This window comes from Paenibacillus arenilitoris (assembly GCF_014705655.1).
GTDB classification, from domain to species: Bacteria; Bacillota; Bacilli; order Paenibacillales; family Paenibacillaceae; genus Pristimantibacillus; species Pristimantibacillus arenilitoris.
This window is the reverse complement of sequence record NZ_JACXIY010000024.1, coordinates 57,672-115,342: the sequence shown is the minus strand read 5'-3', so window position 1 is coordinate 115,342 and position 57,671 is coordinate 57,672. Positions and strand designations below refer to the sequence as shown.

Below are 57,671 nucleotides of genomic sequence, written 5' to 3'. Positions count from 1 at the left end.
TCCGCTTTGCTTCCGCACGCGCTTACAACAAGCGTGGTCGCCAGCAGCGTCGTCAGAACGAGAGAAAAGCTTTTTCTTTTTCTGCTCATTTTGTAAGTACCCTCCCCGTCGAATATGATCCCTAAGGACTACTTTAACTTTAAAAGATGAAAGCATTTTCAAATAGAACAGAAACTAAATAAATCATGTCCAAAATAAAGAAAGCTGCTTTCGCGCGCCCGGCGCTAAAGCAGCCCTTTGAATTCGGTCGGGGAAATTCCTACGTGCTTCTTGAACTGCTTGTAGAAATAGCCCGTCTCCCAATAGCCGACGTTCCGGGCGATCTCGTGCACCTTGAGCTGCGTGTTCTTTAGCTGCTCCTTAGCTTTCTCCACCCGGAACTTATTCATGTATTCCGTGAACGATTCGTTGCACTCCTTGTGAAACAGCTGGCCCAGATATACGGGATGGATGTTGTACAGGCTTCCCAGCGTCTTGAGCGACAGATCCTCGTTGTAAGACTCGTGAATATGGTTAAGCACCTGCTGCACGACCGGACTCTTCACGTCCTTGATCAACGCGTCGACCGTGATGCCCGCCGCCTCCTGCACGATCCGGACGAGGTCGTCGATCCGCTCCGCGCCCTTCAGCCGGCCGAAGCTTCCCGTGTACAGCTCCGGCTCTTCGTCGTGGCGGATTTCCTTCAGCAGCATTTTGAACCGGACGATCGCCTCTATCGCCGTGTCCTGCAAATCGCCGGGGGCGATGCCTTCCGCCCGCTGCAGCTGCGCGAAGTCTTCGTCGATCCGGCTCATGAGCGATTCCCTGTCTTTGGCCATGACCATCCTTCTATAGTCCTGCCAATCCAGCGGGAACCGCAGCCGATCGTCCCCATTCCCGCTCGGCAGGTCGTCGTACCGGATCATCGAACGGTCCTCGTAGATGAGGAAATATTCCTGCGCCTTCCTCGCCTGCGCGTAGCTCTCGGACGCCTCCTCCAGCTGCTCCGCGCTGCCGAGCGTCACGCGCAGCCGGCCGTATTCCTCGAGCAGCCGCATGTAGCTGAGCAGAATCGCTTCCGCCTCCTGCATGCCGGCCGCCGGCTCGTCCATTTTGAACACGATCACGATATCCCCGTCCATGTCGCGGAAGGACACCGCCCCGCTGTTATGCTCCTGCTGCCTGGCGATGAAGTCCGCCACTTCCTTGCGCTCGCGCTCCTGCCGCAGCACCGCGACCGCGGCGTAAGGCGCGTCCAGCTCGATGCCGAGCAGCGCGGCGCGTTCGCGGAACGGCTCCGGCTCGATCTGCTTCATCAGCCACCGGTACATGACGTTGTCCTTCAAGATCCGCATGCTCTGCTCATGGAAGGAATCGCTTGCCCGGGAGGCGTTCAGCTTCGCCAGCGTATTGGCCAGCGTCGCCTTCAGCTCCTCGAGGTTGATCGGCTTCAGCAAGTAGTTCTCGATGCCGAGCCGCATCCCTTCCTTCAAATAATCGAACTCGTTGAAGCCGCTGAGCACGATGATCTTCAAATCGGTCAGCAGCAGCTCCCTCGCCTGGCGGATGAGGGTAAGCCCGTCCATTATCGGCATCGAAATATCGGTGATCATAATATCGACGGGCGTCGTCCGGATCGCTTCCAACGCCGCCTTACCGTTCTCCGCGGAGCCGACGATTTCCAGTCCCATGGCCTCCCAATCGACAATGTCGTAAAGCCCCTCGACGATGAACGGCTCGTCGTCCACGATGAATACTTTGTACATTCCGCTACGCCTCCCCGATGTCCGGATAAAGGACGGTTACCGTCGTCCCTTCCTCCGGCGTGCTCTCAATCTCAATGCCGTAGCCCGGTCCGTAGAGCAGCCGCAGCCGCTCATGGATGCTGCGCAGGCCGAACGACTCCGCATTCGCGTCCGGATCGTCCAGCCCCCGCCTGATCTCTTCCATCCGCCCGGGCTCAATCCCTTTGCCGTTATCCGTTACCTCGGCCCGGATAAGATCGCCATCCTTGCGGACCGCGATCTCGATCCGGTTGTCGTGGCGGTCCGTTCGCAGCCCGTGCAGAATGTAGTTCTCGATGACCGGCTGCAGCGACATCTTCAACGCCGCCTTGCCCTTAAGCCCCGGCTCGCAGCGGATGTCGTAAGCGAACTTGTCCTTGTACCGGATACGGAACAGCTCGAGATAGAGCCTGCAAGCTTCAAGCTCGTCCTGCAGCGTATAGTTCGGCTTCTGCTGCACGTAGCTCTTGAAGAGCACCGACAGGCTGTAGATCATCTCCCCGACGTCGCCCGCGCCCTGCGAGACGGCCCGCATCCGGATCACCTCCAGCGTGTTGTACAGGAAATGTGGGTTGACCCTTGCTTCGAGCGCGGCAAGCTCGGTATGCTTCTGCTTGATTTCCGCCTTGTACACCCGGTCGATATATTGGTTGAGCTCCTCGAGCATGTCGTTGAAGCTCTTGCTGATCTGGCCGAGCTCGTCCTCCTTCACGTCCTCGATCCGCGCGGACAAATCGCCCTGCTTCACCTTGCGGGTGAACCGGATGATGTTGTGCGTCCGCTTGGCGAAGTTGCCGATGAACAAGGAAGGAATGAGAATCGTGAAGAAAATACAGATCGAGCTGATCGTCACGATCGTCCGGCGCAGCCCGACGTACGACGCTTCAAGCTCGGCCTTCGGCACCATGCTGAGCACCGTGAAGCCGCCCTGCGTATGCATCGACTTGTTCATAATAAAGTTGTCCGCGACCTCCCCGTCCGACAAAGAGGCGCTCACCTGCTCGAAATACGGATACTTGCCGCCGTATCCGCGTCCCGAGGAATCGAAGATGACATCCCCGTCCGCGGACAGCACCACGATCGAGCCCATAATTTTCTCCTCGAAACGGGCGAGGTTCTCCATCAATTCGTTCGACTCGAAGTAGACGAGCAGCTGCCCGATGTTGCGCAGCGACTGCTTGTTGTTCACCGGCACCCGGACGGAGAAGAGCGGCTGGTCCTCGAGGTCGATCGCCTTCTTCACCCAGACGTTCGGAATCGATACGTTCGAGTCCTCCTCCAGGTACATCGCGTCGGGGATGAAGGAGTTGGCCGCGTTGGCGGATACGATTTTGAATTGTCTGGCGTCGTTGAACGTATACAGCTGCTGCAGCTCCGCGCTGTACAGCATGAGGCTGCGAATGTCCCGGTCGTCGTCGAGCCGGTTCCGGAAAAACTGCACCACGTCCGTCGAGGTGCTGTTGTCGTTATAGTACTTGTCCAGCCGGTGCTCGACGTATTCGGGATAAGGGTTCTCCATCAGGTACGACAGGTTGAACGCCAGCTCCTCGTCCCGGTAGACGTTCACCATCATCGTCTGAACCGACTCGTATTTGCCGCCGATGTAGCCGCTGACGCTCTCCATCGCCCTCCTCTGCACGTCCAGCTGCCGCTGAAGGGCGGATTGGGACATCGAGAGGTACATGAGATAGGAGAAGGTGATGATCGTTACGATCGTAATCAGGGCGAACAGCAAAATGATTTTCATGAACAAATTGTTTTTGATGTATTTGCCGTACAAGCTCCCTAAGCGCATGCGCCGCCTCCTCTGCCTGAATCATTGCCGCTCCGGCATGCCCTTCTTCGCCGGCCTCCCGGCCATTACGGATAATCCCGCGGCGGCCAGAATGAGGCCCGACGTGACGAATATCCAATGGATGCTCAGGTAAAGGCCCAGCACCCCGCCGATCAGCGGGCCGATCATCGAGCCGAGCTGGTTGGCGCTCGCCGTCATGCCGAACGACCGGCCCCGGAATTCCTCCGGCGTGCTCTTCACGAACAGCGTATTGACGGTCGGCGCGATGCCCGCGATGAACAGCCCGAACACGAACTGCACGAACGTGAACAGCCACAGCCGGTCGACGAAATATTGAAAGCAGACGACGAGCCCCGCGCCCGCCATGCAGAACGCCAGCATCCGCATATGCCCGAGCCGCTCGCCCGCGCGGCCCCACAGCGGCGAAGCGATGATGCCGGCAATGCCGATGAGCGAGATGACGTAGCCGCTCGTCAGCACCGCGTCGCGCACATTCCCCTGCAGGTCGGCGATATGGAGCGTAAGCAGCGGCTGGATCATATTGTAGGAAATTTGGAAGATTAGCAGGAGCAGCAGCAAATTTCGGAGCGTCGCGTTCGTGAAGGCGTATTTCAAATTGCCCCAGTACGTCGACTTCTTCGCTTCGCCTCTCGAATGGCCTTCCTTCACCCAGAAGATGACCGCTATCGTAGCGAGGAAGATGATCGCTCCCGATACGACGAACGACATTCGCAGCCCGAAGGCCGTCGCGAGCAGTCCCCCGAAGAACGGGCCGAGAATGCCGCCCGTCATCGTCCCTGCTTGCATAATGCCCAGGCTCTGGCCCATCTTATTCGCCGGGGCGACGGTCGCCACGATCGCCATCGAGGCGGGCACGAATCCGCCGACGAAGCCGTGCAGCATGCGGACGACGATCAGCTGCCAGGGCGTCTGCACGACGGAAATTAACGAATAGATGATTGCCAGGCTGATCCCCGCCCGAATGACCATTTTGCGCTTGCCGTACTTGTCCGCCATCGAGCCCCAGAACGGCGCCATGACGGCCCCGACGAGGAAGGCGGAGGAGTGGACGATGCCCGCCCACAAATTTACCGACGATTGCCCGACGCCGAGATCGAACAGAAACAGCGGCAGAAAAGGCACCGCCATCGTGTAGCTGGAGCTGCAAAGCAGCACGCCTACCCATAAAATCCACATCGTTCGCTTCCAGTTTTGCATACCCGAACACATCCCGTTTAGTAAGTTAGATCGACGATGGCCGTTAACACTATGTTAATAAGTATACAATGAATGGGACGGGATGTAACTTTCGCGCATGGAAAAGAGGCTGACGGATGGAGCCGGCAGCCTTGTATGCATGTACCTATGTGAGGATCACGGAATTGCTTCAAGCAAAATAAAACGGCGGTCCGGACATAACATTGAATGCCCCGGACTGCCGTTCTATTGTAAACTCATTTTCTGTTAACTGAAAATTATGTTCTGTTTATTTCATGCCATGATTTATTTAGTTCTTTCAGACGTTGGTTTTTTTTAAGTGAGTCTAATCCCGAGGCTCTCTTAGTTTCCACAAATAAAACGGTATCCTTAGCTAGATTCGGCAATTTTGCTGTGACTGCAAGCTTCACTGCCTGTTTATTAATGGCTACAATCGTTTTTGTAGGGGCTGCAGAAACATGTTTGATATTCCAAATTCCACCTGTTTCCGGTGTCCTAACTTGTATGCTTCTCTTCAAATTCATTTCTGTAGCCCCCTTATTGTGAAATTCATGAAATCGAATATAAAAGTGTTAGCATGTGAATTTATTATACCATCAATTATATCCTCGGTATAGTCAGTAAACATTTGTTGGTTCCACTGTGTTTCTTCAGGAAAATGGTAAGAAATGACGTACTCTCCGATTTTGAATGTAAAATAAAACATGCGCTTTGACTCAAGGTAAAATAAAGCAGGTTCCTCATCGGTTACATTATGATAAGTATAAGCGACAAACGAATCCGGATCATCGATAGTAAAGTCATTATCTCCATCAGTATCCCCTGCGCTTTGAACTGTTTTCAGTATATTGCCCTCTCGTTGAAACAAACACACCGCAGAACAAGTTTTCACTTTACCGATTGTTCTTTCGAGCGGCGGAAAATCTTTTGTAATATTTGCACCCCGTAATGCCGAAATTAATCTTGATAAAAGTCTTGGGAGATTAATGAAATCATTAATACGCAGATGACTTGCCAGAACCAGCAATGTGAAATCAGTAAAATCGCCAAAGGCGTTAGCCAACTGCATGCTTTCAGAAGCTATTTTGCTTTTAGGGATCAAATTAACTCCCTGTCGTAACAAATCGCTTAAATAAGATTTCCAAGGAACGCTGGTGCCATAAGACAAATCCTCTATATACTTTCCGTGAACATCTACAATATCGTACAAAAGAACCCAAACATACATTTCTATGTTATGTTTGGACGGGATGTCAGAGTTAACTTCTTCCGATTTTATTTCTAGATAGTTACAAATTTCTATGTAATTAGGAGTATGAGCGTTCGTTTTAATAAATTCATCAACGAAATCTTTTATGATCCAACGGATACTACCGAAATATTTACTTTTTATCGTCGTTTCAGCAAATAGCACCAAAACTTTATCCTCTTCAATTGCTTTTAAAAATTCTAGGTGAGTAATCGTCCGACCACTTGATGTCATGCTCCCGGCTTTACTATGAATGAACAAGCAATACACATCACATTCTTTAACCTTATCAAGACAATGCTGTATGCCGGTCGCATTCATAGGCCACGGTCCAAACGTTTTTTCAAACATCTCGGGAAAATGACCAAGTGTTGCTAATTCATCAAATGCTGTTGCTCTTAGTCCTGTAAGGGTATCCTGAGCTACAGAACTGATAAAAAGCTTGGTAGGTTTAGGCATGACTATACTCCTTGAATTTTCCATCTTTTTTTGATTCCATAGTCCCTATTATACCATCGTGTTTTTTGTATTTAAAAGTTATTTCTAAATTTCACCAGCCAGGGTGTTTATAACGAAAGCAGGTCTCGCCCTGATACGTATAGGCTCTCGCCCAGCGGATCGTATCCTCCATATAGCGCTCGACATGCTCCACTTCGCTGCCGCGAAACGCGATCATCATAAACGAGTTAAGCAAAAAATTTACGGCGAGAAGGAAAAACGCTTCAAGTTCGGCCTCGGTAACGTCCGGCCTATGCGTTAATTCGAGCGCATACAGCTCGACTACGCCAAACGGAGGAATGCTGTCCCAATAATCGAAGCCGGCATCCTCATAATCGCTTACCACGCTATCCTCCATCGCCGCGATCATCGGCGATTGTTCCCGGTGCAGATCGCGCACGCCGAACTTGAGCGATACGGCGTCGGCGCATTGGATATGAATAACGGCATGATTGAGGTTGTGACCTTCGGCAACCGCAATGACGTGATCGTCGATCCATTTCTTGATCTCGGGCACCGCCTCTTCCCACGGCTCGAATTTGAAATCGCTTTGTTCCAAAAATAAATGGACCCGCATCACGCGCCTCCCTTATTGTTCAAGGCTTAATCCGAATTCGTTCAGTACTTCGCCCGTCCCGCCGACAGCCGTTCCTTCATAAACGCGACTACCCGATCGCGGTATTCCGCCTGCCCGGGATCGCTTCCGTAGAACGAGAGGAAGCTAAGGCCATGCACGCAGGAGTAGAAATCGACGATAGCCCGTTGACGGCCGTCCATCCCCCACAGCCGGCAAAGCTCCTCTATATAAAAGATCGCGTCCTTCCCGGGCACATCCGATACGACGGCCGTCTGCGTCAGGGCGGCCATATAGAGGGGATCGCCGTAACAGACGCTGTCAAAGTCGATCATTCCCTGCAGCTCCCCGTCCTGCATGATGACGTTCTTGATCGTGATGTCGTCCAGGAAGCAGCGGGGCTCCACCTGGCCGAAGTAGCCGCGGAAGCTCTCCGCTTGCTCCGTTAAGGTTCCGATCTCCGCTTCCGTCAAGCTGCGGGCGGCTTGATCGAAATGCTTGTTCAGATCCCGCTCGATCACGTCGGCCCAGCTGCGGAACGGCCCCTTCTCCCCGATCGGCACCCATCCGAAGCCGGAGCCTTGCGGCAGCTGCCCGACAATGCGCTGGAACGAGACGATTTGCCCCGCCAGCGCGGTCATTTGAGCGCCGGTCATGCCCGGCAGCGCGTATCTCAAGTCGCAGCCGGGAATTTTGGGCAGGACGAGATAAGCGAAAGGATATTCCGCCGCGCTCAAATCGGCGTGCAGCACCTTCGGAACGGGAAGGCCCAAGTCCAGCAGCACCGCCAGATTGGCCTCCGTGCCCCGCAGCACGGCCGGGTCCTCGTTCGTCCGGACAATCAGCTCCCTGTCCGCCGTCTTGACTTCGTAGACGACATTGCAGTGGCCGAAGGTCATCCTTTCCATATGCTGCGCCGGTTCTCCGACCGCATCGCGGCATATCCGTTCGATCATTAATGGCATGAAAGACAGGTCGGCCATGTCGTTCCCCCTCTTCTGCCGCGGGCGCCGAATTCGATCGGATGCCGGCGGTTATTTTTTTCTTTTTTAGGCAAGCTATAGGTAAATTCCGATTAAAGGAGACTACACATGCAAACGCAGCAAAACCAATCGCAGCAGCAGGCTCCGCTGATGCAGACGCCGCCTCAGGTCATTACCGTCAAAGACTCGCTGTATTTATCCGACCAATTGTCGTGGGAAATTTTGGCAATGAAGAAATGCCGTCATTTCGCGCAGGAATGCACCGATCCGGAAATCGCCCAAGCGATCGACAAAGCCGGCCAGATGCATCAAAGACATTATACTATGCTGCTGAAGCATCTGCAGAACAACAATACGCTCGAAATGTCCAAAGTTCCCCAAACCCAGCAGCAGCAGCAACAACAATAAAAGGAGGCCGCGCCCATGAATCAAGGCATGAATCAAGGCATGAGCCAAAACCAAGGCTCGCAGACGATCAAAAACCCGAAGCCGGCCAACGAGCCGCAGGTGAAAGGCCCGGAGCTCAATGACCGCGACCGCGTCAACGACATCCTGGCGACGGAGAAGTACCTGACCGACAGCTTCAACGTATCGGCGCGCGAAGCGAGCCATACCGCCCTGCATCAGGATATTATGACGATTCTGAACGAAACGCATCAATGCCAATACGAACTGTTCGAATTGATGTTCCGCAAAGGGCACTACAAGCTGGAGGCCGAGCAGCAGAACAAGCTGGATCAACATTATCAGCAGTTCAGCGGCTATTCCTCGCAGTTCCCGTATGCGAACCATATGGTGCAATAAGCCGGATACCGCATCGAAAACGGCATAAGGGGCTGTCCCGAAGTCATCGCGAGATGACGGAAGGACGCCCCTTCTTCATTTATCAAAACAATAAAGAACCCTTTGCGCAATGCCTGCGATTGTGCAGCCTTTACCCTATCGATGAAGCAGCAGAACGGAATGCCTGCGATTGTGCAGGCAATTCGGCACGTGAGCCCCCTTTTTGTGCTTATCAAATGAAAAAGATGCACATTCGCAGCCATTTGCTTCGCTGCACGAACGAAGCGGCAGAAAGCCTGCACTTCTGCATGCTTCGGCATGAGACGCGCTGCCTGAGAGGGCGGATCACTCGACGCTTCGGCCGCTTATGGCGCCGCATGACGCATAAGTTGCTCCACCTATTCCTTGACCGATCCAAGCGTAATGCCGTGAATGAAGAAGCGCTGCAGGAACGGATAAATGACCAGGACGGGAATCATGGCGATGAAGATTTTGGCCGCGTTCAGCGTCTGATTGGACAGCTCGCTCAGCTTCTTGTATTCATCCTCCGTCATGCTGGTCGTATCGATGACGACGACGAGCTGCTGGATATAGGTTTGCAGCGGATATTTCTCGGCCGACGACATGAGCACGAGCCCGTGGAAAAATTCATTCCAGTGGTACACGATGCTGAACAGCGTAATCGTCGCGAGCACCGGAACGGCCAGCGGGACGAAGAGCCGCACGAGCATATACCAAGGCCCCGCGCCGTCCACGAGCGCCGCCTCCTCGAGCTCCTTCGGCAGGTTCCGGAAGAAGTTCACGACGAGAATGACGTGGAACACCTGCACGCCGCCCGCCAGCACGAGCGCCCAGATCGTGTCCATCAAGCCGTAATTTTTCATGACCATATACCAAGGAATCAAGCCGCCGTTGAAGAGCATGCAGAAGACGAGCAGCCACATAAAGACGTTGCGCAGACGGAAATCCCTGACCGACTTCGACAACGGGTACGCGAGCAGCACCGTAACCGCGAAATTGATGACGGAGCCGAGCACGACCCGCTGCAAGGAAATGCCGAACGAATTGAAAAACTTCGAGTCGGTCATGATCGTCTGATACGAATTCCAGTTGAAGCCGACCGGCCATAACCGGACGCTTCCCGCTGCGGCCGCGGCCTTGTCGCTTAACGAGACGGCGAGCGTATACCAGATCGGCATGACGCATACGAGCGCGATGACGATCAGGACGACGAGCAGCGCGATATCAAACAGCTTGGAGACGTATGATTGTTCCTTAACCATGGTCCATGCTCCTTTCGAATTTATGCTTTCTTGTCTTTTTAAAAGATGCGGTAGTTCGCGAATTTGGAGGCAAGCAGGTAGGAAACGACGATTAAAACAAAGCTGACCACCGATTTCAACAGTCCCATCGCCGTCGCCAGACTGAACTGAAGGTTCAGAAGGCCCGAGCGGTATACCCACGTATCGATAATATCCCCGGTCGAATAGACGAGCGGGTTGTACAGGTTGAAGATTTGGTCGAAGCCCGCGTTAAGCACGTTCCCGAGGCTTAAGACGGCGAGCAGGACGATCGTCGTCGTAATGCCGGGAAGCGTCACGTGCCACAAGCGCTTCATCCGCGTCGCCCCGTCGATCGCGGCCGCTTCGTACAGCGCCGGATTGATCGAAGTGAGCGCCGCCAAATATATGATCGTGTTAAAGCCGAATTCCTTCCACACGTCGCTTCCTACGATAATATAAGGAAAAAGGTCCGCCCGCGCGAAGAACAGGACGGGTTCGATGCCGAACGCTCCCAGGAGGGAGTTGACCGGCCCTTTGAATGCGAAGACGTCGAGCAAAATTCCCGACAAAATGACCCAGGACAGAAAATGAGGCAAATAGACGATCGTCTGCACCCAGCGCTTCACGATCTGCATGCGCAGCTCGTTCAGCATAAGCGCGAAGACGAGGGGGACGATCAGGTTGCCGATAATTTTCAGCACCGCGATGTAAATCGTATTAAATAATACCGTCTTGCTGTCGGACAGCACGAACATGTATTCGAAGTTCTCTAAACCGATCCATTCCGATTTCCAAATGCCCGCGCCCGGGTTAAAATCCTGAAATGCCATCACAATGCCGCTCATCGGGACGATGTTAATCAAGACTAGCCAAATCAAGCCGGGCAGAAGCATAAGGTAGTAGTGCTTCTCGAAGCTTCTGTTTCTCATGATTATTCCCACTCCTACTTCTTATATTTTAGAAGTAAGGCGGCGGAATCCGTGTCCGCCGCCCGCGCCGATTGGATTAGCCTTTGACTTCCTCTTCGACTTCTTGCGTTACCTTATCGCCGCCCTGCTTCTTCCAATCCTCGACGAATTGATCGAAGGCATCGATCGGTGCCGCGCCCATAATGATTTTCAGGAAAGTTTCGGTTTCCAGCTTCTCGAGGTTCGCCCAGCGGCTCTCCATCGTCTTGGTCTGGGAATAAACGAGGCTGTACACTTCGTTGCGCGGCTCGAGCAGCGGCGCGCCGCCGACGAAGATCGAGTACATGCGGCTCCACGTGCCGATGTCTTCGGTATTCCAATACTTAATGTCGTTGTTGTCGAACGGCTCGAGCTTCGCTTTGCCGATCTTCGTCGCATCGTCCGCGAGCAGCTTGTAGCCCGGGATGTCCAGATCGGCCGCCGTCTTCGTTCCGGCCAGCACTTCCTTGAGCGCGGTCAGCGAGTACTCGATCTCGTCGACCGGCGCGTACACGATCCGTACCGGATAGTGATTCAAGGATACGCTTACGTCGAATTTCGCTTCGTCCCGGACGAGCAGGTTCATCAATTTAAGCGCGGCTTCCGGATGCTCGTAGCCCTTGCGAACCGCCAGGAATTGCGTCGAAGGCGTCGCCATGTGCGGGCTGAATTCGCCGTTCTTGTCGAGCGGCAGCGCATAGGACTGCCAATTGGCGTTCGGGTCGTTCTTGATCGCGTCCGGAAGCGGCCAGTAGCCCATCCAGAACGGACCGAAGAAGATGCCAGACTTGCCGCTGATGACCGGCTCGGCCGCGTCCTTGCGGATGCTCAGCTCGCGGTCGATCGCGCCGCCGGCATACATGTCGCGCAGCTTGGCCAGCGCTTCCTTCACCTGCGGCTGAATGGAGCCGTAGACCGGCTTGCCGTCCTCGCCTTCCAGCCAGAAGCCCGGATACGCGTTGAACGCGGAGAAGATCGGATCAAGGCCGAATGTGTTATTGCTCGATGCCAGGAAGTTCGCGTACAGCTTGCCGCCCGCCTGCTGGCCGGTAATGCCGATCGTATCCGCCTGGCCGTTGCCGTCCGGATCGCCCTCGACGAACGCTTTGGCCACCTTCTCCAGCTCTTCGACCGTCTTCGGCACTTCGAGGCCGAGCTTATCGAGCCAATCTTTGCGGATCCACATCGTGTGGACGGCGTCGCCCCGCGCGGTTACGTTAGGGAGCGCCATCATCTTGCCGTCGAACGTGACCGCGTCGAGCGCGCGCCCTTCGGTCTTCTCGATGATGCCTTTGATGGCCGGAGACGCGTATTGCTCGAACGCTTCCGTCAAATCCTCCACCTGGCCGGCCTTCACCATCTGCCTGAGCTGCGCGTCGTTTACGATGACGAGGTCGGGCAGGTCGTCGCTCGCGATGGACAGGTTGACCTTCTGATCGTAATCCTGGCCCGAGGCCGTTTGCCATATGATTTTCGTATCGATGTTCAGCTGTTCCTTGATATGTCTTGTATATTGGTTATTCTCCGGCGTATCGCCCTGCGGCAAGCTTTTGTCCGTCGGATCGATCGCCTGCCCCACGTTGATCGTAACGGGCGTCTCGTACTTGCCGAAAGGATCGGCCGTCTCCGCCGGAGCCGTCGCTCCGCCGTTCCCGGAAGCGGCGCCTTCGCTTACATTGCCGCCAGCGGGCGGCTGATTCCCGGAAGAGCACGCGGTTACCGTGACAAGGAGCGCCGCCAGCGCCAAGAGCACGCTTTTTTTTGTCGCTTTCATCTTCTATCTCCCCTTTGATCGTAATAAATGAGCCACGCCTATAGGATAGCACCGATGAAAGCGTTCTTACGTTAGAGCCGGCTCGCGGAAATGGGTAGAACGCCGCCGGAAGTTTCTCGCGGGCTGGACGTCTCTCCCCCCTGGCGGCAGACGTTCGTCTACCCTCGCGACCTTCCGCGATACTCGCGCAGACGTTTATCTACCCTTGCGGCTTCTGCCGGTACTCGCTCGGCAGCATGCCCGTATACTCCCGGAATAAGCGGCTGAAATATTTTTCGTCCATATAGCCCGTATGCTCCGCGATCCATTGGACCGATTTGTTCGTATGCGTCAAGTAATCCTTCGCTTTCTCGATGCGGGTCTGCCGCAAATATTCGTTAAAGGATTTGCCCGTAATTTCCTTGAAGCACTGGCTGAAGTAGCTGCGGCTCATGTTGACTCTCCTCGCGACCTCCATTACGAACAGCTGCTTGTCCAGCTCTTCCTGGACGATCTTGACCGCCTTCATGACGCAGTCCACGACCTCCTGCGAATAAGGCTTGCCGCCCGCGACTTGCGCGGTCAGGTCGCGGACCGACTGCAGCCAAGCCTCCGCTTCGAGCCAGTTGTCGAACGGCCCGGGCTCCGCGACGCGCCGATCCGTCACCGCGGCATACACGCGCTTCCATTCGCTCTCGATGGCGTAGAAGAACGAGATCAGCCGGGACGCGGACAGCCGCATCGCCTTCAGCTCGTCCCGCAGCTTCGCGTACAGCGCGTCGTCGTGGATCCATTCGAGCGCCAGCCATTGCCCCTTCGCGCCGGCCAGAGCACTCCCGTCGGCGTCGTATTCCTTGCCCGGGTCGTCCGCGGATCTCGTCCCCCGGCCGACGCCCGGCCGGTCCTCGTAGAACAAATCCTCCCCACCGTAACCTGCGGCCGCGCTCTTCTTCCTCTCTTCCTGAATCCGGGCATGCACCCTTCCGAGCACTTCCTCGAACCGTTCCTTCTCCAGCTGCACCTTGGCGATATAATCGATCGCCCCGAGCCGCAGCGCTTCCTGGATATAATCGAAATCCTGGTGAAGGGTCAGGACGACGATATACAGCTCCGGATACAGCCTGCGGGCGCTGCGCATCAATTCGATGCCCGACATGACCGGCATCGCCAGATCCGTCAGCAGCAGATCGACCGGATTCGCCTGCAGAAATTCCAGCGCCTTCTCGCCGTTGTTCGCTTCCCCGACCACCTGCATGCCGAATTCGGCCCAAGGCATCGCCGATATAAGCCCTTTGCGCACCAGCTTGTCATCGTCCACTACGAGCACCTTAATCATACGTCTCTCTCCGCCTCCATCGCCGGTAATCTTAATATGACGCTTGTTCCCTTGCCCAATTCGCTCTTGATCTGCATCGTCGCCTGCCCGTCGTAATAAAATTCGATCATCCGCTTCACGTAATTCATGCCGATCCCCATGCCGACTTTTTTCTTCTCGACCTGGTCGTTATGCAGCAGATGCCGGATCGTCTCCTCCGTCATCCCTTCGCCGTTGTCGTGAACGGACAGCTCGATGAAGCCGTCGTACTTCACGTCCACGCGAATGCTCCCTTGGTCGTTCAAGCCGTGATAAAGCGCGTTCTCCACGAGCGGCTGCAGAATGAACCTCGGAATGACCATATCCAGCACATGCTCGTCGGCTTCCATACGGACGTTGAACTGGAAGTCGTAGCGGATTTGCTGCAGCGTCAAATATTCCCTCAGCGCCTCCAGCTCCTCCCTGACGGTCGCCTGCTCGCCCAGCTTGCCCAGATTGTAATACAGCAGCTTGTTCAGCGAGACGACGAGCTGGTCGATCTCGTTCTGGCCGTTCATGACGGCCAGCCAGTGCGCGGTGTCGAGCGTATTCATCAGAAAATGCGGGTTGATCTGATAGCGAAGCTTCTCGATCTCCAGATCCGCCCTGCGCTTCTCCTTCTGCTCCACCTCGAGAAACAAAGCCCCGATTTGCTGCTTCATCTCCCCGAATTCCCGCAGCAAATAATCGAACTCCGGAATGTACGTCCTCTCCGAACCGGTGCGGAAATCGCTCTGGCCCGCCCGCTTCATTTCCTTGTGAAACTTGGTCAGCGGGCGGTACACCATCTTCCAGAGCAGCCAAGCGAGCAGGAGGCTGATGGCCAGCACCAGGAGGGAGAAGATCACGATTTGGACGAGCCACCGGTTCCTCTCCTTGTTATACTCCGCCTTCGGAATGACGGATACGATGCTCCAGCCTTGCGTGCTCGTGCCCTTGAACCAATAATAATCGCGATACGTGCCGTGGTCGGCGCCGGAATGCTGCCCGGGGAACGCGCCGTTCGCCGGAAAAACGCCCGGAAGCTCGCTGAACGCGATCGTTCCGTCGCCGCTTAGCAGCAGATGGTGCGAGCTTTGGCTGAGCCGGTCGGTTTCCAAAATGTTCTGCGCCAGCTTGAAGCCCGACTCGATGTAAATATAAATATCGTCGCGATCCGGAATGCCCGCCTTTCTTAGAATGGACAGCACGTTATGGTTGTTCAGCCCGTCCTGGCTCGTATGCGGGGCATGATACGTGATTTTGTTCGTCACGTCGAGCACGGGGAGCTTGCCCGGATCGAAATGCTTGACCGCGTTCAAATTTTCGAACAGATACGTGCCGTCCTTGGCGACGTAATACATCGTGAGGCCGATGTTCGGGTTGGTGAACGTAATCGTTCCCACCTCGCTTTTGATTTCGCTCGACAGGCTCCATGTCTCGTACGGCCCGTCCCCGAGCAAGAACTGGTCCAGCTTCTTCCCCACGGTCCCGTCGAAGGACAGCTGCTGCGACACATGGCTCATGTTGCTGATCGTGTTCTCGAGCGAAAGCTGGACCTGCTTCAAGTTGCTTTGGATGCCCAATTGGATTTTGTTGAACAAAATCGAGTCGATCGTGAAGTACGAGATCAGCCCGATCCCGGCAAACGGGATAAGGGAGCCCGCGATAAACAGGATGACGATTCTCCGTTTAAGGGAAAAGTTTTGAAGATAGGAATAGGCTTTGCTTCTGATGGCATTCATGCCGCTGCATCCGTCCTTCCGAGACAGGTTTCGACTTTCCGTACGTCTCATTATAGCTTTATTTTTCTCCCTGGGAACGCAAAAAAGACACCATGACGGTGTCTTTTCTTGCAGAGATGCAGCTTCCCGGAAGGGCGATTGGTCCTTTCGATGACAGTCCCTCTATTTAGAAGGAATGCTATTTCTTCGCCATATATTTGCGGATGTCGAAGGCGACCGCCGCCACGATGATGAGACCCTTGATGATGAGCTGCCAATACGGGCTGACTCCGATGTACGTCAAGCCGTAGTTGATGACGCCGAAGATCAGCACGCCCGCCGCGACGCCGGGCACGGTGCCGACGCCTCCGGCGGTCGACACGCCGCCGACGACGCAGGCCGCGATCGCGTCGAGCTCGTACATGTTGCCGTAGTTGTTCGTCGCGCCGCCCGTCCGCGCCGCCTCCAGCACGCCGGCAAGGCCGTACAGCGCGCCGGAAATCGCGTAGATCATAATCAGGTTGCGGGCGACGTTAATGCCCGATACATGCGCCGCCTGCACGTTGCCGCCGATCGCGTACATGTTTTTGCCAAGGCGCGTCTTATTGAAGACGACCCAGCAAATCAGCGCGACGACGAGCGCGATAATGACGATGTAAGGGATGGTGTAGCCGCCACCCAGATCGATATAGCCCGAGCCCCACTTCGTGAAGTCCGGACGCAGTCCGCCGATCGGCTGCGATTGGTTCGGCTCCATGTCGAAGTAGAGGGAATTAAGCCCGTAAATGCCGACCATCGTGCCTAGCGTAGCGATGAAAGGCGGCACGTGCAGTTTGGCGACGATGAGCCCGTTCACCAGACCGACCAGCAGGCCGACGACAATGCCGACGATGATCGGAAGTCCGACCCATAAGTGCGGCAGATCCGGGAAAAATCGGTTCGTGTACGTCTCGATCTGCAGCAAGGAGGCCGAGATGACGGCTGTCAAGCCGACGACGCGGCCGGAGGACAGGTCGGTGCCCCCCGTAATGAGGATGAACGCCGCGCCAAGCGCGATAATGAGCCGGGTCGACGACTGCTGCATAATGTCCCGCAGCGTGGAGAAAGCGAGAAAGTTCGGGTCGGCAATGGCGATCCCGATGACGAGCAGGATCAAGACGACGAAGATGGCCCGCTGCGCCAAATAATCTTTTACTTTAAACAGTGCTTGCGAATTCATTGGTTTTCCCTCCTGGTTCAGCCGTCCGCTGCTGCGCGGCGAGCCGCATGATCTCCTGTTCCGTTGCCTGCCTGCCGTCCACGATGCCCGTCATGCGGCCCTCGCTCATGACCATGATCCGATCGGACATGCCGAGCAGCTCCGGCATTTCGGAGGAAATCATGATAATGCTTTTGCCTTGCTTCGCGAGCTCCGTAATAATCGTATAAATTTCGTATTTCGCGCCGACGTCGATGCCGCGCGTAGGCTCATCCAGCAATAAAATATCCGGCTCCGTCAGCAGCCAGCGCGCGAGCAGCACCTTCTGCTGGTTGCCGCCCGACAGGTTGCGGATCTGCGTATTGACCGACGGCGTCTTCGTCCTTAGCTTCTCGACGTTGCGCGCGGCTTCTTCTTTGCCTTTGCGCTCGTTCAGCAGCCCCATCTTATTCTGATAGCGGCCTAAATTCGCGATGATCGTATTCTCGTAAACCGACAGCACGGGGAAGATCCCCGTCACCCGCCGCTCCTCGGTCAGCAGCGCGATCTTATGCTTCTTGGCGTCGGACGGCGACTTGATCTTCACCGGCTTTCCGCCGATCGAGATCGTGCCGGACGCCACGCCCCGCAGGCCGAACAGCGCCTCGACGAGCTCCGTCCGCTGGGCGCCGACGAGGCCGCCGAGGCCGAGAATTTCCCCGCGCTTCAGCTCGAACGACACGTCCCGGAACGACTTCGGGTTCGGCGAGCTGAGCTTCTCCACCTTCATCATCGTCTCGCCCGGCACGTTGGTCCGCTCGGGGAACCGCTCCGTCAAATCCCGGCCGACCATGCGCGTAATGATCAGGTCGGTCGTCAGCTCGCCCGCCGGCCATGTGCCGATATATTTGCCGTCGCGCATAATCGTAACCTCGTCGGATATGCGCAAAATCTCTTCCATCTTGTGCGATATATAAATAATGGATACGCCGCGCTCCCGCAGCCGGTTGATGATGCCGAACAGCTGCTCCACCTCGTTGCCGGTGAGCGAGGACGTCGGTTCGTCCATCACGATCACCTTCGAGTTGAACGAAACCGCTTTCGCGATTTCGAGCGACTGAATTTTCGAGACCGAGAGCGAGCCCGTGCGCGCGCGCGGATCGACGTCGATCTCCAGGTCGCGGAACAGGACCAGCGTATCCTCGTACATTCGTTTTTCGTTGACCAGCTTGAACGGCCCGTAGCCGAACATCGGAAACCGGCCGAGCCATATATTTTCCATCACGCTCCGGTGCGGAACCGGATGCAGCTCCTGATGGATCATGGATATGCCGCTGCTTAGCGCGTCCTTCGAGCTGTTGATCGCCGTCTTGCTTCCGTCGATATAAATTTCGCCCTCATCGGGCTTATAGATGCCGAACAAGCATTTCATCAAAGTCGATTTGCCGGCTCCGTTCTCGCCCATCAAAGCATGCACGGTGCCGGGCTTCACGTTTAAAGTTACGCTGCTTAGCGCCTGCACGCCGGGAAAGGCTTTCGATATTCCCCGCATTTCCAGCACGTTTTGCTCCGCCATTTCCTTCTCCCCCCCAAAAGGCGAGCGAGGGGCAACGCCATTGATGCATGCCGCTGCCCCTCGCTCCCGAACCTGATTATTGCGCGTCGGCTACATTGTCCTTGGTGATTTTCTTGTATGCGATCCAAACGTATTTGCCGTCGGTAATATCGAATCCGGTGTTTTCTTTGGTAGGCGTCTCGCCTTTGGAGAGCGCCGCGGCGATCGCAACCGAAGCCGCGCCCTGGTTCTTGGCGTCATTGAGCACCGTGCCGAGCAGCGTGCCGTCCTGCAGCGCCTGAATGGCCGGAGCCGTCGCGTCCACGCCGACGACCGGCATGTGTTTGTCGCCCGCAAAGTAGCCCGCCGCCTTCAGCGCCTCGATCGCGCCGAGCGCCATGTCGTCGTTGTTCGCCAGCACCGCCTCGATCTTGTCGCCGTGCGACGCCAGGAACGTCTGCATCTTCTCCTGGCCCTTCACGCGGTCCCACATCGCCGTGTCTTCGGCCAGCGCTTCGACCTCGATGCCCGCGTCTTGGATCGCCTGCACGGAGAACTTCGTCCGCAGCTCGGCGTCCTGGTGGCCGGGCTCGCCCGTCAGCATGACGTACTGCAGCTTGCCGTCGCCGTTCTTGTCGGCGGCCGGATTCGCCTTCCAGTAGTCGACGATCAGCTGGCCGGAGATCGTGCCGGACTCCTCCGCCTTCGCGCCGACGTAGAATACTTTATCCCATTTGTTCATGTCCTCGGCGATCGGCTCGCGGTTGAGGAACACGACCGGGATGTCGGCGCCCTTCGCCTTGTCGATGATGACGCCCGCCGCCGTGCGGTCGACCGGGTTAATGATCATCGAATCGTATTTTTTGGAAATGAACAGGTCGATCTTCTCGTTCTGCGTCGGCTGCGCGTTCTGGCTGTCCACGATGTCCAGCTTCGCCTTGCCTTCCGCCGATGCCGACATCGCGTTGCGGACGCCGGTCATGAACGTATCGTCGAATTTATAGATGGCTACCCCGACCTGCGGCGTGCCGCTGCCGCTTCCCGCATTGCCGCCGCTTGCCCCGTTGTCGCCGCCGCTATTGCCTCCCGTATTTCCTCCGCCGCCGTTGTTGCCGCATGCGGCCGCCGTCAGCATGATTCCCGTCATAAGCACAAGCAACCATTTCTTTTTCATCCTGCCCTAAGACCTCCCTGAATGCGTCTGGTTACGCCCGTTCGCGGTGCAGCCCGCGCCGCGCCGCGGCGTCTACCGTTATTATGACGGAACGAGGGGCGCATTCGAATTCAATATTCTCATCTGTTCTATTAAAATTCTCATCAGTTTCCCATGGAACGCCCGCTCGGCAGGCCGGATCTCCCGGATGAGACAAGCGAAGTTCGGCTTAGTTTCAAAATTTGATACTAATGGTTTTGATCGATGTCTGAACCGCGGAGTAATTTCAAATTTTGAAATAATCCGGTTGGAAATGAGGGCTAAACCACGAATAAAGCCGAATAGTTTCAATCCTCGAAACTGTTCGGCTACAGAAGCCATTATTTACGAAAGTAATTTCAGTTTCTGACACTGGCTTCCTTGTCCCCCGTCGCCTATGGGCTGTACTACGCTGTCCCTTACAGCAAGCTCCAAATAGGCGACCATTCGCGGGAGGACATTAGCGTCAGCGTCTTTGCTCAGGCCGTCTCCCGGGCGGCGAGCTCATTGGACGAACGGAAACAGCATCTTCTGATTGTTCATCCAGAACATATTGTCCGCGTCGATCACCCTCGTCTCCAGCCGGATCAGCTTGTCGACCCGCTCGCCGGACAGCAGCGACACGGCCTGCTTGACCCCGAGATAGCCCGTGCTGAAGCCGTTCTGCACGACTAATTTGTGAAGGCTGCCTTCCTGAAGCAGCTCCAGCTGCTCCATCTCGCTGCCGAACGTAACGATCTTCAGCTTGCCCTGCTCGCCGCGCCGCTTCACCTCGTCGGCCAAGCCGAGCGACGCCGAAGCCTCCAGAGCCAACGCGCCGTCCGCCTTCAGATGGTCCAGCATCTGCTTCGCCGCCTGCCAGCACGCATCGCGCGAATTGCCGCATGCCGCGCCGTCCGTTACCGTAATGCCGGCATATTCCGCGAGCGCCGCGCGGGCGCCCACTTCGCGCCGCTCCATATCCGGATCGGGCCGGTCGGGCCGCATGACGGCCACGGTGCCGCTGCCGCCGAGCAGCTCCGCCATCGCCTCGCCCGCCTGCCGTCCGGCTTCCTCGTAGTCGGCCGTGATCGACGTCTGCACGCCCTTCGCGCCCCGCTCGTCGTTCAGCGTAACGACCGGCGCGCCTTGGGCCGACGCTTCGTGCGCAAGCGCCCCGAGCACCTCATCGCCGGCCGGATCGATCAACACCGCGGAAGCGCCTCCTTCCACGGCCGCGAGCGCCGCCGCAAGCTGCTCCTTCTCGTCCTCGTGCGGCTCGAACGCGATGTAATCCAGCTCCGCCCCGAATTCCTTGACGGCCGCTTCGGCGCCGAGCCGCATCGCGTCCCCCTGCTCGCCCGCATGGACGGGAGCGATCAGGACGATGCGCATCGGGGCCTTCTCCGCCTCGCCGAGCCCCGCGGCCCGGCAGGAAGCAAGCAAGACGGCCGCAAGCAGCAGCGCCGTTCCGAGCAAGCTTATTCTCGCAATTGCCAGCCGTCTATTCATCCTGCTCCGCCTCCTCCGCGCTTTGCCGCATGACCGGCATTAGGACGCGTACCGTCGTCCCTTCCTCCTGCTCGCTTTCGTAGCTCAACCCGTACTGGGCGCCGTAATACAGCCGGATGCGGGCATGCACGTTGCGAACCGCCACGCCCGAGCCGGAGTTCGATCCGGAGCCCGATCCGCCATCCGGTCCGGACGCTTCGGCGCCGATGCCGGCTTCCAGCTCCACCAGCATGCCCTGGAGCTTCTGCGGCGACATGCCGACGCCGTTGTCCGCCACCTCGAGCGCGAGCAGCCCGTCCCGCACGTAAGCTTTTACCCGGATCATGCCTTCGTCCACCATATATTCGATGCCGTGCACGATCGCGTTCTCGATCAGCGGCTGCAGCACCAGCTTGAGCGTGAAGCACGGGAGCGCCTCCTCCTCCGCTTCGATCGCGAAATCGAACTTCTTCTTGAAGCGCATCTGCTGAATCGTCAAATAATGCCGCGCATGCTCCAGCTCCTCGCGAACCGTAATCGTCGTCTTCCCCTTGCTGAGGCTGATGCGGAACAGCTTCGAAAGCGACGTGATCATCGTGATGACGTCTTCGTTCTTGCTCATGCCGACCATGCGGACGACCGAATTGAGCGTATTGTATAGAAAATGCGGGTTAATCTGCGCCTGCAGCGCCTCGAGCTCGTACTTTCGCTTCGATTCCTGCTCGACGATGATCTGCCTCATCAGCTGCCTGATCTTGTCCAGCATCAGGTTGAAGCGGCTGGACAGCTGCACGACCTCGAGCGGGCCTTTCATCGGCAGCTCGACGTCGAAGTCGCCGCGTTCGACCGCCTTCATCGTTTTGCCCATCCGCCGGATCGGACGGCTCAGCACGGCGGCAAGCAGCATCGAGATGAGAAACGCCATGACAAGCACGACAACCACGACCTGAACCATGTACCGGTTCACTTCCTCACGGGTCGTCATGATCTCGTCCAAATAAGAGACGCCGACGACCTTCCAGCCGATATTGACGACCGACTGGACCGTGTTCAGCCGCTTCACCCCGGCCGATTCGTCGATGTAGCTGTCCGACGAGGTGAGCGCCTTCTCGACGCTTTCGTTCCGGAGCCCCATATAAATAAGCTGCTGCTGCGGGTGGTACACGATATTGCCGGCTCCTTCGTCAATGATATAGACGTAGCCCCGCTTCCCGAGGCTGATCCGGCTGCTCAGCTCGTCGATCTTCTTGAAGTTGATGTCGACCAGCAGCACGACCCTCGTCGGCTTCCCGTCATGTACGACCGTAATCCCCTTGCTCATCGATACGACCCAGATATACGTGCCGTTATACAGATTTTGAATATGCGGCAGGGAGAAGCCGAGATGGTCCGGGACGCGCATGGCGGCGTGGAACCAGCTCTGCTCCGATACGCGGGCGCTCTTCCTTAGCGGCACCTCCGGGTGGTTGCGGAGCAAGCCTCCCCGGTCGTCGAACAGCGCGATCGATACGATGTCGTCGCGGCTGCTCATGATCGTGTCCAGCTGCCTCGTCACCTGGTCGTCGTCCCACCGTCCGTCCCTCAGCATGTTGTCCTCGATCGCCCGGTACAGCTGCGCCATGCCGTCCACGTAATCCTCCAGGTTGTAGCTCACCTGATCGACGATCTGCTGCGTGCTGAGGAAGACGTTTTCCTCGGCGGTGCGGGAAAACTTGTTGTAGAGCAGCACGGCGACGACCGCCACGATCAGGAGGATGAACGCGGAGAACGACCACATAATAATCGATTGGATGCTGCTCGCCCGCAGCCTCTCCATCCACCGCTTCGCGGCGGACGGGTTTCCCTTGCGCCTCAGCGGGCCGGTCTTCATGAATCGCGCGCCCCCTCGCCGTCCGAAGCGGCCAGGCTGCGGCTGCGGTACTCCTTCGGCGAGACGCCGACCTGCTTCTTGAAGCTGAAGCTGAAATAGTTCGGATCGGCGAAGCCGACGCGCTCCGCGATTTCGAACGCTTTCAGCTCCGTCGTCCGCAGCAGCTCCATCGCCGCTTCCATCCGGATGTGCAGCAAATATTGGACGAACGTCATTTTGACCTCTTTCTTGAACACGCCGCTGAAATAACCGGTGCTGATATGCAGCCGCGCGCACAGCTTCTGGATCGAAATGTCGGGATCGCCGTAATGCTCCTTCGTATAACGGATCGCCTTCTCGACGATATCCTTGTAGGCATGCTGCCGTTTGCTCGAAATATGCTTCATGACGCGCAAGCAGAACTCGAGGAACCAGCGCTGCGCCTCCTGCAAGCCGGAAAATTTGAAAATTTCCGCATGCGGCTGGAAGCCGGTCCCGTACAGCTCGTCAAGGTTAATGTCGGCGTCCTTGGCCGTCCGCATGACCGCCGTGACCGCCTCCAGCAAATACACCTGCATGTCGCTATAGGCGTACGAGGATTGCCGCAGCTCGCAAAACACGGCGTCGACCGCCTCCCCGAGCTCCTCCGCCGTCCCCACCTTCAGGCTGCGGACCAGCGCCTGCTCCTTCAGCTCGTCGAAGCGAAGCTTCCCGAGGCTCCGGTCCTCCACGTCGTGGATGAAAATGACCTTCCCGGATCCGAGGACGAGCCGGTAATCGAGCGCCGCGAGCGCGTCCCCGAACGAATCCTTCACGTCCGCGAGGTCGCCCACAATCGAACCGACGCCGATCGTCACCGGCAGCTTCAAATAATGGACGATGCTCTTCAGAATCGTCTCCAGCGTCTCCTGCATTCCGCGCAGCCACGCCTCCTCCCGGCCATGCTCGTCGACCGCCAGCAGCGCGATGCCGTCCTGATGGATAAAAGCGCTTCCAAGATTTTGCTGCTCCCACAGCTCCTTGGCGATGTTCAGCATCGCGTGCAGCATCAGGTCGAGATCGCCGGAGTTGCGCAGCGAATGCTCGGCTCCCGCGTCACCGTCCTCGTCGGGCGGATGCAGCGCGATGACCGCCACCGCGTACCGGGCGCCGAATAGACGCAGCCCGTAATTTTTCGCTTTCTCCTCGATTTTGCTCCGCGGCAGCTTGCGGGTCAGCAGCGAGGCGAGGAACGTCTCGCGCAGCAGCGGCAGGCTGGTCCGGTAATGCTCCTTCAGCTGCCGGACGTCCTCGCGCTCCGCTACCTCGGCTTCGATCTTACCCTTGATCTTCAGCAGCAGCTCGGTGAAGCTGTCCGACGAGAACGGCTTCAGCAAATATTCGTCCACGCTGAGCCGAATCGCCTGCCGCGCGTAATCGAATTCGTCGTAGCCGGTCAGGATGACGATCTTCGCGAGCGGGCAATGGACCCGCAGCCACTCGGACAGCTGCAGCCCGTCCGTGAACGGCATGCTGATGTCCGTGATGACGACGTCCGGCTCCAGCCTCTCCGCCAGCTCCATCGCTTCCTTCCCGTTCTCGGCCGTCCCGGCGACCGCAAATCCGCACGCTTCCCAATCGATTTCGTGCACGAGCCCGTCCCTTACGTCCGCCTCGTCGTCCACCAGAAGCACCTTATACAATGAATACTCCTCCTTATTCCCCCATGGCCGTCTGCGCTTCCTTACCGATTTATTATTATCCGCGCTGCAAAAAAAATCCACCGTCAGTTGCGATTGCAGCGTTGCGCCGACTGTCCCAGAAGCAGGTTTGCTTACTTGGCGGACGGTTCACTTGATCAAAAAATAAGATATGGCGGTGCCAGGGGATTATTCCCGCACCGCCATTTCTGCATCTCTGTTGCCGCCTCTGAGCGATTGATCCGCCTCGCTCCGAAGACGCCGCGTGATCTGCTCCCAAGCAGCGCGTCTTATGCCAAAGCGTGCAATTGTGCAGGCGTTTAAGCGATCCATGCGCTCTGCGAATCAAATGCCTGCAATGCGCATCTTTTTTCGTTCGGTGAGCATAAAAAGGGGCTTGCGTCCCGAAAATGTCTGCACAAACGCAGGCATACCTTCCGGCCGCCTCATCGATCGCGCAAAGGCTGCACAATCGAAGGCTTTTCACTTGTCTAGCCGTGCTGTCTTTCCGTCATCCGGCGATGACTTTCGGGACAGCACCGTTCGCTTAGAGCTCTCTATTCCTTATCTTACCGGTCAATCGCATAGCGCAGTTGAACGACGCCGCCGCCGAGAGGCTTGCAATCCAGCAGCCGGACAGGGCGATAGCCGTACGCCTCTTCGTCGATCAACAGATTCAACCCCTTCCCTTCGAGAACCGGCGCCACGTTGAAGATCGCCTCGTCCGCAAGTCCCTGGCCCAGAAACGCATTGTGGATGTCCGCCCCGCCGCTGACGAGAGCGGTTTGATGGCCCCTTTGACGCAAATAGTCCAGCGCCTCCCGCGGCGATTCCGCTACCTTAACGCCGGGGATGGCCTCGATGCTCCTGGACAAAACGACGATGTCCAGCTCCGCGAACGGGCCGCTTGCGGCTGCCTGCTCCTCCCGGGATACTCTGCCCGGATTCTGCATGGCTTCGAACGTTTTGCGTCCGACAATGAAATTTCCTGCGGCTTTGGCCTGCGCGGCGAAGTCGTCCAGCGCTTCTTTTCTGGGCGGGTTCTCGGGGCCGGATTGCGCGTAATTGCCGTTAGCGGTTAACGTTGCCCATATCATGGTTTTCATCGTGATTCTCCTCCTTAATCTTAGATCCTTATTTTTTCTTTTCCGATTCCTATCGTAATTGAACTGTGGTACATTTGAAAAGTAGTTACATTTAAGTGCAATAGTTTCAAAAAATGAACTAATGGGGAATAACCGATGATGGACCGATCGTGTCCGGGCACCGTCGAACCGATCCTCGAGATTTTGGACAGCAAATGGATGCTTCTTCTATTGTTCGAGCTGTTTAACGGGACTCGGCGGTTTGGGGAGTTACGCAAAAAGCTGCAGCCCATTAGTCCGAAAACGTTGACGGACCGGCTGCGGCTGCTGGAGGAGAAGGGGATCGTTACACGCACGATTTATCCCGGCGTACCGCTGCATGTCGAATACGAGCTTACCGAATCCGGGCAAGGGCTGCAGCCGATTTTTGCCGCCATGTGGGCGTGGACGCAGCAGTATGGGGCCGATCTGCAGAAAGAGGCTGCGAACGGAAATGGGCAAGTAGCGGATAGCACGATGTGAGCATCTTGCGGAGGCTGAGGCGAAGCGAATGAAAAGGGGAAACGGCAAGCAGCTGCGTTTGTCATTTTAATGATATAATACAGTCATTATAATGTCAGGAAGGAGTTGTAAAGCATGCATATCAAGCCCTCCACTTCAATACGGCAGGATTACAACGGTTTCTCGAAATATTGTCACGAACTTGACGAACCCGTCATTATTACACGTAACGGGGAAGCGGATTTGGTCGTGATGAGCCATGAGGCGTACCGGCGCATGGAGGCTCGCATCAAGCTCCAATCCAAGCTTTTAATAGCCGAAAAGCAGGTTGCCGAAGGGGCGGAATTACTTGACCATGATACAGTGATCGCAAGAATGCGGAGGAAGATCGATGCCGCGAAAGATTAAAATCAAATACGCTCCGGCTGCTGTAGACGATATGGACGAAATATTTTCATTTATAGCCAAGGATAACGTTACTGCGGCAGAAGACAGGCTGGAGAAGCTGGATGCCCACCTGTCGAGTTTAGCCGATTTCCCCCATAAGGGCTCCGTCTTATCGGAAGACGAATATTCCCTTACTCAACGAGGCTGCCGGTTTATTGTAGTAAATCCCTATTTGGTCTTCTACAGGATTATGGATGACACCATCATTATCTATCGCATCCTGCATGGTCGGAGAGACTACCTTCGCGAATTATTCGACTCGTTTGAATAAAACATTTGCGCGACGATCCTAAGAAGAAAAGCCCGCCGTAAGGAAGCAACAGCGGGCCGTTCCGGTCTGCAGTCAGGCGCGCCTCCATCATGCAGACGCCACGCCTGACGATTATAAATGCCATGAACCTTTATTAGCGTGAATTATGGATTGCGTTTCTATAGCTGTCCCTTACAGCTCGTCCCCGATCGCCCATTTCCCGTCTTGCTCAAGCAGCTCGACGAAGATCGGGCGCTCGTCCGGCGTCCGGTTCGGCGTATGGATCGTCAGCGCGAGACGGTCCCCGTCCCCTTGCCCCAGATGTTCCGGTCGGTGCTGCCGAACAAGTAATAACGCTTCTGCTTGGGCACGGGCAGCACGAACGGATCCCTGATTTGAATATCCTCTCTTCTGAGCATAACGGTCTCCTCTCTTCCCTACCGGTAAGTCGGATGAATGATGCCGATATCGGACACGCTTCTGAGCGCGCCGTCCTCGTACGCCAGCACTTCGTTGCCCTTCGCCTTGAACGGCATGTCGCGGCCCTCGTAGCGCAGCGTTCCTTCCACCGTCCGGACGCTCATGCCGACGACGCTTCTCAGCTTGCCGTCCCGACCGGTAACGACCCGCACCCCGCTCGGGAAGCGGATATGGCTCTCGCCGTCCCGGTAAATTTCGGAGCCGTCCCGCGCGTTCAGCAGCTCGTACTCGGTGCCGTCCACGACCCGGGCGTAGCCGGTCTCGCCCGCGACCTCCTCGCCATGGTCCATCGCGTACGGGACGAGCCCCGTGAACCACAGCTCGCCGCCTTGCGTCGGCAGGATGCCGCTTAGCCGCTCGATATAATCGAGCAGGCACAGAATCGACGGCGAGTACGCCTCGGTGAACCCTTCGCTGCCCGTCCACGGGCTGACGGCTTGCGCGAAGCGCTCGGCCCGCGCGAACGCCGACAGAATCGGCTGCAGCACCCAGGTCAGCTCCACGTGCCGGCCGTGATGCTCGAACGCGTGCGGCGCCCGGATCAGGCTCAGGAAGTTGCTCGCTCCTCCCCAGCTGTTGTAGGTCGAGAACGGATCGAACCTCGGATCGTCCATCGCGATCGAGGTGAACGGGTATTTGGCGAAAAACTTGCCCGTATTCAGCAAATACCGCTTCAAGGCTTCATCGAAGAACGGCCGTTCCCCGACCTCGCACGCCATCACCCGCAGCAGCACGTCGGACTGCACGCGCACGAGCTCGCCGTTCCGGTCGCGGTCGTAGAAGAAGTGGTCCCCGGCGTCGAAGCAATGGCGGAACAAGCTGTTCAGGCTCGCCTCCGCCTTGGCCCGCCACGGCTCCCCGGGCTCGCCGAGCTCCTCCGCGATTCGCGCCAAGTATAGCCGCTGGCAGTATACGTTAGCCGTCAGGTCTGGCGCGAGGAACGGCAAGATCGGCGAGTCCGGGTTCACCTGCCCCGCGTCGCCGCCGTGCGGCGTATCGGGCGCGTGCCAGAAGCGCGGCGACAGGTCGTGCCCGGTGTCGAACGTGCCGAACGCTTCGACGCAGCCCGTGCCGCGGGTGTCGCGGTAGGCGGCGAGCCACTCGTCGTAGTGCGCCATCGCCGCGTACATCGTCCGCAGAAACCGCTTGTCGGCGCGCTGCAGCCTGTAATAATGCCATACGCTGCGGGCGAGCGGCGTCACGAGCTGGATTTGCCGGTAAGCGGGGCCGTTCCCGGTCAGCTTGTAGGGCAGCAGCCCGTCCTCGCGCTGATGCGCGGCGAACGAGCGGTACGTCGCCTCCGACACGCGCGGCATGAACCGCGACAGCAGCTCGGCGTTAATCGTGCCCGTGCTCTCCAGCCAGCAGCCGAGATAGATGCCGCCCTCCTGCAAAATCCGCTCCTCGCCGCCCGTCGGCGCGATGCAGTCAAGCAGCGTCCGCGCCGCGGCGTAATAAACCCGCTCGAGCTTGCCTGAGCCGGCAGCGAAGCGGACGCCGGAGCGCTTCCACTCCTCGATGCTTGCCGCGTCCTGCGGCTTCTTCGGTTCGCCGAGTCTCTCGTCCATAGGCAGCTCTCGAAGCCGCCTAAGCAAAGATTCGTTCATCGACGTCATCCCCTCTCCTCGTTGCTCCTCTTATAAAAAACAGGCTGCCGCGAGGCAGCCTGTCGCCGTCATTCCGGGGCGCGCGAGCCCCTTACTGGTTGTTTTTGAAAATTTTGACCGTACCTTCGTAGAAATCTTTGACCGCCGCCTCCACGCTCTTCCGGCCGAAGCCGATCTCGTACATCGTCGATTCGGCCAGCTTCGAGTATTCCGAGAAGCCCGGCGGGTTGTAGCTCACCGCGAACGGCTCCGTCTTCGTCGCCTCGGATACGCGGCTCGTATAGTCGTAGACGATCTTCTCCACCGGGCTCGACTCGCCCTCGAGCAGCGCGCGGTTCGCCGCCGTGACGGGCACGCCGCGGTCGCTGCCGAGAATCTTCGCGACGTCCGAATCGTTGATGAAGAAGCTGAGCAGCGTCGCCACTTCCTTCGGATGCTTCGTCTTCGCGTAGCCGGACAGTCCCTGGCTCGATTCGAACACGACGCCTGTGCCCTTCTCGCCGCGCGGCAGCTGAACCATGATCAGCTCATCCTGCGTGAGTCCTTGCAGCGCCGCAAGCTGGTTGGACGGGATGAGGCTCATGGCGACCTTGCCCGTTACGATGAGCGACTTGCTCGTGTCGCCGGGCGGGTTCGACACCTGCAGATCGGAAGGCACGACGCCGCCCGCCTTCGCCGTCGCGTCCCAATATTGGAACCACTTCAGCGCATCGGCCTCATCGAAGCCGAGCGTCCCGTTCGCCATATCGTAAAGCTGCTTTCCTTGCTGCTTCAGTCCGATGTCCATCCCGTCGACCGACATGTTGTACGTGCCGTAGACGCCGTCGCCCAGCTTCTCGGAAATCTCCTTGCTGATCCGCGCGTAGTCCTCCCAGTTCCAGCCGTCCTCCGGCACCGGCATGCCGGCCTTCTCGAAGAGCGTCTTGTTCACGACGACGCCGCGGGCGTTCGCTCCGGCCGAAATATGGAGCAGCTTGCCGCCGATCGTGCCGTATTCGATCATCGATTGATCCATATCGCTCAAATCCAGCTCTTTGCCGACGTAAGGCTCCAGGTCGAGCAGCACTTCCTTGTTCGCGTAATCGACCACGTTGCCGCCGAGGAAGAAAATATCGGGCGCCGTGCCGGAAGCCAGCTGCGTATTGAGCTTGTCGAAGTAGCCGGTGGACGGCGCGAACTCGCCTACGACCTTAATGTTCGGATGTTTCTCCTGGAACACCTTGAGCGCCTCGTTCGTGATGTCCGCCCGCTTCTGGTCGCCCCACCACATGATGCGAAGCTCGACCTGCTCCGCTCCGCCGGCGTCGTTGCCGCTGCCCGCCGGCGCGTTGCTCGCTCCCGCGCCGCCGCTTCCCGCGCCCGGGCTTCCGGTGCCGCCGGAGCAAGCCGCCGTGAACGCCGTCAGCATGCCTAACGCCGCGATTAGCATCCGTTTTCTCATCTTGATTTCCCCCTATGTTCGAAAGTGAATTCGCTTGCACCACTCATGCTACGCTTATTTCCGAATGACCGGAATTTCATTCCTTCGGGTGTTCATTATCATTTTTTTCGGCTGCAATGCGTTATTTGAGCCCCGTCGTCGCGATCCCGTCCAGGAAATATCGCTGGAAGAACAGGAAGATGAGCGTGATCGGGACGAGCGACAGCGTCGACATCGCCAGCAGCGCCCCCCAGTCCGATTGGCCGGTCGGATCGAACAGCGACCGGATGCCCAGCTGTACCGTGAACAGCTTAATGTCGCTCAAGTAGATCATTTGGCTGAAGAAGTCGTCCCACGACCAGATGAAGGTGAAGATGGCGGCCGAGATAAGCGCCGGCGTCAGCAGCGGCAGGATTACGCGGAGATAGATCTGCCGCTGGCTGCAGCCGTCGATCGTCGCGCTCTCGTCCAGCTCTCTCGGAATGCCGCGGATGAACTGCACCATCATCAGGATGAAGAAGGAATCGTGCGCCAGCCACTTCGGCAGGATGAGCGGATAATACGTGTTGATCCATTGCAGCTCGTTGTAGATGACGTACTGCGGAACGAGCGTGACGTGATAAGGCAGCATGATCGTCACGAGCATCAGCGCGAACCACAGCTTCCGGAACTTGAAATTCAGCCTCGCGAAGGCGAACGCCGCCAGCGAGCACGTAATAACGTTGCCGAGCACGCTCAGAATGGAGATCAGCCACGAATTGGCGAAAAACGTGCCGAACGCGACGCCTTGAAAGCCGCGCCAGCCGTTGACGTAATTGTCCAGCGTGAATGAGGCCGGCCATAAGCCGGGCTTCGCGAAAATCATGTCGTTCGGCTTGAAGGAGCTGCTGACCAGCCACAGCACCGGATAGATCATGGCGATGCCGAAGAGGATGATCAGCGCATGCTTCGTGAACCCTTTTAACCCGTTTGCCAGCGTCATGCGCCTCTACCTCCCTTCCTTGCCGTCGCCGTAGAACACCCAATGCTTCGACGTCGCGAATATGACGGCCGTGAATGCGCCGATGATGATCAGCATGATCCAGGCGAGCGCGGACGCGTAGCCCATATCGAAGAACGAGAAGCCCTTCAGGTACAGGTACAAGGTGTAGAACATCGTCGCGTCCAGCGGGCCGCCCCGTCCGTCGCCGATCACGAACGCCGGCGTGAACGCCTGGAACGAGTTGATGATGCTCATGACGAGGTTGAAAAAGATGACGGGCGTCAGCATCGGCAGCGTAATGGCGAAAAACTGCCGCACCTTGTTCGCCCCGTCCACCTGCGCCGCTTCGTACAGGTCGCCCGGCACCTGCTTGAGCCCCGCGAGGAAGATGACCATGGCGGAGCCGAATTGCCAGACGGATAGCGAAATGATCGTATAGACGATGTAATCGGGATGCGAAATCCAGGACGGCCCCTGGATGCCGAACCAGTCCAGAAACCGGTTCACCAGGCCGCCGCCGTCGAAGATCTGCCGCCAGACGATGGCGATCGCCACGCTTCCGCCGAGCAGGGACGGAATATAATAGACGGTCCGGTAAATGCCGAGCGCCCGGATGCCTTTGTTCAGCGCCATGGCGACGAGCAGCGCGAAGGCGAGCCGGAGCGGCACGGAGAGGAATACGTATTTGACCGTCAGCCACAACGAATTCGAGAACGTGTCGTCCTCCTTCAAGATTTCGATGTAGTTGGCGATTCCGATCCATTGCGGCGGCGTCAGGAGGTTATACCTCGTCAGCGACAAATAAAGCGAACCGAGCATCGGACCGAGCGTCAGGCAAAAAAATCCGATCAGCCACGGCAGCAGAAACGTATACGCCGTCAGGTTATGGCCTCTTGCCAGCGGCTTGCGGCTTGAACTCATCGCGAATGCCCCTCTCTATTGATGTAAATTCATCATAAGGGAGGGGCACCGCGGAATGAATGCTAATTCTTCGGATGTTCGCTATCGATTTTTTCAGATGGCCGCAGCCGGAATTCGGAAGGGGTCATGCCGTACATCCGCTTGAACCGCGAGCTGAAATAGCTCGCGTTCGAGAAGCCGGTCAGCTCCGCGATGTCCCACAGGTTCAGCGTCGTCTGCTTCAGCAGCCGGACGGCATGGCCTATGCGTACCTCGTTCAAATATTGGATGAAGGTCTTGCCCGCCTTCGCCTTGAACATTTCCGAGAAGTAGGAGGCGTTATAGTTATACTTCTCGGCGATCATCGTCAAGTTCAGGTCGTCCATATAGTGCTCGTCGATGAATTGCTGGGCCGCCGCGACAAGGGACGGATCGGCCTCCTCGTTGTCGATTTGCCGCTTCCGCTCGATCTTCGCCGCGATGCCCATCAGAAAGCGGACGGCTTTCTCCACCGTATCGAGGCTGAGCGTCATCTCCGGACGAAGCCACAGCTGCTCGCCGCTGCCGAGCGTAATCCGCAGCTCCTGCGCGATCGGCTCGAGCATCAGGTAGAGCTGGAAGATCGCCTTGACAAAGACGGGCTGCGAGGCGCTCGCCTCTTGCAGCTCCTGCCGGATCGCCTCTTCGAGAGAGGCGAGCTCCCCGCGGGCCAAATAGCGCTCGATCACCTTGATCGCGTCCTCGGGCAGCGCTTGTCCGGCCGGACCCTTCGCATCGCCGGCTTCCTTGCCGCCCGGCACGTTCCATGCCAGCAAGGAGGCCATATACCCTTCCTTCCATTGCTTGAAGCCGCGCACGGGCTGACCGGCCGAGGCTCTAATCTCGAAATTCATGAAGGCCGTCACGTGCCGGTGCAGCGCCTCGGCGAATGCCGCCCGCAGGCCCTCTTCCTCCAGCAGCGCAAAGTGCATGAGGCCCGGGTAATTGGGGTCGCGAAACGTCTGTATCGAGCCGCGATGCCCCTCCGCGCATTCCCTTGCCATCATTTCGAACGGCAGGCGGAACCGGTCCGGCGACCGCTCCGGGTCGACGCTCTCTGCCCGGCGGGCCGTCAGCCCGGCTGTCATGAACCGCACGGCGCGCCCGTCCCATCCGTCAAGCTCGAATAACCGGGCGCGCTCCATGACGACGTTGTCCCGCTGCGGCTCCTCCTTCACGATGCGGACGAGGAAGTGCTCCTTCATCTCCTTGTAATATTGCGACAGCCGCCATTCCGTCATCGCGGCCTGATCACGGTCTAGCCGCTCCTTATCGAGCTCCTGCCCGACCTTCGTCAAAGCCCCCGTCAGCTCGTCCCTCGCGACCGGCTTGAGCAAATAATCCCGCGCGTGGTTCCGGATCGCCGCCTTCGCGTAATGAAAATCCTCGTAGCCCGTAATGACGATCAGCCGCAAGTGCGGATACTGCTCATGGCAGGCATCGAGGAAGCTCGTTCCGTCCATGACCGGCATATTCATGTCGGTGACGACGATATCGATCGCTTCGGCGGCCAGCCGCTCCAGCGCCTCGACGCCGTTCGAAGCCTCGCCTGCGATGCGGAAGCCGAGTCCCTCCCAATCCACCTTGAGCCGCAGCCCCTGTCTGATTTCCGGTTCATCGTCCACGATCAACACTCGGTACATGATGGCGTTCCTCCTGTGCGGGTAGTATGAGCTCGATCGTCGTGCCTTCTCCGGGCGCCGAATCGATGCGAGCCTCGAACAGCGACTCGTAATACAAGCGGCACCGGGACAGAACATTGCCCAGGCCGATCCGGCTGTCCCGGCTTGATAAGATATGATCGAGCCGGGCGGTGGCCGCGTAGTCCAGCAGCTCCTTGCGCCGCTCGGGCGCCATGCCCGGACCGTTGTCGGACACGATCAGATGGACGCGCCCTTCCGCGCGCCTGACGCGGAGGCGGACCTTCGCGTCCGTCCGGTGCCGGAAGCTGTACTTCACCGCGTTCTCGATCAGCGGCTGGATAATGAACTTCACGATCGTCAGCCTGTCCAGCTCGCCTTCCTTCTCGACCGCAATCTCGAGCCGGTCGCCGAATCGGATGTTCAAGATGGAGATGTAATATCCGACGTATACGAGCTCTTCTTCCAGTCGGATCAGATCGTCGCTTATTTTGAGCGAGAAGCGCATCATTTTGCCAAGCGATTCGATCACCTCCACCGTGTCGTCGGTACGGCGCTGCATCGCGAGGCTGCTCATGAGCTCCAGCGTGTTGAACAGGAAATGCGGGTTGATCTGCATGAGCAGCGCCTTGTATTCCGCCTGCTGCCGGAGCAGCTTCTGCTCGAATTCGGTCTTGATATGCCGCCTGAGCTGCGTCACCATGTTGCGGAACGTCTCCGTCGCGAAGCCGACCTCGTTGCGCACGCTCTTCACGGGCGACAGGCGGCTCTCCGCATGGATGAAGTCGCCCCGCTGCACGTGCCGCATCGCGAGCACCAGCCGCGAGAGCGGCTTCGTTATGCCGTGCGACAGCCACGTCGCCAGGACGAGGGACAAGAGGAGCAGCAGGGTCGCGACGACGAGAATCGTATCCCGCAGCCGGAACAGCTGCGAATACAGATCGTTCTCCGAGACGAAGCCGACCAGCATCCAATTTGTCTGCGGCAGCTTTTTGTACACGAGAATGTCCTTCTCGCCCTGCTCGTTCGTCAAGTACACGACCCCCTGCTTCCGCCAGCCGGCGCGTATGTTCTCGACCTGCCGCAGCATGCCCGAATGCGCGTCGTAAGAAGACTGGGACAGCATCGGCTTCCCTTGCTGATCGAGCAAATAGATGGTGCCGCTCTCGCCGAGGTGAATCCGGTTCAGCGGCTCGAGGAAATAGTCGGCGCTTACGTTTATTTTCATGACGCTTCTCGTCAAGGAAGGCTCGAACGTGCCGATCGGCATGAGCAGGCTGATCACCGGATGCTTGTTGTTGTTGCGAAGCTCCGCCGCGTCCGTGTGCGCCGCGATCCAGCGCTCGTCCTTGCGCTTGAAGTCGTTGTACCACTCCTCCCGCAGGAACGAAGGATCGGATACGACGAGATTGCCGCTGCTCACCCAGGTGCCCTCCGGCCGGTAGATCGTCACCTTCGATACGCTGGAGTAGCTGTTCGTCGTCTGCGTCAGAAATTGGCTCATATGGAAGTGGGCCAGATTTTTCTCCCCGGCCGAAGCCGCGGGATCGGAGGCGGTCGCCTCCCAGCTTCTCGTCAGATCGCTGTTGAAGACGATGGACGCGAGGTCATATATTTGCGTCTGGACCATATCGATGTAGGAGCCGTACTCCCCCATTTTCTCCAAAGCGGAGGATTCGATATAAGACCGGATAATTTCGCGGGACTGGTTGAACAGCAGCAGCGACAGGGTCACGAAGGACAGGACGAAGAGCAGGAAAAAAATCGCGATCAGACGGCTTCTTAGCGAATAGAACATGGCTGTCCTCCCGTTTGCGGCAATAAACCGCTTTCTTTATCCCCATTATAGCGATCGATCGCGGTCATGCAATGGCGGATACTTCCGCCGCGGGAGCGGCGCGCGACGCAGATCCGCTGTGAGGTTTCACGAAAAATGAAAAAGCGAAGCCCGAAATACCGCGTGGCTTCGCTGTTGTTGTTTCATAGTTTCTGGCTCAACCGAGCTTCGGCTCATCCGCGAATGTCACTGCAGGCTGCTCGAGCGTTCCATGCAGTTCGAAGATGACGATCTCGTTATCCCCCTGCCGCAAGAGCGGAGCGGGAACATAGTAAGTGCTCTGCGGCCCTTTGTTCCAGTAGCGCCCCAGGTTGAACCCGTTAATAAAGATGACGCCTTTGGTCCAGCCCGTCATATCCAGGAACGTATCTTTTGCCGCCTCGTCTACCTGAAGGATTCCTCGGAAAAAGGCCGGCGAATTTTGCGGACCAGCCGCCTTGTAAGCCAGTAGAGAAGTGTTATCAAGCGGAAGCGTGTGAATCGTCCAGTCGAACAAAAACTGAAAACCGTGGCGCACTCCATCCGTGATTCCCTTGCAATCCTTCAAATAAGGACCGTAATTAATACGCCCCATATTTTCAACCAGAATGCTGATTTCGGCGCCTTCCGGCGGAACGGCGAACGAGACCTTCGTTTCGTTATTGCCTCTCTCGATCACGCCTTGATATTGTCCGTCTACAAACACAAGGGCCCGGTCCCGCACCTCTTGGATCTTCAGCTCTTGCTTCTCTCTCGGCCCGGTGATTCTGGTTGTATACAGAATAAAGCCGTAGTCTTGTCCAAGCTTCTCCATTCTTTCCGGATTTGCCATGCGAACAGGAGTTGAAAGCCGGTCAAGCTGGGAAAACAGAGAGGCTTGTTCGGTCATCGGCACGCGGCCGTAAGCTTTCTTCCCGATCGGTTCGGGCAATTCCAATTCCCCGATATCCGCATATCTGGAAATCGTATTGCGAACCGTGAAAAATTTATCTGTCGGTTCCCCCGATTCGCTCAGCAGCACATCATAGTCATAGCTCGTGATCGTCGGCTCGTATTTGTCTTTCTGCTGGCAATTGGCCCCGTTATAAAAGCCGAAATTCGTTCCGCCGTGAAACATATAGAAGTTAACCGACGCGTTCTCCTTCAGCATGTCTTCCAGGACGGAAGCCACATCCTGAGCGTCGCGGGTATGGTGCGGTTCTCCCCAATGATCGAACCAGCCGTTCCAATATTCCATGCACATCAGCGGCGTGTCGTTCCGGTATTCCCGAAGCTTCACAAAGGCTTCCTTCGGACCGGACCCGAAATTGACGGTTGCCAGCACGCCCGGAACCGTTCCGGCCTGCAGCATCGCATCGGTCGGTCCGTCGGAGGTAAACAACAGCACGTTGATGCCTCGCTTGACCATGCCTTCGCGCAAATACTCGAGATAACGGGCATCGTTACCGTAGCTGCCGTACTCGTTCTCGATTTGCATCGCAATAATCGGTCCGCCGTTCGTGCATAACAACGGCTTCAATCTCGGCAACAGTACGTCGAAGTAGGCATCCACCCGCTCAAGAAATTTCTCGTCATAGCAGCGCAGCTTCACGTCCGCATCGGCAAGAAGCCACGCCGGCAATCCGCCAAACTCCCACTCTGCGCAAATATAAGGGCTCGGCCTTACAATGACATGCAGTCCGATGTCCCCGGCAATCTGAATGAAACGCTCGATATTCGCCATACCCTCGAACCAGAATTGCCCCGGCTTCGGCTCGTGAAAGTTCCACGGCACATAAGTCTCGACGGTATTGAAACCGCAAGCCTTCAGTTTTCTAAGCCGGTCTTCCCAATACTCCGGAACGACGCGGAAATAATGCATCGCTCCTGAAATGAGCCGAACCGGCGTTCCATTGTATTGGAAGGCGTTCCCAACCACTTCAAAGCTTGTCTTGTTGCTTGCATTCGTACGCAATAGTTACACCTCCGATGGACTCTTATAAACGCCGAAGCTGGACAAAGTCGGAAACCATCTGGATGCGGTAATCGAGAGCCGAATCGATCCGGCAGTCACCGCGTCGAAGCAGCAAATCCGCTTATATCCGATGATCGTGCCGCGATAGACTTCTTTCCAGCCCTCTTCATCCTTGCACGCCAGCGTAAAGCTTTCAATTCGTTGTCCTGATTGAATATGCTCCATCAATACGATTCGATTGAAAGCTGCTTCTTCCTTCAAATCGATCTCGATGACCGCTTGCTCCGTGCCTTCCTTCGGCCGCCAGAACGTTTCCTTGTTTCCGTCGAACAGGTTGCTCGCGCCAAAGCTTTCATCATAAGTTTCCGAGGCGCGGGCGGCGGCATTTTGCGCCAGATCGGTCTTAAACATCCCGCCGATTACTTGGCCGAATTGCTTCAACCGCTCCACATCGTTCTCGTGAATCAATCCGCGTTGATCCGGCGGAAGGTTCAGCAGAAAATTCGCGTTTCCTCCTACCGACCCGTAGTATACGTTCAGCAGCTCCGCCAAAGTCTTTACTTGATCGTCCTCGGAAGCGTGATAAAACCAACCGGGACGGATGGAGGTGTTTACTTCCGCCGGATACCACGCGAGATCGCGGACGTTCGCAATCAAATTTCTGCTGCCCAGATCGCTGTCTTGCGTATCGATTCTTTTGGAAAACTCGCCGTCATCCGCTTTTTGCGATTTTTCCTGAATCTTCTCGTTATCTTTCAGTGCTGCGGGCACGACGCTCCATTCGGATTCCCGGGTATGCCCGGCCTCATTGCCGCACCAACGGACGTCCGGTCCGCACACGGAAATGACGGCATTCGGCTGCAATTCGCGGATCAAAGCGTAGTATCCGTCCCAATCGTAAACCTGCCGCTTGCCGTTAGGCCCTTCCCCGCAAGCCCCGTCAAACCACACGCAGAAAATTTCGCCATAGTTCGTCAACAATTCTCTAAGCTGGTTTTTAAAATATTCGTTATATGCCGGGGAATCGCCATAGGAACGTTCATGCCGGTCCCAAGGGGAAAGATAGACGCCAAGCTTCAAGCCGCCGCGCCGGCATGCAGCGGCTACTTCCTTTACGATGTCTCCTTTACCGTCCTTCCACGGGCTCTTCTTCACGGAATGGTCCGTGTATTGGCTCGGCCATAGGCAAAATCCGTCATGATGCTTGCAGGTTAAGATGATCCCTTTCATTCCTGCCGAACGGCATGCGTCGACCCATTGATCGGCATCGAATTGGACAGGATTGAAGATTCCCGGATCTTCGTTTCCGAGTCCCCATTCCCGATCCGTGTAGGTATTGACCGTAAAATGTATAAACGCATAAAACTCCATCTCTTGCCATGCCAATTGCCGATCCGATGGAGTCACTTGCGCCGCTGACCGGATTTCCTCGTTCGTAACCATTTAATAGACCATCCTCCTCATGCATATTCGACATCCACAATGCGTCCGAATGTTTGTATAAAGACCCATGCCGACAGCATGGGCCTCTTGCAACGACACTTATTGATCCAATGCGTCTTGATGTATTTTCAAATACTGCTCCAGCTGCAAACCTTTGAATCCTTCCATATAGCTATCCCAGTCCTTGTCGATATCTTTGTTGCTTGTAATAAATTGGGCCATGCTGGATTTCACGTAATCCGTCAGCGTCTTCTCGATTTGAGAGATCGTCAGGGCGTCCTCCGGCTTAAAGAAGACATCGCTCGGATACACCGCTTCAGGTTTTGCGAACGGCTCGTATTGTTTGGCAGCCAGCCAGAAACGGTAATCCCTTGCGCCATCGCCCGCGCTGAGCGGATCCTCCGGGGCCACGAAGGCTTCGCGAATCGAATTGAGCATCTTCATCGTCCCAAGCTGCCACCATGTTTCATCCAGCGTCACTTCTCCGCTTGCCGAAGGAGCTTTCGTAATGACGTCATATTTCGCCGGATTCCCGTTATAATCGACCTGTCCTTCTTCGGCATTCTTCCATCCCTTTCCTTCAAAGCCCCAAGTCGTCATGACGGTTCCTTCTTCGCTGAAGAGGTAATCGGCCAAGCGAATCGCCGCAATCTTCTCCTCTTCGGCGGCTTTATTCGTAATGACGAATTCGCCTCCGCCAAAGCCTTTGGCATACCCGGCCAACTGGACCCCATTGGGCCCTTTCAACGGCGGCAGTACGACATAGTCCTTATGCCGCGGATTTTCGTCGTTCAAGAGAAAAGCGCTGCCGATGTTGGCATATCCGATAACGCCGACCGACGGGTCCGGTTTATTGGCAAGCTGTTTGACCGCATCGGCATTTTGGGTAAACGCCCCTTTATCGATCAAGCCTTCGGTAAAGAGCTTGTTGAGGTATTTCAAGCCTTCCTTCCATTCCGGCTGAGCTGCGGAGTACGCGACCTTGCCCTCATTCACGCTTAAATATCGGCCCGCATCATTATAGATGAACGCGTTCATGAGGAAGGTGTCCACGCCGCCGCCCCACGTTCCGTCGGAGGAGGTCGAGTACGGAACCTCGTCGGCTTTTCCGTTGCCGTTCGGATCTTGTTCTTTGAAGGCCTTCAGCACTTTATAGAACTCGTCGGTTGTGGTTGGCATGTCCAGCCCCAGCTTGTCTAGCCAAGCTTTGTTGATCCATACTCTTTGGAAATACGTGCAGTGAAGGCATTCGTTAATGCGAGGAAGCGCATAAATATTACCGTCCGGTGCGGTCATGCTCTCCTTCAAATTAGGGATTTCCTCCATCGCCTGCTTAATATTCGGCGCATATTGCTCAATAAGGTCATTCAAGGGAATGAAAGTGCCCTGTTGACCATATTTGATTTGATCCGCTTTGGTTGCCCCCGCATTCAAAATCAAAGCCGGATAGTCTCCGCTTGCGAGCAGCAGTTGCTTCTTGTCGCCGAATGCATTCCCCGGCGTCGTTTCCCATTTGAATTTGATATGGAGCTTCTCTTCGATATGTTTGGAAAATTTGTTGACGTCCATATTCTCGATACCGGCCTCTTGGGGAGCAAACACGCTTAACTCCACCTGCTTGCCGGAAGCGGCGTCCTTCCCGGCTGCTCCGGAACCGGAAGAAGAATTCGCGTTGTTTTCCGTTGCGGCGCCGCTGCATGCGGATAAAATCAAGACTGCTGCCAATAGTAAACCGATTATTTGCAATAATGACTTGTTCAAGAGTAATCCTCCCCGTTATTGTTTTTCCCCCAACATGATTGAAACTCCTGCCTGCATGTCTTCCGCGGACCTTTTTTAGAGCCTCACCACCTTTCCGTTCTCCAACCTCAACCTTTCAGGGATCCGATCATGACCCCTTTGACAAAATGCTTCTGCACGAAGGGGTAAATGATCAACACCGGCAGGCTGGCGACCACAATAAGCGAATACTGAAGCAAATCCTTCAACCCTTGCCGAACCGTGTCGGCATCGATATTGACGTACATATCCGTGTTCTCCGAGTTCAGGATGAGCAGGTTCCTCAGGAAGATCTGCAGCGGAAACTTCGCGTTATCGCTTAGATAAATCAGGGCGTTGAAGTAGGTGTTCCAGTGGCCTACCGCATACATAAGCGCTAATACGGCCAAGATCGGCTTGGATAACGGCAGCACGATCTTCAGGAAGAACTTCATATCGCTGCAGCCGTCAAGCTGCGAAGCTTCAACAAGCTCGTCAGGGATCGTCGTTTGGAAAAAGGTTCTCGCAATAATCACCTGAAAGACGGCGAAGGCTCCAGGGAGAAGCATAGCCCAGCGCGTATCCAGAAGGCCCAAAGATTTGACCAGAAGGTAGTTAGGGATGAGCCCCCCGTCGAAAAACATCGTAAAGACGAGGAATATCATCATCAGATTTCGGCCGGCGAAGGTTCTCCTTGCGAGCGGGTATGCAATCGCCACGGTAAAAGCGACATTAAGCAGCGTACCGAATACGGTGTAAAACAAGGAGTTGCCGAATCCGATCCAAATATCGGAATTTTGAAAAACCGCTTTGTACCCGATGAGCGTGAAATCGACGGGCCATAACCATACTTTGCCGGATGTGACGGCGGCCGGCGAACTGAAGGACGCGCTGAAAATATGCAAGAGCGGAAACAGAATGACGATGAGGACGATTGCCAGTAACAAATAAACCATTCCAAGGAACGCGCGGTCGGCCGCTGACTCCCGAATTTTAATACCCTTCAAGTTATTCCCTCCTACCATAAGCTGTTGGACGTTATTTTTCTTGAGATGAAGTTCACGAAAATAAGCAGGACAAAATTGACTGCGGAGTTAAAGAGGCCAATCGCCGCCGAAAAGCTGAAATTCGCGCCCAGCAATCCGACTTTATACACATAGGTCGAGATGACTTCGGAAGTGTTTTGATTGAGCGGGTTTTGCATCAAATAAATCTTTTCGAAGCCGACGCTCATCGTATTCCCCAAGTTCAGAATCAACAGAATAACGATAATGGGAACCAGGCTAGGGATATCGATATTGATGATTTTTTGCCAGCGGGTGGCCCCGTCCACTTTGGCTGCTTCGTACAGCTCCTGGTTGACGCCGGATAAAGCGGCAATATAGATGATCGCACTGTACCCTGTGTACTGCCAGGCGTCCGAAAAGACATAGATCGTCTTAAAGAGCTCCGATTTTCCCAAAAAATCAACCGGTTCCATGCCAAGCGCCCTGAAAATATTGCTTACCAATCCAACATTGGGCGATAGATTAACGATGAGAATCGACACGATAACTACCGTTGAAATAAAGTAAGGCGCATAGGTGACCATTTGAACCGATTTTTTGAACAAGCCGTTGCGTATTTCATTGAGTGCCAGCGCCAAGATGATGGGCAGAGGGAAGTTGACCAGCAACCCGTACAGCGAAATCTCCAGCGTGTTCCTTAAGTACTGCCAGAAAAAAGGAGCCTGGAAAAGCTGCTCGAAATACTTAAAGCCTGCCCAGGGGCTGTTTAGAATCCCTTGCACGACGTTGTATTCTTTGAAAGCGATCAAGACCCCGAACATCGGGAGGTACTTAAAGATAAGAACATACAGCAGCGGTAATGCGACGAGCAGATAGTACTGCCAATGCCTCGTTATTTTTTGGACGGTTTGTTTTTTACGCTGAGATGAAAAAGCCGCGTTCACCGGCGGAAGCGCTTTTTCTAAAGTTTTTGTCATTTCCGCTCTCCTTTGCTTTGTTGTGGGATGGGCTCATCTTAAAGGAGTCGGTCTATTTGCTTCAATATACAATTATCGCTCAATCAACCTGTTTCCCCGGGACGAGCTTTTTCAGCCACTGGGAGATTGGTTAAGGGACTAAATGTTTTTGCGCGGGTAAACTTTTTTCGATTTAAATTCTTATAATTTTAAAAAAACCAAGCCCAGCAAGGCTTCCGCCATGCTGGGCTTGGTAATTTCATCTATTTTCCGGCATGTTCCCGGTACTCTCCCGGGGATAGATTTACGATCTTTTTGAACATTCGGCCAAAAGAAATGACGTTCGTATAACCGACTTCTTCCGCAATTTCGGCAATGGGCCGATTTGTCCGTTCAAGCAATTTTTGGCTGCTTCGGATTCGGAGTTCAATGAGATAATCGACGAACTTTTGCCCGGTTTCCTCCTTAAACAGCTTGCTGAGAGACTTCGAATTGATATGGAAGCGGTCGCTCAGATAATCCAAGGACAGATCGGGATTCCGATACTCCCGTTCCATATACTCTCGGATCTCTCTAATCTTGTCGGAGCTGCCCCGTTGTTCTTGGAGGTGACGCATCCGTTCAAACAGCTTGCCCAGCGCTTCTTTGAAACGAGAATCCAACCGGTCCAGCGTTTCCGACGATCGCAGCGCCTCTTCTAAAGACTGCTGCCCCACGCCGGTCCATAGCTCCTGAAACTCCTTGGGCATAAGGCCCATTTCCCGTCCGATGGAATAAATCATATAATCGGCTATGCTTAGAACGTTATCCCGGTTCCACACATCTTGTCCGATACTGCGCATGACGGTGTCATACTGATTCCGCCAATCCTCCCGGGAGAGCCGGAAGGACTGCGCCATGGAATGGACCAGTTGAAAATAATCGAAAGATTTCTCATGTTCTTCCCGAACCATCCGGGAATAAAAAATCACTTTATTGTCGCCAAGGGTCATCTTATATTTCAAAGCATGCAGGGCGTGCGCATACGATTCCGGGATGAGAGCATGGCCCTTTACAGGCTCGCCGACTCCTATCGTAATGGTCAGCTTCAGATTCTGCTCAATCCAGGCGCGGGCGTTCTCCAGAATGTTCATCTCGACTCGTTCCGGGTCTTGGCCATCCTCAATTTGAAGCAGAATGCCCAGCTTAGAGCTGAAAATCCACTCGGCCCAAAGGTTCCCGCCGCACTTCTGCGCGGTTTCTTGAATGACGCTTTTGATCGCGAATTTCAATAAATATTGATCCTGATGCGTATATTTGCTTAAAAATTGACCGTAATCGTCGATCTCTACGGCACAGACGACCTGACGTTTATCCAGGTCGTTCAACTGCATCATTTCCCTCTGGGATTCCCACTGGGTTAAGCTTTGAGGATATTGTCCGTCCAGCAGCTGTTGGAATAAGTAGGCCTTTTTGAGATGCAGATCCTCCCGGTATCGCTGCTGAAAGCTGTTGGACTGCGCCAGCATGTCATTCAGCGCCGATTCGATAAAGGCAAATTCATCTTGGCGGTTTTTCTTCAGCAGCGCGCTCGCCTTTGTTTGGGAAAACTTCTGGATTTGGGAAACGATCTGCTCGATCGGTTTGTAGCTTCTCTTTGTCACGAATACCATCCATAGAACGCCGGCAACAACCATTAGAAACCCGATAAAGAACCATGTACTATGCAATTGATAGGCAAGATTGGCGAGCGTTCCGTGCACGAGACCGCTTTCATATTTCCATCCGGTTAATGGGGAAGATACGTGAGAGACGACTTTTTCCTTCTCCGTCCCATCGTCATAAACCGAAAAAATATTGTGATTTCTCGAGTCCAATACCCGTAAAAAGCTAATATTCGCGGAAAACATGTTATCGACAAGACGCTTCATCTTGCCGGGCGAAACATTAACGACAAAAAAACCTTCCCCGTTCCTTACGAACGGCGCCTTCAACACAAGCGTCGCAACCTGCCGGGGCTCGATAATTTCAAATTCTTGAAAGGATCTGGAGCCCGTCCAGCGAGTTCCCGCCTGATTCAGATAGGGCTCGATAAAGGAATAATCCATATACTCCCTTAAGCTATTGTTCATAGAGTTGCTTAAAACGAACTCGTCGCGATTCCGGACAAGATAGATGGAATCTACAATCGGATGAGACGCCATAAAGTCTCTCATAAAGTTAACGACGCGAATATTTAAATAATAATCGTCCTGCTTGCCGCCGTTATAAAAAGCGGAGAGGTCTTCATTCTTCAACAGCTCCGTAATCAGCGACTCTTCGATCGTCTTTAACGAGGAATCAATGGAGCCCATCGCCTGCACCAGCAATGTTTCGTTCGCTTTAACGGCTTCTTTCCGGCTTTGTTCGCTGAGCGTATGAAAAAAAATAAAGAAAATAAACGTGATCACGGTAAAAAAGGGCGGAATATACGCCAACAGCTGACGGTAAAACCAAGTTTTGTTCTTCATGCGCGCCTCCTTGACAAGAAACGATGTAGCCTGGCCGGCATGGATATGTTTGCGCTTTCATCATGTTACCATAGGATATCCTAGCAGGGAAGCGGTATTCCTTTTCATGCGCCGCCGGGCCTTCCGTTCCCGTCTCCGTAAAAGCGAGTGATTACTCGCTTGACGGATAGGCGAATCGGGCGTATAGTGAGCGTATCACAAGATCGTGAGTAAGTACTCACTTTTATTTTGGAGGGGTGAATACGATGGCAGCAGCCAGCGAAATTTGCGTTCGAGCCCGCGACGTCATCCGTAAATTCGACGACAAAAAGGTCCTGCACGACATCAGCCTCGACGTCGCCAAGGGCGGGATATTCGGCCTTCTCGGGCCGTCGGGCTCGGGCAAGACGACGTTCGTCAAATTGATCGCCGGCATCGACGAGGCGACGAGCGGGCAGATCGAGGTGCTTGGCACGCCCATGCCGAAGCTTGCGATGATGGTCCGGATCGGCTATATGGCGCAGTCCGACGCCTTGTACGCCGAGCTTACCGCCAAGGAGAACCTTGAATTTTTCGGCGCGCTCTTCGGCCTCCGCGGCAGCCGGCTGAAGCAGCGGATGCACGAGGTCATGGCGCTCGTCAACCTGACGGACCACATGGAGCGCTCCGTAGGCGCCTATTCCGGCGGCATGAAGCGCCGCCTGTCGCTGGCCATCGCGCTGCTTCACGAGCCCGAGGTGCTTATTCTGGATGAACCGACCGTCGGCATCGATCCCGTGCTGCGCAAGTCCATTTGGGATGAGCTGCAAAGCTTGAGCCGGCAAGGGACGACGATCCTCGTGACGACCCACGTCATGGACGAAGCCGACAAGTGCGACCGGCTCGGCATGTTGCGTGACGGGCGCCTGATCGCGTCCGGCTCGCCCGAGGAGCTCAAGTCGCGGACCGGCAGCGCCACGATCGAGGAAGCGTTCCTGTACTACGGAGGTGCGCGCGCATGAGAATCCGAGCCCTCGTCATCCGGATCGTCCGGCAATTCCTTCACGACAAACGTTCGATGGCGTTATTGATCGTCGCGCCGCTGCTCGTGCTGTCGCTCATGTACCTCGTATTCAACGGCGATACGTACGAGCCCAAGATCGGCACCGTGCAGCTTCCCGAGGCCGTGTCGCAGACGCTGGGCGAGAACGGCGCGGACGTGACGGCCTACGACTCGGAAGCGGAAGCCGAGGAAGCGCTGGCCGAACGGGAAGTCGACGCGATCATCCGGCTGGACGGCGCCGCTCCGGCCGTGAAGCTCGAAGGCAGCGACCCCGCCAGGAACCGCGCCGTCATGGCGGCGGTTCAGAAAGCCATGCAAGCGCAGCAGGGTCCGGGCGGAAGTCCGGCCGGCGCCGCGCAGGCGCCGGTCATCGAATATTTGCACGGCTCCGAGGACATGTCCTCCTTCGACAACTTCGGTCCCGTCCTGATCGGCTTGTTCGCGTTCTTCTTCGTCTTCCTCATCGCGGGCGTCTCCTTCCTGAAGGAGCGCACGAGCGGCACGCTGGAGCGTCTGCTCGCCACGCCGCTGCGCCGCTGGGAGATCGTGGCCGGCTACATGATCGGCTTCGGCATCTTCACGAGCATCCAGGCGGCGCTGATCGCGGGCTATACGATCGGCGTGCTGGGAAGCCTGATGGCGGGCTCCTTCGGCTGCGTGCTGCTCATTATGCTGCTCCTGTCGCTCACCGCGCTCAGCTTCGGGACGTTTCTGTCCGCGTTCGCGAACACCGAATTTCAAATGATCCAGTTCATTCCGCTCGTCATCGTGCCGCAGGTGTTCTTCTCCGGCTTGTTCGATCTGGAGAGCATATCGCCATGGCTTCGCTGGCTCTCCTACATTACGCCGCTGAAGTACGGCGCGGACGCGCTGCGCGGCGTCATGATCCGCGGCGAGGGCTGGAGCGCGATCGCGCCCGACATAGGCGTCCTGCTGGCGCTCACTCTCGTCTTCATGGCGGCCAACGTGCTCGCGTTGCGCAAGCATCGGAAAATATAGTACTCTATTGCAAGATACGCTTTTTGCAAGGGAAAGGGGATAGGCCTCCATGTCGGAGCGGAAGGAACAATGGCTGGAGGAGCTTATCCGGCTCACCGAAGGTGACGAGAAGAAGAAAACCGATAAACAGGCCAAAATATTGGAGGCCGCGATCGAAATTTTTGCGGAGAAGGGCTTCGCCGCCACGTCCACGAGCGAAATCGCGCAGAAGGCCGGCGTCGCGGAGGGCACGATCTTCCGCCACTATAAGACGAAGAAGGATTTGCTGCTGTCCATCGCCGGGCCGATCGCATCCAAGCTGGTCGCCCCGTTCCTGGCCCGCGACTTCGCCAAGGTCATCGATCTCCCGTACGAGAAGGCGGACGACTTCTTCCGTTCGGTCGCCCGCGACAGGCTCCGGTTCGCGCGCAACAACGAGAAGCTGATCAGAATCCTCATTCATGAGGTGCCCTTCCAGCCGGAGCTGATGGAGCAGATGAAGGCGATGCTGACGGAGATTGTCGCGGCGCGCATGAAGAGGGTCGTGGAGCATTTCCAGAACCAGGGCCAGCTGATCGAAGCGCCGCCCTGGCGCATCGTCCGCTCCGCCGCCAGCATGTTCATCGGCATGATCATTTTCCATGTCATTCTGGCGCCGGACTTCCCCTTCGACGACGATGAGGAAATCGACCGCACGCTGGATTTGCTGATGCACGGCATCTCGGGCCGGAAAGCATAGCGACCGCACGCGGCGCCTAAGCCGCCGCGCGATCCGCCTCAAGGCAGCGCGTCACATGCCAGGGCCTGCGAATGTGCAGGCGTTTGGTCGCTTCATGCGTGCTGCGAAGCAAATGCATGCGAAAATGCATCTTTTGGCGTTCGATACGGGCAATAGAGGGCTCATGTCCCGGAATGCCTGCACATACGCAGGCATTCCGTCCAGCCGCCTCATCGATGGCGCAAGAGCTGTACAAATACCAGATAAAAACAGGAGAAACTCCTGTTTATCTTATTCGAAATGTTCAGTCTGTTATGATGAAGATTAGCCTCGGGGAACCGTATCATAAGTAACGGAAAGGTTTTGGGAAATTCCCGAGGCTTCGGTTTGGGATAGATCATACTCAGCGGAAGAGTCTGTGCAAACGGGCTGCTTCTTGCTTTTTGGAGCACAGAACGATGGGGTACCTTGAGGGGACTTTTGCTTGCTGAAGCAAAAGCCCCTCCGTCGTTTTGGTGGAAGGGGCCGGTTTAATAAACGTTCAACATAATCTGCTTCAAAAAACGTGGTCATGGCGTCAGGGCATTACTAGACGCTGTAGACCCTTTTTTTGTTCTTTCTGCTAGCTTCGTAATCGACTCAATGTCTTGATCGGTTAATTGATCTAAGAAATGCTTGCGTATCGCCTTTGCGACTATGGGACGTGCATCATCCAATGCTGATTTTCCAGCGGAAGTGATGATGACTTGTACGCCACGATCTTTATCCAATGATTTCCTCAACACGAGCCCGCGCTTTTCCATTCTCGTCAGATGATGTGACAATCGACTCTTATCCCAGTCCATCGAGACGCCTAAGTCCTGTTGGCGAAGGTTGCCCTCCCCCAAAAGGTCTAACCGATCCAATACCCCATAATCGCCCTCTGAAAGTCCGGTGTGCTCCGACATCTCTTTTATTATTCGACCGAAGATGCTGTGAAAGGAGCCTTTCCACATATACCATAATTGAATTTCTTCTTCGTTTAGTTTGCTCTTATCCATGGGAACATTTTAACACGGTTGACGTGTCAACTACAATATGCTACAGTTACTTGAGGTTGACACATCAACCTGTTCTAATATTGAAAAGACCAAGAAAGGAACATCTATTATGGAAATGAACGTAAGTACGTCTACTCCGGTCGTCTCGGTAAAGCCGGTAGTACTGTCAGCCCCGGACCGCGGCGAGGATTTGCAAGTGCGGGTATCAGTGCCAGCGACGGGTAGCCGATTGCCTATTATTATTTTCTCGCATGGATTTGGTTGGTCGTTGGACGGCTACGGTCCGTTAGTCGACTACTGGGCTGCACACGGCTTCGCGGTCATTCAACCTACCCATCTCGACTCGAGGACGTTGAATCTTCCTCCTGACGATCCCCGTACACCGCAGATCTGGCGTTTCCGAGTCGAGGACCTGAAGCTCATCCTTGACCATCTCGATCTCATTGAAGCTTCCGTTCCAAGCCTCGGCGGGCGTCTCGATCGGAGCCGCATCGCCGCAGCCGGACACTCCTGGGGAGGCCAAACGGTGAGCATGCTGCTCGGAGCGCGTGTCCTCGATGCCAATGGAGAACCGGGAGAGGACATGTCCGACCCGCGGATCAAGGCGGGTGTATTGCTTTCCACGACTGGCCTGGGTGGAGCTGACTTGAGTCCGTTCGCGGCAGAGCACTTCCCATTTATGAACCCGAGCTTCTCCGATATGAGGACGCCGACTCTTGTGGTCGCGGGGGATCGTGACCAATCCCTGCTGTCCACTCGGGGGCCGGATTGGTTCACAGACCCCTATTTCCTGAGTCCGGGCAGCAAGAGCCTGCTCACCCTCTTTGGGGCAGAACATTCTCTTGGTGGAATTGCCGGGTTCAACGTCGCGGAGACGACGGACGAGAATCCCGAACGAGTTGCTTTGCTCCGGCAGCTCACGTGGTCTTACCTTCGCGATGCGCTCAATCTCGACGATTCCAGCTGGCTGGCAGCCCTGAAGGCTCTGGAGGAGGGCGCCAATTCGTTAGGTCGCATTGAATCCAAGTAAGAACCTGCAAAGCGTGATCAAAGCGAATCGAGGAAAGGGCCATCCCGCAAAAGTGGCCCTTAAACTTGCCGTTACAGACATCACGGAGGTGTTATGAACATGTTAAAAATCATAGCCGGATTTCTTGGCACTGCCTTGCTTCTGAATCCGTCGACTGCGCATGCCGATGAGAATGAATCAAAGTTTGTCGTTCTGGATGGAAAGTATGTTGACGGTCGAGTCTATATGCCGCTATGAGCTGCCGGGAACGGCATTGGCGCTGTGCATTTAAGTATAATAAGAGTGGCATGTTGCCACCTCATTGATGTGAATATAGCAAATGCAAAAGGGGAATGCCCTCTAGAGCGGATGATGCGTCTCGCCTCAGCCGGCGCGTGATCTGTTCCAGGCAGCGCGTATCATGCCGGGACCTGCAAATGTGCAGGCATTATGGCCGCTCTATGCGTGCGGCGAATGCGCCGATCGGGCTCAACGCCGGGGAGAGATGAATAAATGGCAGCGCTATGCTACAATACTGGAATTGCAACGAGTAACCCCGCAGGAGGCTTAACCTACTTATGCTCATCATCGGAATCGCCGGAGGGACCGGCTCCGGCAAAACGACGGTCGCCCGCGCCGTCATCGACCGTCTCGGGCCGGACAAAGTCACGTTCATCTCCTAGGATAATTATTATAAGGAAGACCTGACCCTCAGCCTGGCCGAACGCGAGCTCATCAATTACGATCATCCGCTCGCCTTCGACAACGAGCTCCTCGTCGCGGATCTGCGCCGGCTCAAGGAAGGGCAAGCCGCCTGCGCGCCGGTCTACGATTTCGCCGCGTACGCCCGCTCCAAGGCGGAGAGCGTAACGCTGCCGCCGAACAACATCGTCATCCTCGAAGGGCTGCACGTGCAGTCCGACGAGAATGTGCGGGAGCTGCTCGACATTAAAGTGTTCGTCGACACCGATCCTGACGTGCGCATCCTCCGCCGGGTGCTGCGGGACATCGAGGAACGAGGCCGGACGATCCAATCGATTCACGAACAATATTTGAAGACGGTCAAGCCGATGCACGAAGCGTTCATCGAGCCTTCCAAAAAATACGCCGACATCATCATCCCCGAAGGCGGGGAGAACGAGGTCGGCATTCAGCTGCTCACGGTATTGACCGAGAAGTATATGTCCGGGGACCGGTCCTGGACATAGGCGGCGACGGCCGCCGCTATTCCTCAATAGTCCTTCGCACCGATTCCTTGCGGGAGCCGCTCCCGCTCAAATCGTCAGGAACGCGGCGACCGCGATGCCGGTCGCGATCCCGATCGCCCCGCCTGCCGCGCAATCCGTCGGATAGTGGTAGCCCCAATAGATGCGCGATACGCCGACCAGGACGGCAAGCGCGATCATCAGCATGGACACGGCAGGCGGCGCCAGGAACAAAAGCGGCGTCACGATCGAGAAGATCGCCGTCGTATGGCCGGACGGGAACGAATAATCCTTCAGCGGAAAATTTCCGACCCGCACGTCGCTCAGCCTGCGGAACGGCCGCAATCGGCGCACCTTCTTCTTGATCAGCACGGCGATCAGATGGCTGACGGTCAGCGCCAGCGCGCACTGCAAACCGGCCCCCTTCCAATCGCCGGCGGCGAACCCGGCGATCATTAATGCGCTAATTATCGTAAAGGCGGCTCCGCCCATATGCGTAATGAATCCGAAGAACCGGTCCAGCGCCGCATGGCTCATTGTCCGGTTGCACCAGACGAGCACGCGATGATCGAATCTTTTTAACCAATGCATGGTCTACACCTCCGATAAGTAAAGTGTAGCAGCTCCGGGCCAGTCCCGAATCGAACCCGGGTTGGGTTGCGTACCCGACCATAGTCTAATTTCCTTAACGGCATCAAAAAAAAGAGCACCCGTCAAGACAATGTCATTAAGTTAATCGCTTTATCGGAGACCAGAAATAAAAATCGTTTGCGAACGGCATGGGGAGCAACCCTGAGCCGTTCGTTTTTTCGTGCAGACAAGGAAAAATGAGTACAGCAAACTAAGCGGATGGAAAATCCGCTTTAAAAATGTTCATAGGAGACGATTTATGCTACTCTGTAGACGAAGCTAACAGCTGATTTATAGCGAATTTTGCGCGTATTCTTCTGCCCTGGGCGAACGGGTCGAATCGGCAAAATGTTCTTGCGAATCAGCGCTTCAACATCGGGCGGGGGTTCATTCTCTCGGGAGCGCAGGAATTGTCTACACACGTAAACGGCAACTGTGAAGTTGACTTGGTAGGGGTGCCGTTTATCCATTTGGGAAATGACTACGTGCGAGGTAATCATTTCAGCAAAGTTGTACATGATCATTTTTGCGAAAATCTCCTGGATGATGGACTCTTGCTTCTTTGCGTGAAAATTTGTCAAGCCGACGGTGTACTTTAACGCCCTGAAAGAAGTTTCAATACCCCAGCGCAAGTTATAGATGGACCTGATTTCAGCGGGTGGAAAATCAACGGCAGAAAGGTTCGTAATGACGGTTTCATAAGCGCCATTAGGAAGGACCAAACGAACCACCCGAAAGGAAATCGGGTAAAACAAGTTCTCGCGCAAATCCAAAAAATCAAAGGTAGACGTGGAAGGAACAAACCTGTAGATCTCGGGATGCGCCTTCACCTCTTTGGTTTGTTTTTTGGTAAGTGTCAGACGAACGTCAATATCAAACTCCCCGCCAGCAGGCAAACGCAAGCCCGAAAGAATCCCGTTGGAATCCAAATCCTTTACCCGTATGACGAAATTCCACCCTTTGCGTTCAATATGTGCAAAATTGTTGTAGCTTTCATAACCTCGATCGGCAGTGACAATGGTTTTGCCTTTGATGGGCGAACGGTCAACCATAGCTGCCAGTGCTCTTCCTTCGTTGCACAACCTCCGCGGCTGAACGATGGCATCAACGTAAAGTCTGTTGCATAAGTCATAAGCTGCGTTCAAATGCAAAAGGTTATAGCCTTTCGTGTTCGGTTGACTTTGAAAGTAGGTTTCCGTGTCCGTAGCGTCCGTTGCGATATGCAAGTCCGAACCGTCAACTGCAAGTAATCGATACCCTCGGTAGTCTTTGAGATCCGTATACGATTTTGTAAATTCGTGAAACAAGAATTCCACGGCAGACGGCAGAATTTTATTCCTTTGCTGGACAAAGGCAGACGTGGTTGCGGTATTTACGTCATAGCCCTGTGACTCCAGGAGTTCCTTATAAATGCTGTTGCCGCCCATGGAGATCAGGAGTTGCATAACCGTTTCAAAGGGCAACTTCTTCTTGCGGGTAAAGTCGGTTTCAGGGTTTTTGACATAAGGCGCTGGCGCGGCTGACATATCTCTTATGAGGGATGTCAGCGTTTGCTTTAGCGAATTCGCGTACTCATTCATTGGCAAAACCTCCTCGTTTTTCAAGGGGCTTCGCCACACACTTTCACTTACATGTCAAGTCCTTTTTTCTCTTTTTCGCACAAAAAAAGAGCGGGCTATCTTTCGATAACCTGCTCTTTTTGTGATGTTGCGCCAACACCTTAACTTAATGACATTGCCCGTCAAGATGCTCCTTGTCCTGCTTACGGTTAACGGCCGCTTGCGATCCGCTGGCGCCGCAACGCGTCACCCTTTCACGGAACCGGCCGTTATGCCTTTAATGAACGTCTTCGAAGCGAGGATGAAGATGACGAGCAGCGGGACGACCGCCATGCACAGGGCGGTCATCATGGCCGCGTAATCGGTCCGGTGGACGATGCCCAGATTCGAGATGAAGAGCGGCAGCGTATACCACTTCTGGTTGTTGATCACGACGAGCGGCAGCAGGTAGCTGTTCCACGACCACAGGAAGACGAGCATCGCAAGCGTCGACAAGCCCGGCTTAACGAGCGGGAGCACGACCCGGAAGAAGATGCCGGGCTCCGAGCAGCCGTCGAGCCTTGCGGATTCGAGCAGCTCTTGCGACACGGTGTCCTTGATGAACTGGGTCATGAAAAACGCGCCGAACGGAAACGCCGTCCATATGAGAATGACGGGCAGCAGCGTATTGCCCATCCCGAGCGCCTTCATCTCGATGACGTACCCGATCAGCCCGACCTGCGTCGGGACCATCATCGTAATCATCATAAAGAAGTGAAGCGCGCTTCGCAGCCGGAACCGAAACTTCGCGATCGCATAGCCGATCATGGCGCTGATGAGCAAGCAGCTTGCGACGGCCGCCACGGACACCGTCAGGCTGTTCAGGTACACCTGCGCGAAGTTCGATCGAAACACGGTCGCCAGGTTTTCCCGCAAGAAATCGCTCGGCCAGAGCGGAAGCCCTTTGAATAAGTCCTCGGTGTAATAAGTCGACATCGTCATCATCAAGTAAAACGGCAGCAGCGATACGACGGAGATCAGCGCCAGGAACGCATAAGACAGGCGTCTCATCGGCTCTCCTCCTTCCCGGCGGTCAGCCGGTAGCTCACGATCGAGAACAGGATGATGATGACGAACAGCAAGTAGGCGATGGCGGCGCTGTAGCCGAAGTTGGAATTCGAGATGAACGATTCGTCGACGAATTTCCAGATGACGGTGAGCGCGGCATTGTCGGGGCCGCCGATTTGGGTCGAGCCGGACCAGCCTCCGTACAGCAGCTTCGGCTCGTCGAACAGCTGCAGCCCGCTGATGATTGAAGTCACGACCAGAAATACGGTAATATTCCGCAGCAGCGGAACGGTGATCTTGGCGAACAGCTGCAGGGGCCCGGCGCCGTCGATTTTGGCCGCCTCGTAAATGTCCTGCGAAATCGCCGTCATCCCCGCCAAATAAATAATCATAAAGTAGCCTAAGTGCTTCCACATAATCATGAGCGCGATGACGGCCTTGGCCGACCACGGCTCCTGCAGCCAATAGACGCCTTCGTCCAGCAAGCCCAGCCGGATGAACATTTCGTTCACGAAGCCGGTCTGCCAATCGAACATGAAGGAGAAGATAAAGCCGATCGCGACCGGAGTCGTGATATAGGGCAGAAAGTTGACCGTCTGCAGCAGCAGCCTGCCCTTCGCCGCGTTGAAGGTCAAATAAGCCACGGTGACGCCCAGAAGGAGAGTCGCCGGAATGGACATGATCATAATGACGAACGTGTTGTAGAGCGATTTGAAGAAGAGCGGATCGTCCGTGAGCAGCCTGACGTAATTTTGGAGCCCTACGAACGCTTTGTCCCCTATTCCGTTCCACTCGTAGAAGCTAAGGACAAGCGAATACATCGTCGGATACAGGTGAAAGGCCAAATACGTCAGCACGAAGGGCAGGGCGAAGAAGTACGGCCATTTGTTGATCGCTTTCATGGCGGGCCTCCTCTTACTTCACGTTCGCGTCGCGCGCTTTGCTCTTCACTTCGTCGATATATTTGCTCATGGCCGTATTGGCGTCGATCGACGCGTCCTTGGTCCACAGCGGATAGAGCGTCTTGAAGGCTTGCGTGACGATCGCCTCATACTTCGTCTGCGGCTGTCCGCTGACGCCCGGCACCACCTTCTCGACGAAATACTTCGACAGGTTCTGTCCGCCGAAAAACGCGTCGAACTCCGAGCCTTTGTCGATAAGCTCCCGATTATTCTCGTAGAACGACTTCACGCCCGGCAGGAAGCCGAATTTCTCCGCGGCGATCTTCGTGCCTTCGTCGGACAAGTAGCAGAAGTTCATGTACGCCCATGCCGCTTCCTTCACCTTGCTGTCCTTATAGACGCTCACCGACGTGCCGCCCAGCGTGAAGCTGCCTTCCGGAGCGGCCACGAGCCCCCAGCGGCCCGAGCCGTCTTTGTCGTTCGCGGCCACCTGCCACTTCGGGCTCCAGGTCGCGGACGGATAGAAGAGGTAATCGCCGCTTGCGAAGGAAGCCGCCCATGAAGGGGAGCCGTTCTCCAATTTGCCGATGATGCCCTTATCCCTCATATCGAACAGCCGGTCCAGCGTCGGTTTCATTTTGCCCGTCAGGTCGATGTCTTCCCCTTTGATGTATTCCATCCCCCTCTGCCCGTTAAGAACGAAGTAAGCGTCGAGCAGGCCGGGGAGCATCAGCACCTTGCCGCCGCTCTTCTCCTTGATCTCGATTCCTTTGGCCGTGAAGGCATCCCAATCCTTGATCATGCCCTCGATCTCGTCCGGGTTATCCGTCCCCAAATATTCCTTGGCCAGATCCCTTCTATAGGCAAGGCCCGCTACCGCGATCTGCTGCTCGATCCCGACCAATTTGTCCTCCGAGTTCGTCATCAGCGGCACGACGTAATCGAGCATTTGCTCTCTCTGGAAGTTGTACGGCGCGCCCTCCAAATCGTCCAGAATATCCAGATCGAACAGCTTGCCGCGGTAGCCGACCTCTCCCATAATGACGTCCGGGATATCCGAGCCGGATACGATCCCGCTCTGCAGCTTCTGCAAATAATCGGTATTGCTCACGACGGTATATTCCACTTTAATGTTCGGGTACAGCTTATTGAATTCGGGTATCATCGTTTCGTGGAACGCCTCGTCCCAGTCCCACACCTTGATCGTGGCCGAGATTTGCTTCGGATCCTTGGCGCCGTCTCCTTCGGCCGTCCCTGCGTCCGTGCCTGCCGGCGACGGCTGCGAATCGGTGTTGCTGCCCGCCGGGCCGGCGCCGCAGCCTGCAAGAAGCATGGCGAACAGGATGAACAGCAGAAGCGCGGAAGACCGGCTTTTTCCTTTCCCAAAGCTCATGTGAACCCCTCCATCCCTTAATTGGTAAGCGCTTGCAATCCCATCTTAACAGCGCGGCGGCTCTCCTTGAACGATGCAAAACGGCTATTTTGTATCGAATCCGGGGATCGCTCCTCCCGCCGCCTGCCGCCATTGCCTGAACGGGAGCTTCAGGACGACTCTCGTGCCGACGCCGGGCTCGCTCTCCACGCTCAGGCCGAAGGCCGGGCCGTACAGGAAACGGATGCGCTCTTTAATATTTCGCAGGCCGATGCCTCTCGTCTGATTGCTCGTTCCCGCCGCTTCGGGGCTGCGAAGCTTAAGCCGCCAGGTCGCTTCGTCCATTCCGACCCCGTCGTCCTCGACCGAGACGGTCAGCGTCTCGCCCTCCAGGACGGTTCGTATGCGGATCGTGCCCTGCCCGTCCATCGGACATATGCCGTGGAACAGGGCGTTCTCCACCAGCGGCTGGATGACCATCTTCGGAATGACCGCGTCCCGCGCCTCCTCTTCGATGTCCCATTCGACGGCGAACCTGTCCGGGTAACGGAATTGCTGGATGTCCACGTACCTCTCCACGATGCTCCGCTC

General features: G+C 56.0%; 49 protein-coding genes and 1 pseudogene (2 of these 50 cut by a window edge). 10 read left to right on the top strand and 40 right to left on the bottom strand.

Annotated elements, in window-relative coordinates; all coding sequences use genetic code 11:
• The 8 genes from IDH41_RS20060 to IDH41_RS20025 all read right to left on the bottom strand — a co-directional run.
• On the bottom strand, positions 1-89 hold the beginning of the coding sequence (locus IDH41_RS20060) for an ABC transporter substrate-binding protein (protein ID WP_190864183.1). The gene continues 1,408 nt to the left of window position 1, outside the view; 89 of the gene's 1,497 nt are visible here — the first part of the coding sequence; the start codon lies at positions 87-89; its stop codon lies off the left edge, out of view.
• 135 nt (positions 90-224) lie between these two features.
• Complete coding sequence (locus IDH41_RS20055) at positions 225-1,745, bottom strand: response regulator transcription factor (RefSeq protein ID WP_190864181.1); 1,521 nt, start codon at positions 1,743-1,745, stop codon at positions 225-227.
• Between the two features lie 4 nt (positions 1,746-1,749).
• On the bottom strand, positions 1,750-3,558 hold the full coding sequence (locus IDH41_RS20050; RefSeq protein WP_190864180.1) for a sensor histidine kinase: 1,809 nt from the start codon (positions 3,556-3,558) through the stop codon (positions 1,750-1,752).
• Between the two features lie 21 nt (positions 3,559-3,579).
• Positions 3,580-4,776 carry an MFS transporter gene (locus IDH41_RS20045; protein ID WP_190864179.1) on the bottom strand — a complete coding sequence of 399 codons (1,197 nt, stop codon included), beginning with the start codon at positions 4,774-4,776 and terminating at the stop codon, positions 3,580-3,582.
• 257 nt (positions 4,777-5,033) lie between these two features.
• Entirely contained in the window at positions 5,034-5,300 is a 267-nt protein-coding gene (locus IDH41_RS20040) for a hypothetical protein (RefSeq protein ID WP_190864178.1), read from the bottom strand.
• Positions 5,297-6,484 carry a DUF4062 domain-containing protein gene (locus IDH41_RS20035; RefSeq protein ID WP_190864177.1) on the bottom strand — a complete coding sequence of 396 codons (1,188 nt, stop codon included), beginning with the start codon at positions 6,482-6,484 and terminating at the stop codon, positions 5,297-5,299. Before IDH41_RS20035 ends, IDH41_RS20040 begins: the two co-directional genes overlap by 4 nt.
• A gap of 91 nt (positions 6,485-6,575) precedes the next feature.
• Positions 6,576-7,100 carry a hypothetical protein gene (locus IDH41_RS20030; protein ID WP_190864176.1) on the bottom strand — a complete coding sequence of 175 codons (525 nt, stop codon included), beginning with the start codon at positions 7,098-7,100 and terminating at the stop codon, positions 6,576-6,578.
• Positions 7,101-7,141: 41 nt separating this feature from the next.
• Positions 7,142-8,080 (bottom strand): phosphotransferase family protein, encoded by a 939-nt coding sequence (locus IDH41_RS20025; RefSeq protein ID WP_223829882.1) that lies wholly within the window; start codon positions 8,078-8,080, stop codon positions 7,142-7,144.
• 108 nt (positions 8,081-8,188) lie between these two features.
• Here IDH41_RS20025 and IDH41_RS20020 point away from each other — a divergent pair, with 108 nt between their 5' ends.
• Entirely contained in the window at positions 8,189-8,488 is a 300-nt protein-coding gene (locus IDH41_RS20020) for a ferritin family protein (protein WP_190864175.1), read from the top strand.
• Between the two features lie 15 nt (positions 8,489-8,503).
• Entirely contained in the window at positions 8,504-8,884 is a 381-nt protein-coding gene (locus IDH41_RS20015) for a spore coat protein (protein WP_397328285.1), read from the top strand.
• Between the two features lie 377 nt (positions 8,885-9,261).
• On the opposite strand, the gene IDH41_RS20010 is transcribed toward IDH41_RS20015, so the two are convergent.
• The 12 genes from IDH41_RS20010 to IDH41_RS19955 form a co-directional block, all read right to left on the bottom strand.
• Entirely contained in the window at positions 9,262-10,146 is an 885-nt protein-coding gene (locus IDH41_RS20010) for a carbohydrate ABC transporter permease (protein ID WP_190864172.1), read from the bottom strand.
• A 38-nt stretch (positions 10,147-10,184) separates the two neighbouring features.
• On the bottom strand, positions 10,185-11,075 hold the full coding sequence (locus IDH41_RS20005) for an ABC transporter permease (RefSeq protein WP_190864171.1): 891 nt from the start codon (positions 11,073-11,075) through the stop codon (positions 10,185-10,187).
• Positions 11,076-11,151: 76 nt separating this feature from the next.
• Positions 11,152-12,867 (bottom strand): extracellular solute-binding protein, encoded by a 1,716-nt coding sequence (locus IDH41_RS20000; protein ID WP_190864169.1) that lies wholly within the window; start codon positions 12,865-12,867, stop codon positions 11,152-11,154.
• Positions 12,868-13,066: 199 nt separating this feature from the next.
• Positions 13,067-14,182 carry a response regulator transcription factor gene (locus IDH41_RS19995; protein ID WP_190864167.1) on the bottom strand — a complete coding sequence of 372 codons (1,116 nt, stop codon included), beginning with the start codon at positions 14,180-14,182 and terminating at the stop codon, positions 13,067-13,069.
• A complete protein-coding gene (locus IDH41_RS19990) occupies positions 14,179-15,924 on the bottom strand; it encodes a sensor histidine kinase (RefSeq protein WP_190864165.1) in 1,746 nt (581 codons plus the stop codon). The genes IDH41_RS19995 and IDH41_RS19990 overlap by 4 nt, the downstream gene beginning before the upstream one ends.
• Before the next feature lie 178 nt (positions 15,925-16,102).
• Entirely contained in the window at positions 16,103-17,122 is a 1,020-nt protein-coding gene (mglC, locus tag IDH41_RS19985; protein ID WP_190864164.1) for a galactose/methyl galactoside ABC transporter permease MglC, read from the bottom strand.
• Positions 17,100-18,656, bottom strand: a complete 1,557-nt coding sequence (locus tag IDH41_RS19980; RefSeq protein WP_190864162.1) for a sugar ABC transporter ATP-binding protein — start codon at positions 18,654-18,656, stop codon at positions 17,100-17,102. Before IDH41_RS19980 ends, mglC begins: the two co-directional genes overlap by 23 nt.
• Positions 18,657-18,732: 76 nt before the next feature.
• On the bottom strand, positions 18,733-19,809 hold the full coding sequence (locus IDH41_RS19975) for a galactose ABC transporter substrate-binding protein (RefSeq protein WP_190864160.1): 1,077 nt from the start codon (positions 19,807-19,809) through the stop codon (positions 18,733-18,735).
• A 522-nt stretch (positions 19,810-20,331) separates the two neighbouring features.
• Positions 20,332-21,318, bottom strand: a complete 987-nt coding sequence (locus IDH41_RS19970; protein WP_190864158.1) for a substrate-binding domain-containing protein — start codon at positions 21,316-21,318, stop codon at positions 20,332-20,334.
• On the bottom strand, positions 21,311-23,167 hold the full coding sequence (locus IDH41_RS19965) for a cache domain-containing sensor histidine kinase (protein ID WP_223829881.1): 1,857 nt from the start codon (positions 23,165-23,167) through the stop codon (positions 21,311-21,313). The genes IDH41_RS19970 and IDH41_RS19965 overlap by 8 nt, the downstream gene beginning before the upstream one ends.
• A complete protein-coding gene (locus IDH41_RS19960; RefSeq protein WP_190864156.1) occupies positions 23,164-24,828 on the bottom strand; it encodes a response regulator in 1,665 nt (554 codons plus the stop codon). The genes IDH41_RS19965 and IDH41_RS19960 overlap by 4 nt, the downstream gene beginning before the upstream one ends.
• A 566-nt stretch (positions 24,829-25,394) precedes the next feature.
• Positions 25,395-25,931: a dihydrofolate reductase family protein gene (locus IDH41_RS19955; protein WP_190864154.1), complete on the bottom strand. Its 537-nt coding sequence runs from the start codon at positions 25,929-25,931 to the stop codon at positions 25,395-25,397.
• A 135-nt stretch (positions 25,932-26,066) separates the two neighbouring features.
• Between IDH41_RS19955 and IDH41_RS19950 the strand changes: the two genes are divergently transcribed.
• The 3 genes from IDH41_RS19950 to IDH41_RS19940 all read left to right on the top strand — a co-directional run bounded on the left by IDH41_RS19950 (position 26,067) and on the right by IDH41_RS19940 (position 27,129).
• Positions 26,067-26,432 (top strand): winged helix-turn-helix transcriptional regulator, encoded by a 366-nt coding sequence (locus IDH41_RS19950; protein ID WP_190864152.1) that lies wholly within the window; start codon positions 26,067-26,069, stop codon positions 26,430-26,432.
• Between the two features lie 114 nt (positions 26,433-26,546).
• Entirely contained in the window at positions 26,547-26,819 is a 273-nt protein-coding gene (locus IDH41_RS19945; protein WP_190864150.1) for a type II toxin-antitoxin system prevent-host-death family antitoxin, read from the top strand.
• Entirely contained in the window at positions 26,803-27,129 is a 327-nt protein-coding gene (locus IDH41_RS19940) for a type II toxin-antitoxin system RelE/ParE family toxin (protein WP_190864148.1), read from the top strand. The genes IDH41_RS19945 and IDH41_RS19940 overlap by 17 nt, the downstream gene beginning before the upstream one ends.
• A 266-nt stretch (positions 27,130-27,395) precedes the next feature.
• On the opposite strand, the gene IDH41_RS31830 is transcribed toward IDH41_RS19940, so the two are convergent.
• From IDH41_RS31830 to IDH41_RS19875, 13 genes are all read right to left on the bottom strand, one after another.
• Positions 27,396-27,527, bottom strand: a complete 132-nt coding sequence (locus IDH41_RS31830) for a hypothetical protein (protein WP_263364595.1) — start codon at positions 27,525-27,527, stop codon at positions 27,396-27,398.
• 18 nt (positions 27,528-27,545) lie between these two features.
• Complete coding sequence (locus IDH41_RS19930) at positions 27,546-29,195, bottom strand: MGH1-like glycoside hydrolase domain-containing protein (protein WP_190864146.1); 1,650 nt, start codon at positions 29,193-29,195, stop codon at positions 27,546-27,548.
• A 91-nt stretch (positions 29,196-29,286) separates the two neighbouring features.
• Complete coding sequence (locus IDH41_RS19925; protein ID WP_190864144.1) at positions 29,287-30,636, bottom strand: ABC transporter substrate-binding protein; 1,350 nt, start codon at positions 30,634-30,636, stop codon at positions 29,287-29,289.
• Between the two features lie 121 nt (positions 30,637-30,757).
• A complete protein-coding gene (locus IDH41_RS19920) occupies positions 30,758-31,597 on the bottom strand; it encodes a carbohydrate ABC transporter permease (protein WP_190864142.1) in 840 nt (279 codons plus the stop codon).
• Between the two features lie 6 nt (positions 31,598-31,603).
• A complete protein-coding gene (locus tag IDH41_RS19915; protein ID WP_190864141.1) occupies positions 31,604-32,518 on the bottom strand; it encodes a carbohydrate ABC transporter permease in 915 nt (304 codons plus the stop codon).
• Positions 32,519-32,580: 62 nt separating this feature from the next.
• On the bottom strand, positions 32,581-34,179 hold the full coding sequence (locus tag IDH41_RS19910; protein ID WP_190864139.1) for a response regulator transcription factor: 1,599 nt from the start codon (positions 34,177-34,179) through the stop codon (positions 32,581-32,583).
• Positions 34,151-35,974, bottom strand: coding sequence for a cache domain-containing sensor histidine kinase (locus IDH41_RS19905; RefSeq protein WP_190864137.1), 1,824 nt, complete (start codon positions 35,972-35,974; stop codon positions 34,151-34,153). Before IDH41_RS19905 ends, IDH41_RS19910 begins: the two co-directional genes overlap by 29 nt.
• A gap of 196 nt (positions 35,975-36,170) precedes the next feature.
• Positions 36,171-37,946: a glycoside hydrolase family 35 protein gene (locus IDH41_RS19900; RefSeq protein ID WP_223829880.1), complete on the bottom strand. Its 1,776-nt coding sequence runs from the start codon at positions 37,944-37,946 to the stop codon at positions 36,171-36,173.
• Positions 37,947-37,949: 3 nt separating this feature from the next.
• Positions 37,950-39,389, bottom strand: coding sequence for an alpha-L-fucosidase (locus tag IDH41_RS19895; RefSeq protein ID WP_190864135.1), 1,440 nt, complete (start codon positions 39,387-39,389; stop codon positions 37,950-37,952).
• 99 nt (positions 39,390-39,488) lie between these two features.
• Positions 39,489-41,150 (bottom strand): ABC transporter substrate-binding protein, encoded by a 1,662-nt coding sequence (locus tag IDH41_RS19890; RefSeq protein WP_190864119.1) that lies wholly within the window; start codon positions 41,148-41,150, stop codon positions 39,489-39,491.
• 107 nt (positions 41,151-41,257) lie between these two features.
• A complete protein-coding gene (locus IDH41_RS19885; protein ID WP_190864117.1) occupies positions 41,258-42,172 on the bottom strand; it encodes a carbohydrate ABC transporter permease in 915 nt (304 codons plus the stop codon).
• Positions 42,166-43,131, bottom strand: coding sequence for an ABC transporter permease (locus IDH41_RS19880; protein WP_190864114.1), 966 nt, complete (start codon positions 43,129-43,131; stop codon positions 42,166-42,168). Before IDH41_RS19880 ends, IDH41_RS19885 begins: the two co-directional genes overlap by 7 nt.
• A 242-nt stretch (positions 43,132-43,373) precedes the next feature.
• Positions 43,374-45,599, bottom strand: a complete 2,226-nt coding sequence (locus IDH41_RS19875) for a helix-turn-helix domain-containing protein (protein ID WP_190864113.1) — start codon at positions 45,597-45,599, stop codon at positions 43,374-43,376.
• A 245-nt stretch (positions 45,600-45,844) separates the two neighbouring features.
• Between IDH41_RS19875 and IDH41_RS19870 the strand changes: the two genes are divergently transcribed.
• Genes IDH41_RS19870 through IDH41_RS19860 form a run of 3 tightly spaced genes read left to right on the top strand, consistent with a single transcriptional unit; the run spans position 45,845 to position 48,337 of the window.
• Complete coding sequence (locus tag IDH41_RS19870) at positions 45,845-46,579, top strand: ABC transporter ATP-binding protein (protein WP_190864111.1); 735 nt, start codon at positions 45,845-45,847, stop codon at positions 46,577-46,579.
• The gene (locus tag IDH41_RS19865; RefSeq protein ID WP_190864109.1) at positions 46,576-47,619 is read left to right on the top strand and encodes an ABC transporter permease; all 1,044 of its coding nucleotides are present in this window, start codon (positions 46,576-46,578) and stop codon (positions 47,617-47,619) included. Before IDH41_RS19870 ends, IDH41_RS19865 begins: the two co-directional genes overlap by 4 nt.
• A 49-nt stretch (positions 47,620-47,668) precedes the next feature.
• Positions 47,669-48,337, top strand: coding sequence for a TetR/AcrR family transcriptional regulator (locus tag IDH41_RS19860; RefSeq protein ID WP_190864107.1), 669 nt, complete (start codon positions 47,669-47,671; stop codon positions 48,335-48,337).
• Positions 48,338-48,885: 548 nt separating this feature from the next.
• Here the strand turns inward: IDH41_RS19860 and IDH41_RS19855 are convergent.
• A complete protein-coding gene (locus tag IDH41_RS19855) occupies positions 48,886-49,356 on the bottom strand; it encodes a MarR family winged helix-turn-helix transcriptional regulator (RefSeq protein WP_190864105.1) in 471 nt (156 codons plus the stop codon).
• 109 nt (positions 49,357-49,465) lie between these two features.
• Between IDH41_RS19855 and IDH41_RS19850 the strand changes: the two genes are divergently transcribed.
• Together IDH41_RS19850 and udk are read left to right on the top strand one after the other, a co-directional pair.
• Positions 49,466-50,386, top strand: a complete 921-nt coding sequence (locus IDH41_RS19850) for an alpha/beta hydrolase family protein (RefSeq protein WP_190864103.1) — start codon at positions 49,466-49,468, stop codon at positions 50,384-50,386.
• A gap of 557 nt (positions 50,387-50,943) precedes the next feature.
• Positions 50,944-51,573 (top strand): annotated as a pseudogene (gene udk, locus IDH41_RS19845) (uridine kinase).
• 66 nt (positions 51,574-51,639) lie between these two features.
• Here the strand turns inward: udk and IDH41_RS19840 are convergent.
• The 6 genes from IDH41_RS19840 to IDH41_RS19815 form a co-directional block, all read right to left on the bottom strand.
• Positions 51,640-52,161, bottom strand: a complete 522-nt coding sequence (locus tag IDH41_RS19840) for a phosphatase PAP2 family protein (RefSeq protein WP_190864101.1) — start codon at positions 52,159-52,161, stop codon at positions 51,640-51,642.
• A gap of 296 nt (positions 52,162-52,457) precedes the next feature.
• Positions 52,458-53,780, bottom strand: a complete 1,323-nt coding sequence (locus tag IDH41_RS19835; RefSeq protein WP_190864100.1) for an IS4 family transposase — start codon at positions 53,778-53,780, stop codon at positions 52,458-52,460.
• A gap of 225 nt (positions 53,781-54,005) precedes the next feature.
• Complete coding sequence (locus IDH41_RS19830; RefSeq protein ID WP_190864098.1) at positions 54,006-54,809, bottom strand: carbohydrate ABC transporter permease; 804 nt, start codon at positions 54,807-54,809, stop codon at positions 54,006-54,008.
• Positions 54,806-55,708: a carbohydrate ABC transporter permease gene (locus tag IDH41_RS19825; RefSeq protein WP_190864096.1), complete on the bottom strand. Its 903-nt coding sequence runs from the start codon at positions 55,706-55,708 to the stop codon at positions 54,806-54,808. The genes IDH41_RS19830 and IDH41_RS19825 overlap by 4 nt, the downstream gene beginning before the upstream one ends.
• A gap of 13 nt (positions 55,709-55,721) precedes the next feature.
• Entirely contained in the window at positions 55,722-57,101 is a 1,380-nt protein-coding gene (locus IDH41_RS19820) for an ABC transporter substrate-binding protein (RefSeq protein ID WP_190864094.1), read from the bottom strand.
• 84 nt (positions 57,102-57,185) lie between these two features.
• A protein-coding gene (locus IDH41_RS19815; RefSeq protein WP_190864092.1) for a sensor histidine kinase crosses the window boundary here: on the bottom strand, positions 57,186-57,671 show its end. It continues 1,296 nt past the right edge of the window; the window shows 486 of its 1,782 coding nt (coding positions 1,297-1,782); the start codon falls outside the window, past its right edge — the gene reads right to left on this strand; its stop codon occupies positions 57,186-57,188.

Coding starts and splice junctions, on each gene's coding strand:
- IDH41_RS19945 (WP_190864150.1), top strand. CDS start 26,547: ATGCATATCAAGCCCTCCACTTCAATACGGCAGGATTACAACGGTTTC.
- IDH41_RS20040 (WP_190864178.1), bottom strand. CDS start 5,300: ATGAATTTGAAGAGAAGCATACAAGTTAGGACACCGGAAACAGGTGGA.
- IDH41_RS19970 (WP_190864158.1), bottom strand. CDS start 21,318: ATGAATAGACGGCTGGCAATTGCGAGAATAAGCTTGCTCGGAACGGCG.
- IDH41_RS19850 (WP_190864103.1), top strand. CDS start 49,466: ATGGAAATGAACGTAAGTACGTCTACTCCGGTCGTCTCGGTAAAGCCG.
- IDH41_RS31830 (WP_263364595.1), bottom strand. CDS start 27,527: ATGCTCAGAAGAGAGGATATTCAAATCAGGGATCCGTTCGTGCTGCCC.
- IDH41_RS19995 (WP_190864167.1), bottom strand. CDS start 14,182: ATGATTAAGGTGCTCGTAGTGGACGATGACAAGCTGGTGCGCAAAGGG.
- IDH41_RS19950 (WP_190864152.1), top strand. CDS start 26,067: ATGATGGACCGATCGTGTCCGGGCACCGTCGAACCGATCCTCGAGATT.
- IDH41_RS19830 (WP_190864098.1), bottom strand. CDS start 54,809: ATGAGACGCCTGTCTTATGCGTTCCTGGCGCTGATCTCCGTCGTATCG.
- IDH41_RS20000 (WP_190864169.1), bottom strand. CDS start 12,867: ATGAAAGCGACAAAAAAAAGCGTGCTCTTGGCGCTGGCGGCGCTCCTT.
- IDH41_RS19865 (WP_190864109.1), top strand. CDS start 46,576: ATGAGAATCCGAGCCCTCGTCATCCGGATCGTCCGGCAATTCCTTCAC.
- IDH41_RS20010 (WP_190864172.1), bottom strand. CDS start 10,146: ATGGTTAAGGAACAATCATACGTCTCCAAGCTGTTTGATATCGCGCTG.
- IDH41_RS19915 (WP_190864141.1), bottom strand. CDS start 32,518: ATGAGTTCAAGCCGCAAGCCGCTGGCAAGAGGCCATAACCTGACGGCG.
- IDH41_RS20005 (WP_190864171.1), bottom strand. CDS start 11,075: ATGAGAAACAGAAGCTTCGAGAAGCACTACTACCTTATGCTTCTGCCC.
- IDH41_RS19920 (WP_190864142.1), bottom strand. CDS start 31,597: ATGACGCTGGCAAACGGGTTAAAAGGGTTCACGAAGCATGCGCTGATC.
- IDH41_RS19860 (WP_190864107.1), top strand. CDS start 47,669: ATGTCGGAGCGGAAGGAACAATGGCTGGAGGAGCTTATCCGGCTCACC.
- IDH41_RS19990 (WP_190864165.1), bottom strand. CDS start 15,924: ATGAATGCCATCAGAAGCAAAGCCTATTCCTATCTTCAAAACTTTTCC.
- IDH41_RS19825 (WP_190864096.1), bottom strand. CDS start 55,708: ATGAAAGCGATCAACAAATGGCCGTACTTCTTCGCCCTGCCCTTCGTG.
- IDH41_RS19975 (WP_190864160.1), bottom strand. CDS start 19,809: ATGAAAAAGAAATGGTTGCTTGTGCTTATGACGGGAATCATGCTGACG.
- IDH41_RS20015 (WP_397328285.1), top strand. CDS start 8,504: ATGAATCAAGGCATGAATCAAGGCATGAGCCAAAACCAAGGCTCGCAG.
- mglC (WP_190864164.1), bottom strand. CDS start 17,122: ATGAATTCGCAAGCACTGTTTAAAGTAAAAGATTATTTGGCGCAGCGG.
- IDH41_RS19855 (WP_190864105.1), bottom strand. CDS start 49,356: ATGGATAAGAGCAAACTAAACGAAGAAGAAATTCAATTATGGTATATG.
- IDH41_RS19930 (WP_190864146.1), bottom strand. CDS start 29,195: ATGAACGAATCTTTGCTTAGGCGGCTTCGAGAGCTGCCTATGGACGAG.
- IDH41_RS19880 (WP_190864114.1), bottom strand. CDS start 43,131: ATGACAAAAACTTTAGAAAAAGCGCTTCCGCCGGTGAACGCGGCTTTT.
- IDH41_RS19835 (WP_190864100.1), bottom strand. CDS start 53,780: ATGAATGAGTACGCGAATTCGCTAAAGCAAACGCTGACATCCCTCATA.
- IDH41_RS19910 (WP_190864139.1), bottom strand. CDS start 34,179: ATGTACCGAGTGTTGATCGTGGACGATGAACCGGAAATCAGACAGGGG.
- IDH41_RS19820 (WP_190864094.1), bottom strand. CDS start 57,101: ATGAGCTTTGGGAAAGGAAAAAGCCGGTCTTCCGCGCTTCTGCTGTTC.
- IDH41_RS19875 (WP_190864113.1), bottom strand. CDS start 45,599: ATGAAGAACAAAACTTGGTTTTACCGTCAGCTGTTGGCGTATATTCCG.
- IDH41_RS19925 (WP_190864144.1), bottom strand. CDS start 30,636: ATGAGAAAACGGATGCTAATCGCGGCGTTAGGCATGCTGACGGCGTTC.
- IDH41_RS20025 (WP_223829882.1), bottom strand. CDS start 8,080: ATGGCCGACCTGTCTTTCATGCCATTAATGATCGAACGGATATGCCGC.
- IDH41_RS19905 (WP_190864137.1), bottom strand. CDS start 35,974: ATGTTCTATTCGCTAAGAAGCCGTCTGATCGCGATTTTTTTCCTGCTC.
- IDH41_RS20035 (WP_190864177.1), bottom strand. CDS start 6,484: ATGCCTAAACCTACCAAGCTTTTTATCAGTTCTGTAGCTCAGGATACC.
- IDH41_RS19885 (WP_190864117.1), bottom strand. CDS start 42,172: ATGGTAGGAGGGAATAACTTGAAGGGTATTAAAATTCGGGAGTCAGCG.
- IDH41_RS20055 (WP_190864181.1), bottom strand. CDS start 1,745: ATGTACAAAGTATTCATCGTGGACGACGAGCCGTTCATCGTCGAGGGG.
- IDH41_RS20050 (WP_190864180.1), bottom strand. CDS start 3,558: ATGCGCTTAGGGAGCTTGTACGGCAAATACATCAAAAACAATTTGTTC.
- IDH41_RS19965 (WP_223829881.1), bottom strand. CDS start 23,167: ATGAAGACCGGCCCGCTGAGGCGCAAGGGAAACCCGTCCGCCGCGAAG.
- IDH41_RS19940 (WP_190864148.1), top strand. CDS start 26,803: ATGCCGCGAAAGATTAAAATCAAATACGCTCCGGCTGCTGTAGACGAT.
- IDH41_RS20030 (WP_190864176.1), bottom strand. CDS start 7,100: ATGCGGGTCCATTTATTTTTGGAACAAAGCGATTTCAAATTCGAGCCG.
- IDH41_RS20020 (WP_190864175.1), top strand. CDS start 8,189: ATGCAAACGCAGCAAAACCAATCGCAGCAGCAGGCTCCGCTGATGCAG.
- IDH41_RS19980 (WP_190864162.1), bottom strand. CDS start 18,656: ATGGCGGAGCAAAACGTGCTGGAAATGCGGGGAATATCGAAAGCCTTT.
- IDH41_RS19870 (WP_190864111.1), top strand. CDS start 45,845: ATGGCAGCAGCCAGCGAAATTTGCGTTCGAGCCCGCGACGTCATCCGT.
- IDH41_RS19955 (WP_190864154.1), bottom strand. CDS start 25,931: ATGAAAACCATGATATGGGCAACGTTAACCGCTAACGGCAATTACGCG.
- IDH41_RS20045 (WP_190864179.1), bottom strand. CDS start 4,776: ATGCAAAACTGGAAGCGAACGATGTGGATTTTATGGGTAGGCGTGCTG.
- IDH41_RS19895 (WP_190864135.1), bottom strand. CDS start 39,389: ATGGTTACGAACGAGGAAATCCGGTCAGCGGCGCAAGTGACTCCATCG.
- IDH41_RS19840 (WP_190864101.1), bottom strand. CDS start 52,161: ATGCATTGGTTAAAAAGATTCGATCATCGCGTGCTCGTCTGGTGCAAC.